This is a genomic window from Klebsiella sp. 10 (assembly GCF_018223925.1).
GTDB lineage: Bacteria > Pseudomonadota > Gammaproteobacteria > Enterobacterales > Enterobacteriaceae > Klebsiella > Klebsiella pneumoniae.
Genome location: NZ_JAGRRB010000005.1, coordinates 224,085 through 281,755, shown reverse-complemented (window position 1 = coordinate 281,755; position 57,671 = coordinate 224,085). Strand labels below are relative to the sequence as shown.

General features: G+C 58.0%; 49 protein-coding genes, 1 tRNA gene and 1 pseudogene (1 of these 51 only partly in view). 30 read left to right on the top strand and 21 right to left on the bottom strand.

Features of this window, described 5'->3' with window-relative positions; genetic code table 11:
• The 3 genes from mtlR to mtlA form a co-directional block, all read right to left on the bottom strand.
• A protein-coding gene (gene mtlR / locus KHQ26_RS07180) for a mannitol operon repressor MtlR (RefSeq protein ID WP_002922401.1) crosses the window boundary here: on the bottom strand, positions 1–573 show its 5' portion. The gene continues 24 nt to the left of window position 1, outside the view; the window shows 573 of its 597 coding nt (coding positions 1–573); it begins with the start codon at positions 571–573; its stop codon lies beyond the left edge, outside the window.
• A complete protein-coding gene (mtlD, locus tag KHQ26_RS07175; protein ID WP_004188149.1) occupies positions 573–1,721 on the bottom strand; it encodes a mannitol-1-phosphate 5-dehydrogenase in 1,149 nt (382 codons plus the stop codon). Before mtlD ends, mtlR begins: the two co-directional genes overlap by 1 nt.
• A 100-nt stretch (positions 1,722–1,821) precedes the next feature.
• Positions 1,822–3,729 carry a PTS mannitol transporter subunit IICBA gene (mtlA, locus tag KHQ26_RS07170; protein ID WP_002922397.1) on the bottom strand — a complete coding sequence of 636 codons (1,908 nt, stop codon included), beginning with the start codon at positions 3,727–3,729 and terminating at the stop codon, positions 1,822–1,824.
• A 537-nt stretch (positions 3,730–4,266) separates the two neighbouring features.
• Here mtlA and KHQ26_RS07165 point away from each other — a divergent pair.
• The 7 genes and pseudogenes from KHQ26_RS07165 to KHQ26_RS07135 all read left to right on the top strand — a co-directional run bounded on the left by KHQ26_RS07165 (position 4,267) and on the right by KHQ26_RS07135 (position 10,538).
• Entirely contained in the window at positions 4,267–4,635 is a 369-nt protein-coding gene (locus KHQ26_RS07165) for a DUF3302 domain-containing protein (protein WP_004152044.1), read from the top strand.
• Positions 4,636–4,638: 3 nt separating this feature from the next.
• Positions 4,639–5,775 carry an HlyD family secretion protein gene (locus KHQ26_RS07160; RefSeq protein WP_002922393.1) on the top strand — a complete coding sequence of 379 codons (1,137 nt, stop codon included), beginning with the start codon at positions 4,639–4,641 and terminating at the stop codon, positions 5,773–5,775.
• 92 nt (positions 5,776–5,867) lie between these two features.
• The gene (locus tag KHQ26_RS07155) at positions 5,868–6,476 is read left to right on the top strand and encodes a glutathione S-transferase (RefSeq protein WP_017900037.1); all 609 of its coding nucleotides are present in this window, start codon (positions 5,868–5,870) and stop codon (positions 6,474–6,476) included.
• A gap of 105 nt (positions 6,477–6,581) precedes the next feature.
• Positions 6,582–7,970, top strand: coding sequence for an L-seryl-tRNA(Sec) selenium transferase (gene selA, locus KHQ26_RS07150; protein ID WP_020804954.1), 1,389 nt, complete (start codon positions 6,582–6,584; stop codon positions 7,968–7,970).
• Positions 7,967–9,808 (top strand): selenocysteine-specific translation elongation factor, encoded by a 1,842-nt coding sequence (selB, locus tag KHQ26_RS07145; protein ID WP_020804947.1) that lies wholly within the window; start codon positions 7,967–7,969, stop codon positions 9,806–9,808. Before selA ends, selB begins: the two co-directional genes overlap by 4 nt.
• A gap of 42 nt (positions 9,809–9,850) precedes the next feature.
• Positions 9,851–9,943 (top strand): annotated as a pseudogene (locus KHQ26_RS07140) (IclR family transcriptional regulator); the annotation flags it as partial.
• A gap of 109 nt (positions 9,944–10,052) precedes the next feature.
• The gene (locus KHQ26_RS07135; protein WP_002922360.1) at positions 10,053–10,538 is read left to right on the top strand and encodes a 4Fe-4S dicluster domain-containing protein; all 486 of its coding nucleotides are present in this window, start codon (positions 10,053–10,055) and stop codon (positions 10,536–10,538) included.
• 42 nt (positions 10,539–10,580) lie between these two features.
• On the opposite strand, the gene avtA is transcribed toward KHQ26_RS07135, so the two are convergent.
• Together avtA and KHQ26_RS07125 are read right to left on the bottom strand one after the other, a co-directional pair.
• On the bottom strand, positions 10,581–11,837 hold the full coding sequence (gene avtA, locus KHQ26_RS07130) for a valine--pyruvate transaminase (protein WP_211777869.1): 1,257 nt from the start codon (positions 11,835–11,837) through the stop codon (positions 10,581–10,583).
• A gap of 170 nt (positions 11,838–12,007) precedes the next feature.
• Complete coding sequence (locus KHQ26_RS07125; RefSeq protein WP_020804944.1) at positions 12,008–14,041, bottom strand: alpha-amylase; 2,034 nt, start codon at positions 14,039–14,041, stop codon at positions 12,008–12,010.
• A 314-nt stretch (positions 14,042–14,355) separates the two neighbouring features.
• On the opposite strand from KHQ26_RS07125, the gene KHQ26_RS07120 reads away from it, so the two are divergent.
• Entirely contained in the window at positions 14,356–15,174 is an 819-nt protein-coding gene (locus tag KHQ26_RS07120) for a protein bax (protein ID WP_004188166.1), read from the top strand.
• 38 nt (positions 15,175–15,212) lie between these two features.
• On the opposite strand, the gene xylR is transcribed toward KHQ26_RS07120, so the two are convergent.
• From xylR to xylF, 4 genes are all read right to left on the bottom strand, one after another.
• Positions 15,213–16,391 (bottom strand): D-xylose utilization transcriptional activator XylR, encoded by a 1,179-nt coding sequence (xylR, locus tag KHQ26_RS07115; protein ID WP_002922351.1) that lies wholly within the window; start codon positions 16,389–16,391, stop codon positions 15,213–15,215.
• 232 nt (positions 16,392–16,623) lie between these two features.
• A complete protein-coding gene (gene xylH, locus KHQ26_RS07110; protein ID WP_020804941.1) occupies positions 16,624–17,805 on the bottom strand; it encodes a xylose ABC transporter permease XylH in 1,182 nt (393 codons plus the stop codon).
• On the bottom strand, positions 17,783–19,324 hold the full coding sequence (locus tag KHQ26_RS07105) for a xylose ABC transporter ATP-binding protein (RefSeq protein ID WP_002922346.1): 1,542 nt from the start codon (positions 19,322–19,324) through the stop codon (positions 17,783–17,785). Before KHQ26_RS07105 ends, xylH begins: the two co-directional genes overlap by 23 nt.
• Before the next feature lie 64 nt (positions 19,325–19,388).
• Complete coding sequence (xylF, locus tag KHQ26_RS07100; protein ID WP_004152040.1) at positions 19,389–20,384, bottom strand: D-xylose ABC transporter substrate-binding protein; 996 nt, start codon at positions 20,382–20,384, stop codon at positions 19,389–19,391.
• Between the two features lie 494 nt (positions 20,385–20,878).
• On the opposite strand from xylF, the gene xylA reads away from it, so the two are divergent.
• The 4 genes from xylA to yiaA all read left to right on the top strand — a co-directional run bounded on the left by xylA (position 20,879) and on the right by yiaA (position 24,766).
• On the top strand, positions 20,879–22,201 hold the full coding sequence (gene xylA, locus KHQ26_RS07095; protein WP_002922139.1) for a xylose isomerase: 1,323 nt from the start codon (positions 20,879–20,881) through the stop codon (positions 22,199–22,201).
• Between the two features lie 92 nt (positions 22,202–22,293).
• On the top strand, positions 22,294–23,748 hold the full coding sequence (xylB, locus tag KHQ26_RS07090; protein WP_004150156.1) for a xylulokinase: 1,455 nt from the start codon (positions 22,294–22,296) through the stop codon (positions 23,746–23,748).
• Positions 23,749–23,916: 168 nt separating this feature from the next.
• Positions 23,917–24,288 (top strand): inner membrane protein YiaB, encoded by a 372-nt coding sequence (yiaB, locus tag KHQ26_RS07085; RefSeq protein WP_002922133.1) that lies wholly within the window; start codon positions 23,917–23,919, stop codon positions 24,286–24,288.
• A gap of 31 nt (positions 24,289–24,319) precedes the next feature.
• On the top strand, positions 24,320–24,766 hold the full coding sequence (gene yiaA / locus KHQ26_RS07080) for an inner membrane protein YiaA (protein WP_004188180.1): 447 nt from the start codon (positions 24,320–24,322) through the stop codon (positions 24,764–24,766).
• A gap of 26 nt (positions 24,767–24,792) precedes the next feature.
• On the opposite strand, the gene KHQ26_RS07075 is transcribed toward yiaA, so the two are convergent.
• The gene (locus tag KHQ26_RS07075) at positions 24,793–25,788 is read right to left on the bottom strand and encodes an acyltransferase (RefSeq protein ID WP_016946692.1); all 996 of its coding nucleotides are present in this window, start codon (positions 25,786–25,788) and stop codon (positions 24,793–24,795) included.
• 179 nt (positions 25,789–25,967) lie between these two features.
• Between KHQ26_RS07075 and KHQ26_RS07070 the strand changes: the two genes are divergently transcribed.
• From KHQ26_RS07070 to KHQ26_RS07050, 5 genes are all read left to right on the top strand, one after another.
• The gene (locus tag KHQ26_RS07070; RefSeq protein ID WP_002922129.1) at positions 25,968–26,267 is read left to right on the top strand and encodes a YsaB family lipoprotein; all 300 of its coding nucleotides are present in this window, start codon (positions 25,968–25,970) and stop codon (positions 26,265–26,267) included.
• Between the two features lie 127 nt (positions 26,268–26,394).
• A complete protein-coding gene (glyQ, locus tag KHQ26_RS07065) occupies positions 26,395–27,306 on the top strand; it encodes a glycine--tRNA ligase subunit alpha (protein ID WP_002922128.1) in 912 nt (303 codons plus the stop codon).
• Positions 27,307–27,315: 9 nt separating this feature from the next.
• Complete coding sequence (gene glyS / locus KHQ26_RS07060; RefSeq protein WP_002922127.1) at positions 27,316–29,385, top strand: glycine--tRNA ligase subunit beta; 2,070 nt, start codon at positions 27,316–27,318, stop codon at positions 29,383–29,385.
• 326 nt (positions 29,386–29,711) lie between these two features.
• Positions 29,712–29,864, top strand: coding sequence for a type I toxin-antitoxin system toxin HokA (gene hokA / locus KHQ26_RS07055; protein ID WP_002922102.1), 153 nt, complete (start codon positions 29,712–29,714; stop codon positions 29,862–29,864).
• A gap of 301 nt (positions 29,865–30,165) precedes the next feature.
• Positions 30,166–31,785 (top strand): ATP-binding cassette domain-containing protein, encoded by a 1,620-nt coding sequence (locus tag KHQ26_RS07050; RefSeq protein WP_020805571.1) that lies wholly within the window; start codon positions 30,166–30,168, stop codon positions 31,783–31,785.
• A 98-nt stretch (positions 31,786–31,883) separates the two neighbouring features.
• On the opposite strand, the gene cspA is transcribed toward KHQ26_RS07050, so the two are convergent.
• The 3 genes from cspA to KHQ26_RS07035 all read right to left on the bottom strand — a co-directional run bounded on the left by cspA (position 31,884) and on the right by KHQ26_RS07035 (position 34,239).
• On the bottom strand, positions 31,884–32,096 hold the full coding sequence (gene cspA, locus KHQ26_RS07045) for an RNA chaperone/antiterminator CspA (protein ID WP_000014594.1): 213 nt from the start codon (positions 32,094–32,096) through the stop codon (positions 31,884–31,886).
• Between the two features lie 251 nt (positions 32,097–32,347).
• Positions 32,348–32,638, bottom strand: a complete 291-nt coding sequence (locus tag KHQ26_RS07040; RefSeq protein ID WP_002921931.1) for an HTH-type transcriptional regulator — start codon at positions 32,636–32,638, stop codon at positions 32,348–32,350.
• 245 nt (positions 32,639–32,883) lie between these two features.
• On the bottom strand, positions 32,884–34,239 hold the full coding sequence (locus KHQ26_RS07035; RefSeq protein WP_020802000.1) for an MFS transporter: 1,356 nt from the start codon (positions 34,237–34,239) through the stop codon (positions 32,884–32,886).
• 440 nt (positions 34,240–34,679) lie between these two features.
• Between KHQ26_RS07035 and KHQ26_RS07030 the strand changes: the two genes are divergently transcribed.
• On the top strand, positions 34,680–35,390 hold the full coding sequence (locus tag KHQ26_RS07030) for a DUF3053 domain-containing protein (RefSeq protein WP_002921929.1): 711 nt from the start codon (positions 34,680–34,682) through the stop codon (positions 35,388–35,390).
• Between the two features lie 108 nt (positions 35,391–35,498).
• Here the strand turns inward: KHQ26_RS07030 and ghrB are convergent, their stop codons facing one another.
• The 6 genes from ghrB to KHQ26_RS07000 form a co-directional block, all read right to left on the bottom strand.
• Positions 35,499–36,470: a glyoxylate/hydroxypyruvate reductase GhrB gene (gene ghrB, locus KHQ26_RS07025; RefSeq protein WP_004145219.1), complete on the bottom strand. Its 972-nt coding sequence runs from the start codon at positions 36,468–36,470 to the stop codon at positions 35,499–35,501.
• 24 nt (positions 36,471–36,494) lie between these two features.
• Positions 36,495–37,775, bottom strand: coding sequence for an MFS transporter (locus KHQ26_RS07020; RefSeq protein ID WP_002921927.1), 1,281 nt, complete (start codon positions 37,773–37,775; stop codon positions 36,495–36,497).
• Positions 37,776–37,879: 104 nt separating this feature from the next.
• The gene (locus KHQ26_RS07015) at positions 37,880–38,815 is read right to left on the bottom strand and encodes a sugar kinase (RefSeq protein WP_002921921.1); all 936 of its coding nucleotides are present in this window, start codon (positions 38,813–38,815) and stop codon (positions 37,880–37,882) included.
• 3 nt (positions 38,816–38,818) lie between these two features.
• Positions 38,819–39,568: a sugar phosphate isomerase/epimerase family protein gene (locus tag KHQ26_RS07010; RefSeq protein WP_002921919.1), complete on the bottom strand. Its 750-nt coding sequence runs from the start codon at positions 39,566–39,568 to the stop codon at positions 38,819–38,821.
• A gap of 111 nt (positions 39,569–39,679) precedes the next feature.
• On the bottom strand, positions 39,680–40,696 hold the full coding sequence (locus tag KHQ26_RS07005; RefSeq protein ID WP_002921918.1) for a LacI family DNA-binding transcriptional regulator: 1,017 nt from the start codon (positions 40,694–40,696) through the stop codon (positions 39,680–39,682).
• 103 nt (positions 40,697–40,799) lie between these two features.
• Positions 40,800–41,462, bottom strand: a complete 663-nt coding sequence (locus KHQ26_RS07000; RefSeq protein ID WP_002921917.1) for an OmpA family lipoprotein — start codon at positions 41,460–41,462, stop codon at positions 40,800–40,802.
• Between the two features lie 167 nt (positions 41,463–41,629).
• On the opposite strand from KHQ26_RS07000, the gene KHQ26_RS06995 reads away from it, so the two are divergent.
• Positions 41,630–43,960 (top strand): molybdopterin guanine dinucleotide-containing S/N-oxide reductase, encoded by a 2,331-nt coding sequence (locus tag KHQ26_RS06995; RefSeq protein WP_020803955.1) that lies wholly within the window; start codon positions 41,630–41,632, stop codon positions 43,958–43,960.
• Here KHQ26_RS06995 and KHQ26_RS06990 read toward each other — a convergent pair.
• Both KHQ26_RS06990 and tag read right to left on the bottom strand, forming a co-directional pair.
• Positions 43,929–44,369, bottom strand: coding sequence for an N-acetyltransferase (locus tag KHQ26_RS06990; protein WP_004173935.1), 441 nt, complete (start codon positions 44,367–44,369; stop codon positions 43,929–43,931). The two genes, KHQ26_RS06995 and KHQ26_RS06990, sit on opposite strands and share 32 nt — an antisense overlap.
• Entirely contained in the window at positions 44,347–44,928 is a 582-nt protein-coding gene (tag, locus tag KHQ26_RS06985; protein ID WP_020803961.1) for a DNA-3-methyladenine glycosylase I, read from the bottom strand. Before tag ends, KHQ26_RS06990 begins: the two co-directional genes overlap by 23 nt.
• Positions 44,929–45,133: 205 nt before the next feature.
• On the opposite strand from tag, the gene KHQ26_RS06980 reads away from it, so the two are divergent.
• The 11 genes from KHQ26_RS06980 (at position 45,134) to KHQ26_RS06930 (ending at position 57,452) form a co-directional block, all read left to right on the top strand.
• Positions 45,134–45,715, top strand: coding sequence for a hypothetical protein (locus KHQ26_RS06980; RefSeq protein ID WP_020803959.1), 582 nt, complete (start codon positions 45,134–45,136; stop codon positions 45,713–45,715).
• A gap of 241 nt (positions 45,716–45,956) precedes the next feature.
• The gene (locus tag KHQ26_RS06975; RefSeq protein WP_002921907.1) at positions 45,957–47,162 is read left to right on the top strand and encodes an MFS transporter; all 1,206 of its coding nucleotides are present in this window, start codon (positions 45,957–45,959) and stop codon (positions 47,160–47,162) included.
• A 242-nt stretch (positions 47,163–47,404) separates the two neighbouring features.
• Complete coding sequence (gene eptB / locus KHQ26_RS06970; RefSeq protein ID WP_004152427.1) at positions 47,405–49,078, top strand: kdo(2)-lipid A phosphoethanolamine 7''-transferase; 1,674 nt, start codon at positions 47,405–47,407, stop codon at positions 49,076–49,078.
• Positions 49,079–49,269: 191 nt separating this feature from the next.
• Complete coding sequence (locus KHQ26_RS06965; protein ID WP_016946687.1) at positions 49,270–50,664, top strand: ankyrin repeat domain-containing protein; 1,395 nt, start codon at positions 49,270–49,272, stop codon at positions 50,662–50,664.
• 119 nt (positions 50,665–50,783) lie between these two features.
• Positions 50,784–50,860, top strand: a tRNA-Pro gene (locus tag KHQ26_RS06960).
• Positions 50,861–51,576: 716 nt separating this feature from the next.
• Entirely contained in the window at positions 51,577–53,184 is a 1,608-nt protein-coding gene (gene dppA / locus KHQ26_RS06955; RefSeq protein WP_002921789.1) for a dipeptide ABC transporter periplasmic-binding protein DppA, read from the top strand.
• A gap of 134 nt (positions 53,185–53,318) precedes the next feature.
• Positions 53,319–54,338, top strand: a complete 1,020-nt coding sequence (gene dppB / locus KHQ26_RS06950) for a dipeptide ABC transporter permease DppB (RefSeq protein WP_002921786.1) — start codon at positions 53,319–53,321, stop codon at positions 54,336–54,338.
• 9 nt (positions 54,339–54,347) lie between these two features.
• The gene (gene dppC, locus KHQ26_RS06945; RefSeq protein ID WP_004145207.1) at positions 54,348–55,250 is read left to right on the top strand and encodes a dipeptide ABC transporter permease DppC; all 903 of its coding nucleotides are present in this window, start codon (positions 54,348–54,350) and stop codon (positions 55,248–55,250) included.
• A 10-nt stretch (positions 55,251–55,260) separates the two neighbouring features.
• Entirely contained in the window at positions 55,261–56,244 is a 984-nt protein-coding gene (gene dppD / locus KHQ26_RS06940) for a dipeptide ABC transporter ATP-binding protein (protein ID WP_002921785.1), read from the top strand.
• Entirely contained in the window at positions 56,241–57,254 is a 1,014-nt protein-coding gene (gene dppF / locus KHQ26_RS06935) for a dipeptide ABC transporter ATP-binding subunit DppF (protein WP_002921784.1), read from the top strand. Before dppD ends, dppF begins: the two co-directional genes overlap by 4 nt.
• Positions 57,255–57,272: 18 nt before the next feature.
• Positions 57,273–57,452, top strand: coding sequence for a hypothetical protein (locus KHQ26_RS06930; RefSeq protein ID WP_004145206.1), 180 nt, complete (start codon positions 57,273–57,275; stop codon positions 57,450–57,452).
• Positions 57,453–57,671: the final 219 nt, after the last annotated feature.

Sequence of the window (57,671 nt, the reverse complement as noted above, 5' to 3'; positions counted from 1 at the left end):
TTTTTTTAAGCTGATTCGTGAAATCAGCTCAGTCAGGGACAGCACCATCGTTGAGCGCACCATCTGCTGGTAACGCAGTTTCTGCATTGCCAGCAGTTCGGCATCGCTGTCATCAAATTGCGGCGTTGGCGGCAGGGCGGCGACGCAGTGCAGCTCGCCGAACGGACCGATAATTTCGTCGTCGGTAAAGCTGTACTCATTGCCGTCGTGGTTAAGCTCTTCGCGCAGGGCCATCAGCAGCTCAGCGTCTTCATATTCGGCACGACTTATCACCCCAAGGCCATAAATCAGCTTCAGGCGTACAGAGAGATCGCCGAGCGGCCCGCTGCCCTCCAGCAAGGGCTCGACGGCGTATTTCACCGCGTAGTCGTCTTTACGGAACACCTGAAGCACCAGAATATTGACCGCTTCCGTTAACAGCTCGACGGTGGCGATCAGGAAGCTTCGTACGGTTTTGCCAGCATTCAGACGCTCAAGCACACGGTTTTCAAATGCTTGTGTTTCTTCCATCATTGCCTGCATATCTGACAGGAGTCGTAATGGGCGCGACGTTGGTCGCGCCAGGTTGTGCATCATTTTTCCGCGTTGTAGTCGTTAACGGCCTCCGCGACGACATCACTTGCGGCATCCAGGCCGGAAATCTGCGCCAGCGCGGCCTGCGGCCCCTTGTCGGCGATCAGTGCCGCCAGCTCCTGCGCCTGCGGATCGTCTTCGCTACGGAAATGCATCGCCGCCGCAATCCCTTTCACCAGGTTGCGGTGCGGCAGCCCGTATTCCAGTGTACCCAGCAGCGGCTTAATTAAACGGTCGCCAGCGCTCAGTTTGCGCAGCGGCTGACGGCCAACGCGCTCAACATCGTCTTTCAGGTACGGGTTCTCGAAACGGCCAAGTATTTTCTGGATATAAGCCGCGTGCTTCTGCGGGTCAAAGGCGTAACGTTTGATCAGCACCGCGCCGCTCTCTTCCATCGCGCCCTGCACGACGGCACGAATTTTCTTGTCGAGGATCGCGTCGCGAATCGTCTGATGGCCCGCCAGTTTTCCGAGGTAGGCGGTTATAGCATGCCCGGTGTTCAAGGTGAAGAGCTTGCGTTCGACAAATGCCATCAGGTTATCAGTTAATTCCATTCCCGGGATAGTCGGCAGCGCGCCCTTGAACTGAGTCTTATCGACAATCCATTCGCTAAAGGTTTCCACGGTGACTTCCAGCGGGTCATGAGTGGCGGAAGCCGATGGCGGCACAATACGGTCAACGGCAGAGTCGACAAAGCCGATATGCGCTTCCACCCACGCTTTATCTTCTTCCGCCAGCGCGTTAAACACGTGGCCTTTTAACTGCGTGGTGCCGCGCACCATATTTTCGCAGGCGATGATGTTCAGCGGGCGTTCGGTGCCCTGCGCTTTGCGCTGCGCCAGCCCTTTGGCGATCGCTGGCGCGATGCGCTCGAGCACGACGGGACCGACGGCGGTGGTGACCAGATCCACTTCAGCGATCAGGTCCACAACCTCATCGCCGATGCTGCTGACGGCATTGACGCCGGAGACAGTATCCACTTGCTCATTCTCACCGACGACGTGAACCTGATAGCTATGACGGGCATTCAGGGCATCAAGTAAGGTCTGATTGACATCGGCGAACGTCAGTTCAATGCCCGCGTCGGCCAGCAATTTACCGATAAAGCCACGTCCGATATTACCTGCGCCAAAATGTAATGCTTTCATAGTATTAACCTTCAATTAATGTTTTCACCTGAGAGGGCTGGGGTGAGGCCTTTCCCCTCACCCCAACCCTCTCCCAAAGGAGAGGGTTGGATAGCGCTGATTATTTATTTAACAGTGCCAGAACTTCGTCGACGCTGGTGGTTTTCGCCAGGCGCTCAATCACGGTTTCGTCATCCAGCGCGTTAGTCAGACTGGTGATAACCTGAATGTGCTCGTTATTACGAGCGGCGATGCCGATGACCAGACGCGCGACTTCATCTTCTTCTTCACCGAAGCGCACGCCTTCCGGGTACTGGCAGAAGACGACGCCGGTTTTCAGCACGCGGTCCTTCGCTTCGATGGTGCCGTGCGGTACCGCAATGGACTCGCCGAGATAGGTCGAGGTCAGTTTTTCGCGGTCCAGCATCGCCTGCACATATTCCGGCTCAACGTAACCGCCTTTCACCAGCTGCTCACCGGCGAAGCGAATCGCTTCTTCTTTGGTGGCTGCTTTGCGACCGAGGAAGATGTTATCCGCGCCCAGCTGGAACAGGTTGTTGTTAGTATCGTCAAAGCTGTCTTTCAGGCTATCGGTGACTTTGACTTCGTTGTCGATGTGGCGCTGGGCCGCGACCAGGCGCTCGGTCAGGCTGGTGTACAGACCGCTGTCGAGGAAGTTGGTCAGCGAAATATGCTGCGCCTGAGGCACCTGGCGCATGGCGCGCTCGGTAAGGTCGCGGTGGGTGATGACCAGGTCAACATCCGGCGGCAGGTTATTGATTGCGCTGTTGGTGACCGAGATGTTGCTCAGCCCGGCATCCTGCACTTTCTTGCGCAGTACCCCGGCGCCCATGGCGCTGGAACCCATCCCGGCGTCGCAGGCGACGATGATTTTACGCACATGGCTCAGGTCGTTGGTGACATTACCGGCCGCCAGCGGGCTGGCGCCTTTGGATTCCGCTTTCATGTCATGCATACGACGCGTTGCGGCTTCGATATCGTCTTCTTCTTTAACTTTGCTGGTCTTGAGCAGAACCGCAGAGACCACGAAGGAGACCGCCATCGCTGCGATAATCGCGGCGATGTTAGCGAAGTAGGCGCCTTTCGGCGTCATCGCCAGTACCGCCAGGATAGAGCCTGGGGAAGCCGGGGAAACCAGACCGCCATTGAGGATAGTCAGGGTGAAGACACCGGTCATCCCGCCGAGGATAACGGCCAGGATCAGGCGCGGGTTCATCAGCACGTACGGGAAGTAGATTTCATGGATACCACCCAGGAAGTGGATGATAGCCGCCCCGCCTGCAGACTGTTTTGCGCTGCCGCGGCCAAAGAACATGTACGCCAGCAGAACGCCCATCCCTGGACCCGGGTTAGCTTCAATCAGGAAGAAGATGGATTTACCCAGCTCGTGGGACTGCTGAATACCCAGCGGCGAGAAGATACCGTGGTTGATGGCGTTGTTAAGGAACAGGATTTTTGCCGGTTCGACGAAGATAGACGCCAGCGGCAGCATGTCGTGCGCCACCATAAAGTTAACGCCAGCCGCCAGAATTTTCGACAGAACTTCGACCGCCGGGCCAATGCCGAGGAAGGCCAGAATGGCGAGGATCATCCCGATGATGCCGGCGGAGAAGTTATTCACCAGCATTTCAAAACCGGATTTGATCTTACCGTCTACCCAGTTATCGAACTTCTTGATGCAGTAGCCGCCCAGCGGGCCGGCAATCATGGAGCCGAGGAACATCGGCATATCCGCGCCGACGATAACGCCCATGGTGGTGATCGCCCCGACCACGCCACCACGTTCGCCGCCGACTAATTTACCGCCGGTGTAACCGATCAGCAGCGGCAGCAGGTAGGTGATCATCGGACCGACCAGCTTCGCCAGCGTTTCGTTTGGCAACCACCCTGTCGGAATGAAAAGCGCGGTGATGATACCCCACGCGATAAACGCGCCGATATTCGGCATCACCATATTGCTGAGGAAACGACCAAAGCTTTGCACCTTGATCTTGATATCGGATGACATAAAACACCCCTTCTTCTGTTTTGCGTATCGCGCAGGCTTAAAGCCCGAGGTTTGTTGTTAATGTGGCGGCAGAGGTAGCCGGGCCCTGATTGATAGTGCGAAATCTGGCACTGAATCGTTTAGCTGTCCAGCTAGCGCCCTTTTGTGTGATACGGATCACATGAATATAGGGGGCAAAGCGCTTTTTGTAGTGATGCTGATCACATAATTCCTGTGTAAAAAAACAACACAGCGCCTTTTTAGCCGCTGATCTGCCTTTTTGTGTGATATTTGTCACAATTTTGTTTCGTGGTTTTGTTGTTTGTTTGTGATTTTGATCACAAAGAATTTCACGGTGGATTTTTGCCGCTGTGATCTCGGCCCGGTTTTGCGGCCAGGGCGAGATGGCTCTGTAACTAAGCAACCTTAACTGCCGAATAACTTTTTTACGCCGGATGGCAAAAATGAAAGGCGTGAATTATGCTCAAAATAGCGGCCCGAATGTCAGTGGGTCGTGAATAAAATTCATATAAATTATTAGCGTAAAGCCAGGGAATTATGTTTCTCAATTATTTTGCGCTGGGCGTTCTGATCTTCGTTTTTCTGGTCATTTTTTATGGGATTATCATTATTCACGATATTCCTTATTTGATCGCCAAAAAACGCAACCACCCTCATTCCGATGCTATTCATGTCGCCGGATGGGTCAGTCTTTTTACTCTCCACGTCATCTGGCCGTTTTTATGGATTTGGGCCACGTTGTACCAGCCTGAGCGCGGCTGGGGCATGCAGCATAAGGCGAATACGGCCCCTGACGAACCTGAAAAAGAGACCGATATACAACAGCTTCGCCAACGACTGAGCGACCTTGAACACCAGGTGGCGGCCATCCAGCGGCCGCAGTCCACCTCTGCGGCGGAGAAATAATCTATGGATCTGTTGATAATTTTGACCTACGTGGCCATCGCCTGGTCGATATTTAAAATCTTCAAAATACCGGTAAATAAATGGACGGTACCTACCGCGGCGCTGGGGGGCGTATTTATTGTTAGCGCGCTTATTTTATTAATGAACTATAACCACCCTTACACCTTTCTGGCGCAAAAGGCGGTGATATCTATTCCTATTACGCCGCAGGTTACCGGAGTGGTTAACAGCGTCACCGACAAAGCGAATCAGCGCGTCAAAAAGGGTGAGGTGCTTTTTACTATTGACCCGGCGCGCTATCAGGCGCGGGTCGACCGTCTGCAGGCCGACCTGGTGACGGCGCTGCACAGTATTAACACCCTCAAAGCGCAGCTCTCTGAAGCCCAGGCCAACACCACCCGCGTGTCGGCGGAACGCGATCGCTTATACAAGGACTATCAGCGCTACCTGAAAGGGAGCCAGGCGCGGGTGAACCCGTTCTCGGAAAGCGACATCGATAACGCCAGGCAGAATTACCTTGCCCAGGACGCGCTGGTCAAGGCGTCGGTGGCGGAGCAGGCGCAGATCCAGAGCCAGCTGGACAGCATGATCAACGGCGAGCAGTCGCAAGTGGCCAGCCTGCGCGCCCAGTTGGCGGAGGCGAAATATAATCTCGATCAGACCACCGTGCGGGCGCCAAGCGATGGGTATATCACCCAGGTGCTGATCCGTCCGGGGACCTATGCCGCCTCGCTGCCGCTGCGTCCGGTGATGGTGTTTATCCCCGAGCAAAAACGGCTGATCGTCGCCCAGTTTCGGCAAAATTCCCTGTTAAGGCTGGAGAAAGGCGACGACGCGGAAGCGGTGTTTAACGCCCTGCCCGGACAGGTATTCCACGGCAAACTGGTGAGCATTTTACCGGTGGTGCCGGGGGGAACCTATCAGGCGCAGGGGGCGTTGCAGTCGCTGACCGTGACGCCGGGCAGCGATGGCGTGCTGGCGACCATTGAGCTCGATCCGAATGCCGAAATCGATGCACTACCCGATGGCATCTATGCGCAGGTGGCGGTCTACTCCGACCATTTCGCCCACGTTTCGGTGATGCGTAAAGTGCTGCTGCGGATGACCAGCTGGATGCACTACCTCTATCTCGACCATTAATGCGATCGGCGGCAGGTTGAGCGGGATGCTCACCTGCCTTTTACCTCGCCCTGAGCCATACTCATATCTTTGTTGGCGATAAGGAGCAGGCTATGAAACTGATCGGCAGCTACACCAGTCCCTTTGTGCGCAAAATATCGGTGATCTTGCTGGAAAAGCGCATCCCTTTTGAATTTGTCAACGAATCCCCCTACAGCGAAAGCAACGGCGTGTCGCGCTATAACCCGCTGGGCAAAGTGCCGGCGCTGGTGACAGATGACGGCGAATGCTGGTTTGATTCTCCGGTTATCGCGCAGTATCTCGAGCTGCTGGGCGTGGCGCCGCCGATGATTCCCGCCGATCCCAGAGCCGCTCTCAGGATGCGCCAGCTTGAGGCGCTGGCAGATGGGGTGATGGAGGCCGCCCAGGCGCTGGTGCGCGAAAAAGCTCGCCCTGCGGCCCAACAGTCAGAGCAAGAGCTGCTCCGCCAGCGGGAGAAAGTGGCGCGCGGCCTCGACAGGCTGGAAGCCTGCGCGGCGGACGGAACGCTACGCGGTGACGAGGTCAATCTGGCGACCATCTCTACGGCCTGCGCCATTGCCTACCTGAACTTTCGCCGGGTGGCGCCGGGCTGGTGCGCCACCCGGCCGCAGTTGGTGAAGTTGGTGGATGCGCTGTTCCAGCGCGCCAGCTTTGCGCGCACCGAACCGCCGCGGACTTGACCCAGGCAGGTAACAGTTTGCGCAAGGAGGCGTTACAATCGCCGCTGATTGTTGACTCCCTCTCCCGTCGGGAGGGGGGAAAATAACTTACCGCCAGGCCCATTCATGACTACCGAAATTCGTGCGCTTTATACCCGGCTTCCGGCCATTGACCGCTTACTCCGCGACCCCGCTTTTTCCTCCCTGCTGGCGCAGCACGGCCATTCGCAGGTGGTGACGCAGCTGCGCCAGATGCTGGACGAGGCGCGGGAACAGATCCGCCAGTGTCAGACACTGCCTGACTGGAGCCATGACTGGCTGCACGCCTGTGAGCAGCGGCTCACCGCCGGCCAGCGGAGCGCCCTGCGTCCGGTGTTTAATCTCACCGGTACGGTATTGCATACCAATCTGGGGCGCGCCATCCAGGCGGAGTCGGCCGTGGAGGCGGTTGCCAGCGCGATGCGCGCGCCGGTGACGCTCGAATATGATCTCGACGACGCCGGGCGCGGCCATCGCGATCGCGCCATTGCCGATCTGCTGTGCCAGATCACCGGCGCGGAAGATGCCTGTATCGTGAACAACAACGCGGCGGCCGTTCTGCTGATGCTGGCGGCCACCGCCAGCGGTCGCGAAGTGGTGGTCTCTCGCGGCGAACTGGTGGAGATCGGCGGGGCATTTCGCATCCCCGACGTGATGCGCCAGGCGGGTTGCCAGCTGCAAGAAGTGGGTACCACCAACCGCACCCATGCCAAAGATTATCGCCAGGCGGTGAATGACAATACCGCGCTGCTGATGAAGGTCCACACCAGCAACTACAGTATTGAGGGCTTTACCAAAGCCGTCGACGAAGCGGAGCTGGCGGCCATTGGCCGCGAACTGGATGTTCCGGTGGTAGCCGACCTGGGCAGCGGGTCGCTGGTGGATCTCAGTCAGTATGGCCTGCCAAAGGAGCCGATGCCGCAGGAGATGATCGCCGCCGGGGTGAGCCTGGTCAGTTTCTCCGGCGACAAGCTGCTCGGTGGCCCGCAGGCCGGGATTATCGTCGGCAAACGCGCGCTGATTGCCCAGCTGCAAAGCCATCCGCTGAAGCGGGCCCTGCGCGCCGATAAAATGACCCTCGCGGCGCTGGAGGCTACGCTGCGCCTCTATCAGCACCCGGAGGCGCTGAGGGAGAAATTGCCGACGCTGCGCCTGCTCACCCGTCCGGCGGAGGAGATCCGCCGGCTGGCTGAACGCCTGCAGCCTGACCTGGCGGCACACTATGCTGATTTTGCCGTCAGCGTGGCAGCCTGCCAGTCGCAGATTGGCAGCGGCTCGTTACCCGTCGACCGCCTGCCCAGCGCGGCGTTGACCTTTACCCCGCATGACGGCCGCGGTAGCTGGCTGGAGGCGCTGGCGGCCCGCTGGCGCGCGCTGCCGTGTCCGGTGATTGGCCGCATTTATGACGGTCGGCTCTGGCTGGACCTGCGCTGTCTGGAAGATGAAACCCGCTTTATGGAGATGTTGTTACGATGATTATTGCCACCGCTGGACATGTTGACCACGGCAAAACGACGCTGCTGCAGGCGATAACCGGCGTGAATGCCGATCGTTTGCCGGAGGAGAAAGCGCGGGGAATGACGATCGATCTCGGCTATGCCTACTGGCCGCAGCCGGACGGGCGGGTGCTGGGATTTATTGACGTTCCCGGGCACGAAAAGTTTTTGTCCAACATGCTGGCGGGGGTGGGCGGTATTGACCATGCGCTGCTGGTGGTGGCCTGCGATGACGGGGTGATGGCGCAAACCCGCGAACACCTGGCGATCCTGCAGCTGACCGGAAAGCCGACGCTGACCGTGGCGCTGACCAAAACGGACCGCGTGGCGGCCGCCAGGGTGGCGGAGGTTCAGGCAGAGGTCGAGCAGACCCTGGGCGAGCTGGGCTTTGACGCCGTCGCTTTCTTTCCCACCGCGGCGGCGGAAAACATCGGTATTGCGGAACTGCGCAGCCATCTGCTGCAGCTTGCGGAGCGCCCCCGCCCGCAGCAGCAGCGGTTTCGCCTGGCGCTGGACCGCGCTTTTACCGTCAAAGGCGCGGGGCTGGTGGTCACCGGGACGGCGCTCTCCGGCGAAGTACGGGTCGGGGATACCCTATGGCTTACCGGCGTCAACACGCCGATGCGCGTCCGCAGCCTGCATGCCCAGAATCAAGCGGTTGAGCAGGCGCACGCCGGGCAGCGCATTGCGCTGAATATTGTCGGCGATGCGCAAAAAGAGGCAGTGCACCGCGGCGACTGGCTGCTCTCCTCACCACCGCCGGAGCCAGCAGAACGGGTGATTGTCGAGCTGCAGTGCCATACGCCGCTCAGCCAGTGGCAGCCGCTGCATATTCACCATGCTGCCAGCCACATTACCGGCCGGGTGTCGCTTCTTGAGGGCAACCTGGCGGAGCTGGTGCTGGATACTCCGCTGTGGCTGGCGGATAACGACCGGCTGGTGCTCCGCGATATCTCTGCTCGCTTGACGCTGGCGGGCGCACGGGTGGTGACGCTGGATCCTCCGCGTCGCGGCAAACGTAAACCGGAATATCTGCAGTGGCTGCACGCCCTGGCAGCGGTCGGCGCTGACGATGCGCAGGCGCTGGAGCTGCATCTGCAGCGGGATGCCGTCCGGCTTGAGCACTTCGCCTGGGCGCGGCAGCTCAGCGAAGCCGGAATGGCGGCCCTGATCCAGCGACCGGACTATCTGCAGGCCGGACAGCGCCTGCTTAGCGCGCCGCTTGCCGCCCGCTGGCAGCGAAAATTGCTGGATGCCCTTGCGCGCTACCATGAGCAGCATCGAGACGAGCCGGGCCCTGGCCGGGAGCGCCTGCGCCGCATCGCGCTGCCGATGGAAGATGAAGCGCTGGTGCTGCTGCTGATTGAGCAGATGCGCGAGAGCGGCTTAGTCCACAGCCATCACGGCTGGCTGCATTTGCCGGAGCATAAAGCCGGGTTTACCGACGAGCAGCAGGCGGTCTGGCAGAAGGTGGAGACTCTGTTCGGCGACGATCCGTGGTGGGTGCGCGATCTTGCGCGCGAAGTCCATGTTGAAGAGTCCCTGATGCGCGCGGTGCTGCGCCAGGCGGCGCAGCAGGGGATGATTACTGCGATCGTCAAGGATCGTTACTACCGCAACGATCGCATTGTGCAGTTCGCCCAGCGGGTGCGCGAGCTGGATCGGCTGCGCGGTTCAACCTGCGCGGCGGATTTCCGCGATACCTTAAACGTAGGGCGGAAGCTGGCGATTCAGATCCTGGAGTATTTCGATCGGATTGGCTTCACCCGCCGTCGCGGCAACGATCATATCCTGCGCGATAAGGCATTGTTCCGGTAATCATTAACGTCGGCTCCCCGGCGGACTTCGTGCCGGGGAGCTGGCGAAAAGAACTTGTTAAAACCACTACGTGAGACCGCCGAAGCAATTTCGCGTGAGCTGGGTTTCACGGTGCGTGAAGCGTCAGGCAAATGACCACATCCTGCCGGCCATCTGACAAAAAACAGCGCTGATTCCATTCAGGATCAAAGCGCGGGCAGGGGATATTCTGGCACCCTGCGGTTTTATCCCCAGGGAGCAGAGGATGAACCAGTTTCTTATTGCCAATGCCCAGCGGTGCATCGGCTGTCGTACCTGCGAAGTGGCCTGCGCGGTGGCGCACCAGCAGGCGCAGGATGTCGCCGCCCTGTCGACGAACCATTTCGCGCCGCGTATCCGGGTGGTGAAAAGCGGTGACATATCGACGGCGATGGCCTGTCGGCAGTGCGAGGATGCGCCCTGCGCCAGCGTTTGCCCACAGGGGGCGATTCAGCGCGACAATGACGTCTGGTGGGTCGACCAGCGGCGCTGCATCGGCTGCAAAAGCTGCATGGTGGCCTGCCCGTACGGCGCGATGACCGTTACGGTAATGAACCAGCAGGCGCAGGCGTTGAAATGCGATCTATGCCATCACCGCGCCGAAGGACCGGCCTGCGTGGCCGCCTGCCCAACGCAGGCGCTGCGGGTGATGGTTCCCGCGGAGCTGGAAGCGCTATGCGCGCAAAAACGCCAGCGGCTGGCGCTGGCGTGAATGGGGTCGCTGACGAACGTTACCCGCCCGCGGCGTCAGAGATTATGTTTCCTGTTCGCGCCAGGCAAATTCAACCTCTTCGGCGAGGATTTTCACTCCGGCTTCGATTTTTTGCGGGTCCGGTACATAGTTCATGCGCATACACTGGTGGGTGTGCGGCCACGGTTTATCCAGACCAGGGAAGAAGTAATCCCCCGGCACCATCAGCACGCCGCGCTTTTTCAGCCGCTGATACAGCAGCTCGGTGGAGATCGGCAGATCCTTAAACCACAGCCAGAGGAAGATTGCCCCCTCCGGTTTGTGAATAAGGCAGCGCTCCTCCGGCAGATAGCGGCGAATAATGGCGATGGTTTCCTGCACCCGCTGGTAATAGAAGGGCTTGATCACCGTCTCTGACAGGCGCAGCAGATCCTGTCGTTTAATCATTTCGCACATCATTGCCGGCCCGATGCCGCCAGGGGCGAGGCTAATAATGCCGTTCATGTTGCTGATGGCGGTGATGATTTTTTCGTTGGCGATGATAATCCCGCAGCGGCTGCCCGGCAGGCCCAGCTTGGACAGGCTCATACACAGCACGATGTTCGGATTCCACAGCGGTCGGGCGTCGCTAAAGATAATGCCCGGGAACGGTACACCGTAGGCGTTATCAATCACCAGCGGGACCCCGTGCTGATTCGCCAGCGCATCCAGTTTGATCAGCTCTTCATCAGTGATGACGTTGCCGGTCGGGTTGGTGGGGCGCGAGACGCAGATCATCCCGGTCTCTTCCGTCACCTGCAGATGCTCAAAATCAACATGGTACTTAAACTGGCCTTCCGGCAGCAGTTCGATGTTCGGCCGGGTGGCAACGAACAGATCCTCTTCCAGACCGGCATCGGCGTAGCCGATATATTCCGGCGTCAGTGGGAACAGTACCTTACGCGTGGTGCCATCTGCCCGACGGCCTGCAAACAGATTAAATAAGTAGAAAAATGCGCTCTGACTGCCGTTTGTTAGCGCAATATTCTGTGGTTCGATCTCCCAGCCCAGCTCGTCGCGCAGCATGTTCGCCAGCAGAGCCAGCAGCTCGCTTTTGCCCTGTGGACCATCATAATTACAAAGCGCATCAAGGGCTTTGCCATTATCCAGCATGTCGGCCAGCAGCTGCTGGAAGTAGTCATTCATTTCCGGGATCTGAGCGGGGTTGCCGCCGCCCAGCATAATAGCGCCCGGCGTGCGCAGACCGTCATTAAGGTCTTCCATCAAGCGGGTGATGCCTGAATGACGGGTGAATTTGTCGCCGAAAAGGGAAAATGTCATCGCGAATAGTCTATCGGTGGTTCTGGAAAGTGGCTAACCATAACGCCAGCGCTGGCGTGGTGCAAATCGGCGGGAGGAGGCGGGTTTTTATCTTTATCCTGTATATTGCTATTTTGTTAGCATTTTGTTCTAAATGGTGGCTCCCCGCAGGGCGGAGAGCCACCTGTGGATTACTGCTGCTGGCCGGCCCAGATGACCATCACTTTGTCTTCACCGCTCTCACGCACGAACCCGTAACCACGTGGCATCGACAGCGTTGTCTGTTTGCCCATGCCGATTGCCGGATGGCGAGCGCGGAACTGGCCGATCTTCTGCCAGTGGGTAACGCTGCGGGCCGCCTTGCCGTTGACATCCTGCCAGTTCATCTCCGAGCGGGTACCCTGCAGCGGGTCCGAGCCGGTGGGGCCGAACGGGCGCGATGATTCGTCGCCATAGAAAATCTGCACGGCGCCAGGGGCCAGCAGCAGTAGCTCCGCCGCGGTGGTGCCGCCTTCGCGGAACAGCCGCGTATCGTGCGAGGAGAGGTAGCTCAGGACGTTAAAGCTCTGCAGCTTGTCCGCCATTTGCTGCCAGGTGAGGTCAATATTGGCCATACAGGTCGCCGCTTTCGCCGCCTGGTCCTGGTAGTCGAAATTGATCATCGCATCAAAACCGTGGCGATAATAATCGCTCTGCATCACTCCATGTCCCCACGCTTCGCCGGTCATCCAGAACGGCGCCGCATCCAGCGCTTTATCCGGATTGGCTTTCTTCCACTCCGCCAGCGCGGCGGTGGCCTGGGTTTTTAACTGCTGCCAGGCGTCCATCTCCACATGTTTGGCGGTATCGACGCGGAAGCCATCGATGCCGTAGTCACGTACCCACTGGCTCAGCCAGTGTGTCAGATAGTCGCGCGGCGTATAGCCCGGGATCGCTTTCGCTGCGGTGTCTGGTTTATGGTTATAGAAGTTCGGCAGGCCTGAGACCTCCTTCGATTCGGTTTTCAGGTCCGGCAGGAAGGCCAGCGACATGGTGAGATCGTCATAGCCCGGATTGTCGTAATCGCCGATATCGGTGCGGATCCACTTCTTACCCCACCATTTCTCCCACCCGGCTTTGTCGCTGAAGTTGATATAGTCGTTAAAGCTGTGCCAGGTCTGTCCCGCGCCCGGCTTCCAGTCCGTCCAGCGCTCGCCGAGAGTTTTTTTCAGCTCATCGCCTTGCAGATACAGGGAGCCGAACTGGAACTCCTGCATGTCGGCCAGGGTGGCGTAGCCGGCATGGTTCATCACCACGTCGAACAGAATACGTATTCCGCGCTTATGCGCTTCATCCACCAGTCGGCGGAGATCCGCTTCGGTCCCCATGTTGGCGTCCAGTTTCGACCAGTCCTGGGTGTAATAGCCGTGGTAGGCGTAGTGAGGGAAATCGCCCTTCGTGCCGCCGCCGACCCAGCCGTGGATCTGCTCGAGCGGGGAACTGATCCACAGGGCGTTAACTCCCATCTGCTGCAGATAATCCAGCTTGCTGGTTAATCCCTGCAGGTCGCCGCCGTGGAAGGTGCCGATCTCCTGCATGCCGTCTTTATGGCGACCATAGCTGTTGTCGTTGGCCGGGTTACCGTTTACGAAGCGATCGGTCAGGACGAAGTAGACGGTGGCATTGTGCCAGTCAAACGGCGCCGGGGCGGCGGTCTCGGCGCGCTCGAGTAGCAGCAGGCCATTGCTGCCGAAGGCGGGCTGCAGGGTGATTTTGCCGCCGCTGACGGTCGCGACATTACCGCTGTAGAAATCGCGGACCTTGCTGCCCTCGGCGAAGGTTTTGCTGACGTCGATGGTCAGCGGTTTTCCGTCCCACTTCGGACACTGGCGGATCTGCGGCGTCGCGGCGCTGGTCTCTTTTTCCTCCAGCGAAATCATCATCGTTGGCGTGCCGGAACGGGTATCCACCTCCAGGGTATACAGACCCTGGCGGAAGATGCGCCATTGCGGCGGTGTGCCGCGACAGGGCTCCATGGACAGCATCTGGTTGAGCTTAATGCCGCCGGAAGGCTGCCAGCACTGCTGGTCAAAATTTAGCTGCAGGGGACGTGTACCCTTCTCAACCACTTTCTGGCTGATGAATCGGCCGGTCCCTTCTTCGGTAAAAGCAGGAAAGTCGGTGGTAGTCCAGGCGGCAAAGGCCATCCCAGGCACGAATAACGTGGCAAGCGCAGCGAGTTTCATTGCGAGATCCTGTGAGCGGTTTTTATCTAGTGTGCCTTGTCGCCGCGCGGGTGAACTCATCCTGACGCGCGTTTTACCAGGAGGATGAAAAGGGGTGAGTGACACCGCTCAAAAAATAGGCTAAAAATGAGACGAAGCTAGCATTTTCGCGCTGGCGATGCGCCGCAGAAACCGATTTCAGATGACAGCAATTCGGAATTGGACTATTTCTGTTGATGCCCTCAGTGCGTATTTTTGATACTATTAGCGATTCAGCTATCGTTTTTTTGTGAAAAACAAGGTGTTGGAATGCATATATCCGACCAGGAGACCTGATGATATCGAATCCCATACGACGATATGGGGCCGCCATACTTATGTTACTAACCTGCATCTTTTCAGGTAGTGTGTTGGCGACAACGCACACAGCGACAAAGAGTCATAAAGCCCCAACGGTAAAGAAGATAAGTAGTACTAAGGTAAGCAGTAAACAAGAGTATTCTCGCAATAGTGTAAAGAGCAGTTCACTTCCTGACTTGCGAAAATACCCTTCCGGAACACCAAGGAAAAAAGCGTTTCTCCGGACGGTCATGCCTTATATTACCAAGCAGAATCAGGCGATTACTGCGGATCGTAACTGGCTTATTTCCAAGCAGTACGATGCTCGCTGGTCACCGACTGAGAAGGCGCGCCTGAAGGATATCGCTTCCCGTTATAAGGTGAAGTGGTCAGGCAATACGCGTCATGTGCCCTGGAACGCGCTGCTTGAGCGTGTCGACATTATTCCGAACAGCATGGTGGCGACCATGGCGGCGGCGGAAAGTGGCTGGGGTACCTCCAGGCTGGCGCGCGAGAATAACAACCTGTTCGGCATGAAGTGCGGCGCCGGTCGCTGCCGCGGCGCGATGAAAGGTTACTCGCAGTTTGAGTCGGTAGAGCAGTCGGTGCAGGCTTACGTAACAAACCTGAACACCCACCCGGCCTATTCTTCTTTCCGCAAGTCGCGCCTGCAGCTGCGCAAGGCGGATCAGGAAGTAACTGCCAGCACCATGATCCATAAGCTGAAGGGGTATTCGACCAAAGGGTCGAGCTACAACAACTATCTCTTCGCGATGTATCAGGACAATCAGCGGCTCATCGCCGCCCATCTGTAATCCGGATGCCCGGCCTTGTCGCCGGGCATTTTTTTACCCTACAGCATCACCTCGCTGTGCCGATCGCGGTACTCCTTCGGCGTCACGTCGTACTCCTTCTTAAACACCGAATAGAAATATTGCAGCGACGGATAGCCGCACATCTGCGAAATCTCATTGATCGACAGACTAGTGGACACCAGCAGGCTGCGCGCCTTTTCCAGTTTTTCGCTGTGGATCACCGTGTGGATGGTCTCCCCGACCTCCTCTTTGAAGCGTTTTTCCAGATTAGAACGAGAGATGCCCACGGCGTCGAGCACCTGTTCCACCTTGATGCCTTTACAGGCATTGTTGCGAATGTAATGCATCGCCTGTATCACGGAGGGATCGTTTAACGACCGGTAGTCGGTGGAGCGTCGCTCAACGACGCGCATCGGCGGGATCAGCTGGCGCTGCAGCGGGAGGGCCTCGTTATTCAACAGCCGGTGGAGTAATTTTGCCGCCTGATAACCCATCTGGCGGGTGCCCTGGGCGACAGAGGAGAGGGCGACGCGAGAGAGATAGCGGGTTAGCTCCTCGTTATCGATGCCGATAACGCACAGTTTCTCTGGCACCGGGATATGCAGCAGCTCGCAGGCCTGCAGGACGTGGCGGGCACGGGCGTCGGTGACGGCGATGATGCCGGTTTGCGGCGGCAGGGTTTGCAGCCAGTCGGCGAGCCGGTTTTGCGCGTGCTGCCAGTTCTCCGGCGCTGTCTCCAGCCCCTGGTAGACCACGCCGCGATACTTCTCCTTCGCGACCAGCTGGCAGAAGGCATACTCGCGCTCTACCGCCCAGCGTTTACCGCTGGAGGCGGGGAGTCCGTAAAACGCGAAGCGGTGCACCCCTTTTTCCTTCAAATGGAGAAAAGCGCTTTCCACCAGCGCGGCGTTGTCGGTGGCGATATAGTGGACCGGCGGGTACTGCTCTGGCTGATGATAAGATCCGCCGACGCCGACGATGGGCACGTGGACATCGGCCAGCAGCTTTTCGATTTCGGGATCGTCATAGTCGGCGATAACGCCATCGCCCAACCACTCTTTGATGTTTTCGATGCGTGCCCGAAAGTCCTCTTCAATAAAGATATCCCATTCCAACTGGGAGGCCTGCAGATACTCGCCGACACCTTCAACTACCTGGCGGTCATAAGCTTTGTTGGCGTTAAATAACAGCGTAATACGGTGACGCTTTTCAAACATAGATAATGTTCCTGCTCTAACCCCGGTCATACCCCTTCATTCAAGATGTTGCCGATGGCCTGACTTACCACTCATCCCGGCCACGTACGCCGGTACGCGGCCGGGGGCGCCGTCTGCAACCCGAATGATGTTGGGTATACACTACCGGCTAATGCCCGAGATATTTCAAGCGCCTTATGGCGAAGTTTGGCGGTAGCGCAAAGAATTCAGACATTCTTCAGAGAGTCTCTGCTTATGCGCGCCGCTTGGTGGCAGAGTCCATCCACACCGCCAGCAGCAAAATGGCGCCTTTAACGATATATTGCCAGAAGGTGGCGACGTCCATCATGCTCATGCCGTTATCCAGGGCCGACATAATAAACGCCCCCATTACCGCCCCGGCGACGCTGCCGATGCCGCCCGCCAGGCTGGTGCCGCCGATGACGCAGGCGGCGATGGCGTCCAGTTCGGCGATATTGCCCGCCGAAGGCGACCCCGCGCCGAGCCGTGAGCTGAGGATTAGCCCGGCAATGGCGACCATCAGGCCGTTAATGGCAAACACCGCCAGCTTGGTACGCTCGACGTTAATCCCGGACAGACGGGCCGCCTCCAGGTTGCCGCCGATGGCGTAGAGGCGGCGACCAAAGGCGGTGCGGGTGGCCATAAACAGGCCCGCCAGCAGCAGGGCGGCGAGGATCAGCACCGGGGTCGGTACGCCGCGATAGTCATTGAGCAGCCAGATTGCGCCTAGCACAATCACCGCGGTAATGGCCTGGCGGCCGACGGCGGCGGTGGAGGACGAGGTCGCCAGACCTAACGCCTGCCGGCGCATCCGCCCGCGCCACTGCCAGACGATAAACACCGCCATGCCGACAACGCCGATGCCGAAGCCGATGCCGTCTGGCAGGTAGCTTTGGCCGATCTGCGACATCGCCGGGCTGGTGGGCGAGACGGTGGTCCCGTTGGTGATGCCGATCAGAATGCCGCGAAACGCCAGCATCCCGGCAAGGGTGACGATAAACGAGGGCACTTTGCGATAGGCTACCCACCATCCGTTCCACGCGCCGAGCAGCAGGCCCATCACCAGCGTCACCAGAATGGTGAGCGGCAGCGGCCAGCCGAGCCAGACGTCAAAGATCGCCGCAGCGCCGCCCAGCAGCCCCATCATCGAGCCAACGGACAAGTCGATTTCTGCCGAAATAATCACAAACACCATGCCGACGGCGAGGATGCCGGTGATGGCCGTCTGCCGCAGCAGGTTGGAGATATTGCGTGCGCTCAGGTAGGCGCCATCGGTAACCCAGGTGAAAAACAGCATAATGACGACGATGGCGGCGATCATCACGAAGACCTGGAGATTCAGCCCCTTCAGCGCCGGCAGGGCCGCGGGGGCGGTTGGGGTGAGTTTGATTTCAGACGACGTGTTCTTCGACATGGCGTTCGCTCCTCAGCGCGGCTTCCATCACCTGTTCCTGGGTCAGATGTTGATTAACCAAATTGGCTTTTAGTCTGCCTTCGTGCATGACCAGCACCCGATCGCTGAGACCGAGCACCTCGGGCAGTTCGGATGAAATGACAATGACCGCGATGCCCTGCTGCACCAGCTGGTTAATCAGTTTATAAATTTCATACTTCGCCCCGATATCGATGCCACGGGTGGGTTCGTCGAGGATCAGAATGCGCGGATTGAGCAACAGACAGCGCGCCAGAATCGCCTTTTGCTGGTTGCCGCCGCTCAGACGGCCAATCGCCAGCTCCGGCGAGGAGGTTTTAATTTTCAAACGCTGAATGGACTGCTGAATGCAGTGCTGCTCGGCGGCGTCGTCCAGGCTACTCATTGCGCCGGTGAACTGGTTGAGCGCCGCGAGGGTAATGTTTTTGCCCACCGCCATCACCGGCACGATGCCGTCTTTTTTGCGGTCTTCCGGCACCATGGCGATGCCGTGGGCAATGGCCTGCTGGCAGTTAGAGATGCTCACCGGCTGGCCATCAATAAAGATCTCCCCTTGCCAGCGCCCCGGCCAGACGCCGAACAGGCACTGTACCGCCTCGGTACGTCCGGCGCCGACCAGCCCGGCGATGCCGAGGATTTCTCCGCGACGCAGGGAAAATGAGACGTCATTGACCCGTTTAATATGGCGGTTTACCGGGTGCCAGGCGGTTAAATGTTCAACCCGCAGGATCTCCTCGCCGTGGGCGTGCGGCTCGCTGGGATAGAGCGCGGTGAGCTCGCGGCCGACCATCATGGTGATGATATCGTCTTCGCTCATGCCGCTGGCATCGCGGGTGCCGATGTGCTGGCCGTCGCGGATCACGCAGATCGTATCGGAGATCGCTTTGACCTCATTGAGCTTATGCGAGATATAGATGCAGGCGATATCGTGGTTTTGCAGATCGCGAACGATCGCCAACAGCGTCGCGGTTTCTTGTTCGGTTAAGGAGGCGGTCGGTTCGTCGAGGATCAGCAGGCGAACCTGTTTATTCAGCGCCTTGGCGATCTCCACCAACTGCTGCTGACCAAGGCCGAGGTCGCCGACGCGGGTATCGGGGGAAATGGGCAGATTGACCTGCGCCAACAGCTTCTGACAGCGCAGCGTCATGGTTTCATAATCCAGCAGACCATGGCGGGATATCTCGGCGCCGAGGAAAATATTCTCCAGCACGGTGAGATGTTTCACCAGCGCCAGCTCCTGATGAATAATGGCGATGCCTTTGCGTTCGGTATCGCGAATATGGTTTGCCTGCAGCGTTTCGCCGGCAAAAATAATCTCGCCCTCATAGCTTCCGTGCGGATAGATACCGCACAGCACCTTCATCAGCGTCGATTTCCCCGACCCATTTTCACCGCATAACGAGACCACCTCGCCTGCGTTCAGGCGCAGGCTGACGTTATCCACGGCTTTAACAGCGCCGAAGGTTTTGGTGATGTTCTTCATTTCGAGTAGCCAGGTCATAAAGACTCCGCAACAGTGATATCCGGCGGGATGAAAATGACGCCCCGCAGCGGGGCGTCAGCCATTACAGTTCACTCTTTTTATGGAAACCGTCTTTAATCACCGTGGCGTCGATATTCTCTTTATTTACCTCAATTGGCGTTAACAGGCGCGAAGGGACGTCTTTTAAGCCGTTATTCAGCGTGGTATCGGCCTTCGGCTGCTTATCGTTACCCAGCTCAACGGCGATTTCAGCGGCGTTGGTGGCCAGGGTGGTAATCGGTTTATAGACGGTCATCGTCTGGGTACCGGAAATAATGCGCTTCACGCCCGCCAGGTCGGCATCCTGACCGGAGATCGCCACTTTGCCGGCCAGCCCCTGGGCGGTTAAGGCCTGGATGGCGCCGCCGGCGGTGGCGTCATTGGAGGCGACCACGGCATCGATCTTGTTATTATTCGCCGTTAGCGCGTTTTCCATTATTTTCAGCGCGTTCTCCGGCAGCCAGCCGTCAACCCACTGATCGCCGACAATCTTAATTTTGCCATCATCGACATACGGCTTGAGAACCTTCATCTGTCCGGCGCGGAACAGTTTAGCGTTATTATCCACCGGCGAACCGCCCATCAGGAAATAATTACCCTGCGGCACTTTGTCGACCAGACTTTGCGCCTGCATTTCACCAACTTTTTCATTATCGAAAGATATATAGAAATCAATGTCGGCATTATTAATCATACGGTCATAGGCCAGGACTTTAATACCTTCCTGCTTGGCTTCTTTAATAACGTTACTGAGTACCTGGCCGTTATAAGGAATAATGACTAACACATCGACGCCGCGGTTGATCATGTTTTCAATTTGCGACATCTGCGTTTCTTCATTGCCATTAGCGGACTGGACAAAAACTTTGGCGCCTAAGGATTCCGCTTTATTGACGAAAATATCACGGTCTTTCTGCCAGCGCTCCAGACGCAGATCGTCGATGGCCATGCCAATCTTCACTTCTTTCGCCATCCCCGCCATGCTGGCGAGCAGGAGGGAGCTGGCGCAAAGCGTAAGGCAAAGGTTCTTTATCTTCATAATAACGATACCTTTTTTGTAAGGGTAGGTAAGACGAACGGAAAATAATGTTTGATACATGAGGTTGCGGATACGTTACAGATTCTTAACGCGGAAAGCAGGGCTGGCAATTACCGGTTCTTATTTTGCCGTTATGAAATTTCGTTTAATGTGCAAATTATGACGGCGATCGTATTTTATTCATGCACGCTCTTATTATTGCACTGGACTGTCTCTGACAGAGCGGCGCAACGGCGACTGGATATTATTTTTGCGAGCTGGCGCACGTTTGTGGATTCTCTCAATGGCGGTGTGAAATAACGTAATTGAGGAAAATGAAAGCGAAATTCTATATTGGCTTAAACCCGTCATACTTCAAGTTGTAGGTGGGTTGGTGACATTCGTTGCTCCGCCCCTGGTTACCGGGGACTTGCGCTCCTGCCGCCTTCCTGCAACTCGAATTATTTAGGGTATCTGATTGGTTATTCGCCGCATCTCTGAATATGGAGTTCTCTATGCAGACCTATTTCGATCAACTCGATCGCGTTCGTTACGAAGGCCCGAAATCCACTAACCCGCTGGCTTTCCGTCATTACAACCCGGATGAACTGGTGCTGGGCAAACGGATGGAAGATCATCTGCGTTTTGCGGCCTGTTACTGGCACACCTTCTGCTGGAATGGCGCCGATATGTTTGGCGTGGGCTCCTTTGATCGTCCCTGGCAGCAGCCTGGCGACGCCCTGGAGATGGCCAAACGCAAAGCCGATGTGGCGTTCGAATTCTTCCATAAACTCAACGTGCCTTACTACTGCTTCCACGACGTTGACGTCTCGCCGGAAGGCGCTTCGCTCAAGGAGTACAGCAATAACTTCGCCCGGATGGTCGAGGTGCTGGCTGAGAAACAGCAGCAGAGCGGCGTGAAGCTTCTGTGGGGGACCGCAAACTGCTTTACCAACCCGCGCTACGGCGCCGGCGCGGCCACCAACCCGGATCCGGAAGTATTTAGCTGGGCGGCCACCCAGGTGGTCACCGCCATGAATGCCACCCATCAACTGGGCGGTGAAAACTATGTGCTGTGGGGCGGTCGCGAGGGCTATGAAACCCTGCTGAATACCGACCTGCGCCAGGAGCGTGAGCAGATTGGCCGCTTTATGCAGCTGGTGGTGGAGCATAAGCATAAAATCGGCTTTAAAGGCACGCTGCTGATTGAGCCCAAACCGCAGGAGCCGACCAAGCATCAGTATGACTATGATGCCTCTACCGTTTACGGCTTCCTCAAACAGTTTGGTCTGGAAAAAGAGATTAAACTGAATATTGAAGCTAACCATGCCACGCTCGCCGGCCATTCGTTCCATCATGAAATTGCGACGGCCATTGCGCTGGGGCTGTTCGGCTCCGTTGACGCCAACCGCGGCGATCCGCAGCTGGGCTGGGATACCGACCAGTTCCCGAACAGCGTCGAAGAGAACGCGCTGGTGATGTATGAAATCCTCAAAGCGGGCGGCTTCACCACCGGCGGGCTCAACTTTGATGCGAAAGTGCGCCGGCAGAGCACCGACAAATACGATCTGTTCTATGGTCATATTGGCGCGATGGATACCATGGCGCTGTCGCTGAAGGTCGCGGCGCGGATGATCGAGGACGGCGAACTGGATAAGCGCGTGGCCAGACGCTACGCCGGCTGGAACGGTGAGCTGGGGCAGCAGATCCTTAACGGGCAGATGACCCTGAGCGATATTGCCCAGTATGCCGCTCAGCATCAGCTGGCGCCGCAGCATCGCAGCGGCCAGCAGGAACAACTGGAAAATCTGGTCAACCATTATCTGTTTGACAAGTAATCATGCGGCGGCGCCCGGGGTGACCGGCGCCGCAACCAGGATGCTCTGTTCGCGCCACGCTCAGCCGTGGCGCGCGTTTAAGGAGAGGGAGTATGTATATCGGCATCGATCTGGGGACGTCGGGCGTCAAAGCCATCCTGCTCAATGAGCAGGGTGAGGTAGTGGCATCGCATACCGAAAAACTCACCGTCTCGCGTCCGCATCCGCTGTGGTCGGAGCAAGATCCCGAACAGTGGTGGCTGGCGACGGACACGGCGATGAAAGCCCTGGGCGCGCAGCATAGCCTGCGCGACGTGAAGGCGCTGGGCATTGCCGGGCAGATGCACGGCGCCACCCTACTGGATAAATCGTTACAGGTGCTGCGTCCGGCCATTTTATGGAATGACGGCCGCTGCGCCGAAGAGTGCCAGCTGCTGGAAGACAAAGTCAGCGCTTCCCGGCAGATCACCGGCAACCTGATGATGCCGGGCTTTACGGCGCCGAAGCTCTTATGGGTACAGCGCCACGAGGCGGCAGTGTTCAGCCAGGTCGATAAAGTGCTGCTGCCCAAGGATTATCTGCGCCTGCGCATGACCGGCGAGCTCGCCAGCGATATGTCTGACGCCGCCGGCACGATGTGGCTGGACGTCGCCCGGCGCGACTGGAGCGACGAGATGCTCGCCGCCTGCGATCTCAGTCGGGATGCGATGCCAGCGCTGTTCGAAGGCAGCGACGTCACCGGGCAACTGCGACCTGAGGTGGCGCAGGCGTGGAATATGCCGCCGGCGCTGGTGGTGGGCGGCGGGGGCGACAACGCCGCGGGCGCGGTCGGGGTCGGCATGGCCGATGCCGGTCAGGCGATGCTGTCGCTGGGCACCTCAGGCGTCTACTTCGCCGTCAGTGAAGGGTTCCTTAGCAAACCCGAAAGCGCGGTGCACAGCTTCTGCCATGCCCTGCCGGGCCGCTGGCATTTGATGTCGGTGATGCTCAGCGCGGCCTCCTGTCTGGACTGGGCGGCAAAATTAACCGGTCTCGCCAGCGTGCCGGCGCTGATCGCGGCGGCGCAGACGGCGGATGAAAGCGCCGGTCCGGTGTGGTTCCTGCCCTATCTGTCTGGCGAACGCACGCCGCACAACAACCCGCAGGCTAAGGGCGTCTTTTTTGGCCTGACGCATCAGCATGGGCCGGCAGAGCTGGCGCGGGCGGTGCTGGAAGGGGTGGGCTATGCGCTGGCGGATGGTATGGACGTGGTGCACGCCTGCGGCATCAAGCCGCAGAGCATCACGCTTATCGGCGGCGGGGCGCGCAGCGCTTACTGGCGGCAAATGCTGGCGGATATCAGCGGCCTGCAGCTCGATTACCGTACCGGGGGCGATGTCGGCCCGGCGCTGGGGGCGGCCAGGCTGGCGCAGCTGGCGGTTCACGACGAGGCAGACCGCCCCGGGCTGCTGAAGCCGCTGCCGCTTGAACAAGCCCATCGCCCGGACGATCGCCGTGTGGCCCACTATGCGCCGCAGCGGGAAACCTTCCGCCAGATTTATCAGCAACTGAAACCGCTGATGTCTTAGCCTCAGTCCGTCCGGCAGCGCCGGGCGGATTCCCTTCCTGAATGTCCCGGCTACATCCATCCATAAATGCGTATTTATTTATTCCGAAATCTCCGCATTGTCGTACGTAATCTGAGGCATCGCCGAGGGAGTCGGTCATAATCAGCCCCTGTCGACCAGGGAGGTGAGATGATCACAAAACGCAATATTGCCAGGGGGATGATGGCGACAGGATCGCTGGTTTATCTGCTCGGTATCTGGCGGACCTGCCCGCTGTTCAGCGGCAAAGGGTATTTTCTCGGCGTGCTGGTGATGGGGATGTTTGCTGTTCTCGCCCATCAGCGCGCCAGTCAGTGGCAGGAACAGGACGACGGTTTTATTGCCTTATGCCGGCTGGTGCTGCTGCTATCGGTCGGCCTGCTGCTGGTCGGCGCCTGGTATGTACCGGCAGACTGGCATGAAAAAGCCGTCTATATCGCGGCATGGTTTGTCTGCTTATATGGCGCATCGGCAACCCCCGAACGGACCCGCATCGCCCGCGCGATGCAAAAAACGGAATAAGCGCCGCCCCGAGGCGCGTAAAAGGTAAAAAGTGATGGAAAACAAGCACGCGACGTATTCTCCTGCGTTTCATTTGATCTCCTGGATTGCCCTGATCGGCGGCATCGTCACCTATCTGGTGGGGCTGTGGAATGCCGATATGCAGTTGAATGAGAAAGGCTATTATTTTGCCGTCCTGGTACTGGGGCTGTTTGCCGCGGCATCTTATCAAAAGACGGTGCGCGATAAGTATGAAGCCATTCCGACCACCGCGCTGTACTACACCACCTGTCTGGTGGTCTTCGTTATCGCTGTAGGTCTGCTGGTTATCGGACTGTGGAATGCCACTCTGCTGCTCAGCGAGAAAGGGTTCTATGGGCTGGCGTATTTTTTGAGCCTGTTTGGCGCTGTTGCGGTACAGAAAAACGTGCGTGATGTCTGGGACCCGACGCGCTTACGGGAACCTCTCAGCGTGACGGAAGAGGGGCCTGAGACGTAAGTCGGGCCCCTCCGGGCGGCGGACCGTTAGCTGACCAGCCGGCGGCTATCAATCCGCTGCACCAGGCCTGACAGCAGCAGGCTGCCGAGCAGGGCGGCGCTAAATATCCACACAATATCCAGCAGCGGCCAGCGGGATAGCTCCAGATGGCTGGCGCGCAGCGCATGCACTATCAGGGCATGAAAGCCGTAGATCCCCAGCGAATGTCGCGCAATGCAGGCGATACCGGGCAGGGGACGCGCGTTAAGCCAGTTTTTGGCCAGCGTCAGCAGGGTGACCGCGCAAACAAACACCGCCGGTCCGCAGTAGAGATACCAGGTGTCGCCGAAGTCTCCGCGCCAGCGCAGCTCATGCAGCGTGCCGCGGGAAATGACCCACACGGCGGCGATGAACAGCGCGGCGCAGAGCGGTGTTAGCCATTTTTTATCGGTGTCCAGGGTGCCAATGGCTCTGCCCAGCACGCCGTAGAGCACGTAGTAGAAGGTGTCGCCGTTGATATAAAGGTTGACTGGCAGCCACTCAATCCCGGCGGCTTTAACGCTGACCATATTGGGGTTGGCCAGAATGCCGAGGATCGCCATCAGCGCCAGCAGCATTGTGCTACTGGTGGACTTAACCTGAAGCAGCGGCGAGAGCAGGTAGATGACGGCGATAGCAAAGAAAAACCACAGGTGGTAGAAGACGGGCTTCTGCAGCAAATTCTTTAACGACAGCTCGACGTTGATATGGGTAAACAGCGTGATATACAGCAGAGATAGCGCGCTATAGAACGCAATGCACAGGCCAATCCGCCAGAAATGGCGCGGCTGGGCGCTGCGTTCCCCAAAAAAGAGGTAGCCCGAGATCATAAAAAACAGCGGCACGCTGACGCGGGAGGCGGAATTGAGCAGATTGGCGATATCCCATTGCAGCAGGGTAATCGCATGGGGGTGAGTGATATACCAGCTGGTGCTGTGGATCATCACCACCATCATGCAGGCGATGCCGCGCAGGTTGGTGATCCAGTGTATCTTTTCTTGCATCAGTCCCTCAATGTCTGCTGGCGAAATAAGATATGACCTGCCCGGTTTCCCGGTGTCGCAATAGATTAGTCTGAGTTTTCGGTCACAGACTTGTCGCAGTTTCATGATATTCGCAAAATACCTGTAATACTGAATCTTTAGGATAACAACTTGCTAACAAGGCGGTGGAGGAGAACGTGGTGAAAGGTGTTGTTTCCGTCATGCTGGTGCTGCTCCTCGCGGGCTGCAGCGAGACCGTCTCCCCGCCGACGCAAAAAGCGCAGCGCGCTCGTATTACGCCGCAAACCACGCTCAATATGGCGCAGCTTTGCAAGGATCAGGCGGCTATCCGCTATAACACGCAAACGCAGCTCGTTGACGTGAACCACTTTGAACAATTCCAGGCGAGCTATGAGCTTTCTGGCCGTACCGGCAAGAATGAGCGTTTCATCTGTTCCTTTGACCCGGACGGCCAGTTTATGCATCTTTCGATGCGCTGAATCGACCCCGCCTGGCGTAAATTTCGTCCGTTTTCCTGAAACAACGCCGTTTCGTACTGTATATCTCGCAGCCAGCGGGTATACTGACTCCTTCCTTTAAATCCACACGTATCCAGCACGAAATCATATGCAAAAGTTTGATACCAGGACCTTCCAGGGCCTGATCCTGACCTTACAGGATTACTGGGCTCGTCAGGGCTGCACCATTGTTCAACCACTGGACATGGAAGTCGGCGCCGGCACCTCTCACCCGATGACCTGCCTGCGCGCGTTAGGACCGGAGCCGATGGCGACCGCCTACGTACAGCCTTCCCGTCGTCCAACCGATGGCCGCTATGGCGAAAACCCGAACCGTTTACAGCACTACTATCAGTTCCAGGTGGTGATTAAACCCTCTCCGGACAACATCCAGGAGCTGTACCTCGGGTCGCTGAAAGAGCTGGGTATGGACCCGACTATCCACGACATTCGCTTTGTCGAAGACAACTGGGAAAACCCGACGCTGGGCGCCTGGGGTCTGGGCTGGGAAGTGTGGCTCAACGGCATGGAAGTGACGCAGTTCACCTACTTCCAGCAGGTCGGCGGCCTCGAGTGTAAGCCGGTGACCGGCGAGATCACCTACGGTCTGGAGCGTCTGGCGATGTACATCCAGGGTGTGGACAGCGTCTATGACCTGGTCTGGAGCGATGGCCCGCTGGGGAAAACCACCTACGGCGACGTGTTCCACCAGAACGAAGTGGAGCAGTCCACCTATAACTTCGAATATGCCGACGTCGACTTCCTGTTCACCTGCTTCGAACAGTATGAGAAAGAGGCCCAGCAGCTGCTGGCGCTGGAGACCCCGCTGCCGCTGCCGGCCTACGAGCGTATTCTGAAAGCGGCTCACAGCTTCAACCTGCTGGATGCGCGTAAAGCCATCTCCGTCACCGAGCGTCAGCGCTATATCCTGCGCATTCGCACCCTGACTAAAGCAGTGGCGGAAGCGTACTACGCTTCCCGTGAAGCGCTCGGCTTCCCGATGTGCAACAAGAATAAATAAGAGGCGGCCATGTCTGAGAATACTTTTCTGGTGGAAATCGGCACTGAAGAGCTGCCACCAAAAGCGCTGCGCAGCCTGGCGGAATCTTTTGCTGCGAATGTGACCGCGGAGCTGGATAACGCTGGCCTTGCGCACGGTAAAGTGGAATGGTTTGCCGCCCCGCGTCGTCTGGCGCTGAAGGTGGCCAACCTGGCGGCGGCGCAAGCCGATCGCGAAGTGGAAAAACGCGGCCCGGCTATTGCCCAGGCGTTCGATGCCGAAGGCAAGCCAAGCAAAGCGGCCGAAGGCTGGGCGCGCGGCTGCGGTATCACCGTCGATCAGGCCGAACGTCTGACCACGGACAAAGGCGAGTGGTTGCTGTATCGCGCCCATGTGAAGGGCGAAAGCACCGAAGCGCTGCTGCCGAACATGATTGCCAGCTCGCTGGCGAAGCTACCGATCCCGAAACTGATGCGCTGGGGCGCGTCTGACGTCCACTTCGTGCGTCCGGTACACACGGTGACTTTGCTGCTGGGTGACAAAGTGATCCCGGCCACTATCCTCGGTATTCCGTCCGATCGCGTGATTCGCGGCCATCGCTTTATGGGCGAGCCGGAGTTCACCATCGACCATGCCGACCAGTACCCGCAGATCCTGCTGGAGCGCGGTAAAGTCATCGCCGATTACGAACAGCGTAAAGCCAAAATCAAAGCTGATGCGCAAGAGGCGGCGCGTAAGATCGGCGGTCAAGCCGATCTGAGCGAAAGCCTGCTGGAAGAGGTCACCTCGCTGGTGGAATGGCCGGTGGTGCTGACGGCGAAGTTCGAAGAAAAATTCCTCGCGGTGCCGTCTGAAGCGCTGGTTTACACCATGAAGGGCGACCAGAAGTACTTCCCGGTCTACGACAACGCCGGCAAACTGCTGCCGAACTTTATCTTCGTGGCCAACATCGAGTCCAAAGATCCGCAGCAGATCATCTCCGGTAACGAGAAGGTGGTCCGTCCGCGTCTGGCCGATGCCGAGTTCTTCTTCAATACCGACCGTAAAAAACGTCTGGAAGATAACCTGCCGCGTCTGGAAACCGTGCTGTTCCAGCAGCAGCTGGGCACCCTGCGCGACAAGACCGATCGCATCCAGGCGCTGGCGGGCTGGATTGCCGAACAGATTGGCGCTGACGTGAACCACGCAACCCGCGCGGGCCTGCTGTCCAAGTGCGACCTGATGACCAACATGGTCTTCGAGTTCACCGACACCCAGGGCGTGATGGGGATGCACTACGCGCGCCATGACGGCGAAGCGGAAGACGTGGCCGTGGCGCTGAACGAGCAGTATCAGCCGCGATTTGCTGGCGACGCGCTGCCATCTAATCCGGTGGCCTGCGCGGTAGCGATTGCCGATAAGATGGACACCCTGGCGGGTATCTTTGGTATCGGTCAGCATCCGAAAGGCGATAAAGACCCGTTTGCGCTGCGTCGCGCCGCGCTGGGCGTGCTGCGTATCATCGTTGAGAAGAACCTGGATCTCGATCTGCAGACGCTGACCGAAGAAGCGGTTCGTCTGTACGGTGAGAAGCTGACCAACGCCAACGTGGTTGATGATGTGATCGACTTTATGCTGGGCCGCTTCCGTGCCTGGTATCAGGACGAAGGCTACGGCGTCGACACGATCCAGGCGGTACTGGCGCGTCGTCCAACCCGCCCGGCGGATTTCGATGCGCGTATGAAGGCGGTATCGCACTTCCGTACTCTGGAAGAGTCCTCCGCGCTGGCGGCGGCAAACAAACGTGTCTCTAACATCCTCGCGAAATCCGATGAGACGCTGAACGACATCGTTCACGCTTCGGTGCTGAAAGAAGCGGCGGAAATTAAGCTGGCGGGTAATCTGGTGGTGCTGCGCGACAAGCTGCAGCCGTATTTCGCCGCAGGCCGTTATCAGGATGCGCTGATTGAGCTGGCCGCGCTGCGCGAGCCGGTGGATGAGTTCTTCGAGAACGTGATGGTTAACGCTGAAGACAAAGATGTTCGCATCAACCGTCTGACGCTGCTGTCCAAACTGCGTGAACTGTTCCTGCAGGTCGCGGATATTTCTCTGCTGCAGTAAGCGTATCGGAAATAATAAAAGACCTGCCTCAGGGCAGGTTTTTTTATACGTGAAATATGAATAGGTGAACCGTTAATAATTCTGCCATTGATATCTTCATTATTTGCATTCATCGAGAAGAAAAGTTTTAGGAATATATAAACATAATTCCGAGAGGTATTTACGCTAGAATGGCGGCGGGTGCTTGAGACTGTGTGTCTCAGGTATTCAGCGGGAGACAGACAGAGAAAAGCCCCACCTGATAGTAATCAAAGTGAGGCTCCCCTATGCATGAACACCATAAGAGTAGCCTCTTACTTGTTGAAAATCAACACTGGAGGCGAGGAATGCCGCAAAAGTATCTGTTGTTTGGCTTAGTAGTGATTTGCTTCACTATTTTATTATTGACCTGGATGGTTCGTGATTCGCTATGTGAATTACAGCGCAGGCAGGGAAATATTGAGCTGGTGGCATTCTTAGCCTGTGATATTAAACAGTAAGAGCATCTGGTGGGGATCTATCCCCACCATGCTTGCGGTGTCAGGCATTCTCAATGCACCCTTTCATTGTTCACCAAATAAATCCTTTGCCTCCTGATATCAGGAGGCCTTTTTATTTTTACACGGTCGTTGAATTAAACGGGCTTGAAATTCATAGCGGAGTGTGGCTATCCTATGTCCCGACGAATCCCTCGTCTCACCGGAGCGCGCCCCACAAATGAACAAACACGACTGATGAATTTCACGCCTTACCTCGCAGACGTTGCGGGTAGGGGAGTATTGATTTCATTCAGGAGTGCTTATGGCTCATTGCGCCCACATCCCCGCTTTTGTTTTACATCAGGTCACCTGTCAGTTTGCGACGGGGCAGACCCTGTTTGGTCCGCTCAGCGTCTCGCTGGAACCGTCCCTTTGCGGCCTGGTCGGCCGGAACGGCGTCGGCAAGACGCGTCTGCTGCGTCTGCTGGCGGGCCTTGATTCTCCTGCCGGCGGCCATATTGAGCGCGCCGCCGCCGTTGCCTGGGTAGCGCAGCAGCCGACGCTCACGCCGGAGACCACCCTCGCTACGCTGCTGGGCTATGCGTCGGTTTTTGCCGCCTTGTCTCGCCTTGAACAGGGCCAAGGGCTGGCCGACGATTTCGATCTGTTAGATGGTCACTGGGATCTCACCGATCGCCTGAGTTTAGCGTTCCGTGAAGCCGATCTCCCGCCGTTCTCTGCCGATCGCCCCGCGTTTTCACTCAGCGGCGGCGAGCGGATGAAGGCTCTGCTGTGCGGCGCCTTCGTCTCGGGCGCCGATTATCTGCTGCTGGATGAGCCTACCAACCATCTGGACCGCCAGGGGCGGGAGTGGCTCTATCACCAACTGGAAAGCTGGCAGGGCGGGGCTCTGATCGCCAGCCACGACCGCGAGCTGCTGACGCGGATGCCGAGGATTATTGAGCTGACGCCGACGGCGCTGCGCAGCTACGGCGGCAACTATGCTGAATATCAGCGCCAGCGTATGGCGGAGCAGCAGGCCGCGCGCGCGGCGCTGGAGCATGCCGTGACCGACCGACGGCGCACCCGCGCGCGAATGCAAAAGGAGCATGACGCCGCCCAGCGGCGCTCGGCTCAGACGCTGCGTACCGTTGATACGCTAAATATCGCCTCCTTCGAACGCGTGAAGTACAAAGGCGCGGCAAAAGAGCGCCCGGGAGCGCTGCGCCGTCAGCATCGTGAACAGAACAGCAGTCTGAATGCCGCCGTGCAGCAGGCGCGGGAGCGGATAGAAGACGACAATCCGGTGATGTTCACCCTGCCGGGTAGCGAAGTGGCCGCCGGCAAGCAGGTGCTGGTGGTGGAGTCATTACAGCTCGACCATGCGCCGGCTGCGCCGCTGAACTGGCGTATCGATGGTCCGATGCGCATCGCGCTAAAGGGGCCAAACGGCTGTGGCAAAACCACTTTGCTGAAAACGCTGTTGGGGCTGGAGCAGGCCGCGTCAGGCGATGTCCGGCTTTCGGTGAGCGCCGCTTACCTCGATCAACATCTGACGCAGCTGGATTTATCCCTGTCGGTAATGGCGCACCTGAGCCTGGAAGATACCCCGTTGGATGAGGGCCTCCTGCGCACCCGCCTGGCGCAGCTCCAGCTGGGCGCGGATAAGGTCACTCTGCCGCTGTCGGCGCTCAGCGGCGGCGAGCGCCTGAAAGCGGCGCTGGCGTGCGTGCTCTGGCGACGCGAGCCTGCCCAACTGCTTTTGTTGGATGAGCCGACCAACCATCTCGATTTAGCATCGACGCAGGCTATTGAAAGCGCGCTGGCGGCGTTTCCCGGCGCGATGCTGGTGGTGTCGCATGATGAGGCGTTTTTACAAGGTCTGAAGCTGACCCATAGTCTGGCGTGGCGGGAGACGGGCTGGCACTTTTCCCTGCTCTGAATGCCCAGTAGCCGCCATCTTATGCTGGCGGCTACTGGCGACAGATAAAAAAAATCCCCGCCATCAGGCAGGGATTCTCGATTCTTAGCGGCTTGAACTTACAGAGAAGTTACGTTGCCAGCTGCCGGGCCTTTAGCGCCGCTTTCGATGGTGAAGGATACTTTCTGACCTTCGTCCAGGGATTTGTAGCCATCGTTCTGGATAGCAGAGAAGTGTACGAACACGTCTTTAGAGCCATCGTCAGGAGTGATGAAGCCGAAGCCTTTGTCAGCGTTGAACCATTTTACGATACCAGTCATTTTACCGGACATAGTGAATTACCTTTAAAAAAATAAGTGAGCCTTGCGGCGTAGGGGTCTGGACTACAGATTTAAAGCGATAAAGGGAAAGTTCACTACGGGGGTATCTTTGGATAACCTTAGAAGGACTGCTCTATTCGACTGCTCTGTGGTCTGTACATCAAACCTGCGAGCATTAACGCACGTTCAGCACCTGATAGCAAACTTTTTTTACGGTGCAGCGGCAAAAGCTCCCTTACTGGCCTTTGCCGCTGCGCGCGAGATTAATCGAGTAATTGTCGTGAAAGCTGTGGATTGGCCTGAATCAGGCGCATCAATTTCAGCTCGGTGGGAGACGGTCTGACCCGTCTCGACTCCCACTCTCTTACCATGGCGACGCTCACGCCCATGACGTTGGCAAAGTCGTCAATCTTAAGTCCAGTGCCTTTACGCAGCTGTTCAAATTCACTAAATACAGTGGACTTACGGTTTGAGGTAAGTTTCTGATTATCATCCTTAAAAACGATGTGTTCCAGGCTGCTCAGCAGTTCAAACACGGGATCTTTATATTCCATTGAGAACTCCTTTTATCACACAGCGGAAAAGATTTTTCTATAGCTCATTAAGAATAGTCAGAAAATGGCGCAAGGGATGGTAACGTCGGTGATTATTTGCCAACAGGCTATCGAATCTGCCCCGACAGCCAAACGGCAGCGTAGCCTAAAAGAATGATTATTAACGCGATGAGGTGGCTTCGAAAATTTTTGTAAACGGATAAGAAAAAAGCGGCAAAGCCGGCGCGGGGCGCCGGCTTATAGGGTTAGGCTTTCTGCAGGCTTCTCGCCTCATCTGTCGTCGCCGGCACGGATTTACTGACCCGGTACTTGATCAGCAGCGCAAAGGCTGACAGGAACGCCGGGATGGCCAGCAGGGTGAAGATGGTTTCAAAGGAGAGCTGAGCCTGCATCAGGAAGGCGCCGCTGAACGCGCCGAGGATGCCGCCGAAGCGGCCGATACCCAGCATCCAGGCGACGCCGGTGGCGCGCCCCTGCGTCGGATAGAAGCCAGCCGCCAGCGCCGGCATCGACGACTGCGCGCCGTTCATAATGCTGCCGGCGATAAAGACCATCACTCCCATTAGCGCCAGGCTGCTGGTGGAGAAGCCCACCAGGCAGACAAAAACGCCGGTCAGCAGCCAGCCGACGGCCACCACTTTATTGGGGTTAATCTTGTCCATCAGGGCGCCGAGGATCAGCACGCCAATCCCGCCGCCGAGCGGGAACAGGGCGGTGATAATTGAGGCCTGACTCATCGAGGCACCGGTTTCACGGATGAGCAGCGGCAGCCAGCTGGTCAGCAGATAGAAAATCAGCAGGCCCATAAAGTAGGTCAGGCACAGCATCACGGTACCCACCGCGTAGCGAGGGGAGAAAATGACGCCGATCGCGGATTTCTCTTTCACCTGGCCTGCTTCGCGTAGTACAAATTCCACTGCCTTCGGCAGCGGTGCGATACGGCGCAGGATAGCAGCAATGCGCTGCGCCGGGTGCTGCTTCACCACCAGATAGCGGACGGACTCTGGCAGCAGGAATATTAATGCCACCGCCAGCAGGAGGGGCATCACGCCGCCCAGCACCAGCACGCTCTGCCAGCCATAGTGCGGGATCATCCAGGCGGATAAAAAGCCGCCCAGCGAAGATCCCATCGGAAAGCCGACAAACATCAGGTTCACCAGCAGCGCCCGACGGCGCTCCGGCGCATATTCACTCATTAGCGTCGCGGCATTCGGCATCGCCGCGCCAAGGCCCAGACCGGTCAGGAAGCGCAGCAGCGTCAGCTGATTAAGGCTGGTGGCGAAGGCGGTGAGCAGGCTGAATCCGCCGAACACCACGATCGACATGATCAGCACTTTTTTGCGGCCGATGCGGTCAGCCAGCGGCCCTGCGGTTAAGGCGCCGACCGCCAGACCCACCAGCGCGGCGCTCATCACCGGGCCGAGAGCCGATTTTTCCACGCCCCACTCTTGCACCAGGTCGGAGGCGATGAACCCGATAATTGCGGTATCGAACCCGTCCATCGCGACGGTGATAAAGCAGAGCGCAAGGATCATCCACTGGTAGCGGGTGAAGGGGTGCTCGTTGATAAAGGCCTGAATGTCGATGGTTGTCTTAGTCATACGGCTTTCCTGGCAGACTGAGCGAGGGACAGAGGTTTATTATTATCGTCGCCTTCGCGTCGTTGAGTTTGATTTGTGCGATAATCGAACATATCGCCGTTAATCGCTCATTCATCAAATCATTGAAGTGCGAGGCAGGCAATCCAGACGCGTGCCAAAGCGTGCGATTATCGTCCGCTTTAAGGCGCAGTGCCGGGTTGTGGCTTTTTATTTATATTAATATCAATGACTTATTAAGTTCTGGCCCACCTGATCTTAAGACCATATTTGTGATGCGCATAACAGACGTTCTACAGCGCGACGATGGCGTGCAAAATGGTGTTTTTCCCGCGTAAGATTAGCAGGAAAGGGTATCCTGCGAGGCCGAGCTGGACTATCCTTGTCAGCGTCTGGCACGTGTGTGCCGTTGTGCGCTTTTTTTGGCTGAAAGGAGTAAAAAAATGGCGACAGGAAAGTCCTGCTCTCGCTGGTTTGCGGCTATGGCGGCCTTATTGATGGTGGTTAGCCTGAGTGGGTGTTTTGATAAAGAGGGCGATCAGCGCAAAGCGTTTATCGACTTCCTGCAGAATACGGCGATGCGTAGCGGTGAACGTCTGCCGACGCTGACCGCCGATCAGAAAAAACAGTTTGGGCCTTTTGTCTCTGACTACGCGGTGATCTACGGTTACTCGCAGCAGGTGAGCCAGGCGATGGACGCTGGTCTGCGCCCGGTGGTGGACAGCGTCAATGCGATCCGCGTCCCGCAGGATTATATGACCCAGCGTGAGCCGCTGCGTCAGGCGAACGGCGCGCTGGGCGTGCTCAGCCAGCAGCTGCAGAATGCGAAAATGCAGGCCGATGCCGCGCATGGCGCGCTGAAGCAGGCTGACGATCTCAAGCCGGTCTTCGATCAGGTTTACGCCAAGGTGGTGACGGCGCCAGCCGACGCGCTGCAGCCGCTGATCCCGGCCGCGCAGATCTTTACCCAGCAGCTGGTTCAGGTTGGGGATTTTGTCGCTCAGCAGGGGACGCAGGTGAGCTTTGTCGCCAACGGCATTCAGTTCCCGACCTCCCAGCAGGCCAGCCAGTACAATGCGCTGATTGGGCCGCTGGCGGCGCAGCATCAGGCGTTTAATCAGGCATGGACGGCGGCGGTGAACGCCACCCGTTAATGCTTCATCTGGCTGACGTTGGCTGCGGCGAACGGGCAGGATGATGGACAGGATGCAAAAAGAACCCGGGGAGGGCGGTTGCCGCCGTTACCCGGGTTTTTTTATGGCTTATTTTACCTGCGGATTGACGCAGTTTTTCTCTACGTTGCCGTTCAGGGCGTCGATCAGGTTGTCCACCGCACAGGCCGCCATGTTGTAGCGCGTCTCATGGGTGGCGGAGCCGATATGCGGCAGCGCGACGACGTTCGGCAGGCTCAGCAGCGGTGAGTCCTTGGCCAGCGGTTCGTGTTCGAACACATCGAGACCGGCAGCGTGGATCTCACCGTTCTGCAGGGCGGCGATCAGCGCCTGCTCGTCCACTACCGGGCCACGCCCGGCGTTAATGAAGATGGCGGAAGATTTCATTTTGGCAAACTGCGCCTGACCGAACAGATGGTGAGTCTCTTCGCTCAGGGGCAGGATCAGGCAGACAAAGTCAGCCTCCTGCAGCAGGGTATCGAGATCGCAATAGCGGGCATTGAAGCGTTCTTCCGCCTGCGGATGCTGGCGACGCGCGTTATACAGGATTGGCATGCCGAACCCGAAGTGGGCGCGCTGCGCCAGCGCCATACCGATGCGGCCCATGCCGACGATGCCTAAGGTTTTATGGTGAACATCCGTGCCGAACCAGTCCGGACCAATGCTCTTCGTCCATTCACCCGCTTTGACGCGCTCCGCCACTTCCACCACCCGGCGCGCGGTACTCAGCACCAGCGCCATGACCGTATCGGCGACGGTCTCGGTCAGCACGGTCGGGGTATGCATCAGCAGCACCCGGCGGGCGTTCAGCGCCTCGACGTCGAAGTTGTCATAGCCAACGGAAACGGTGGAGGTCGCACGCAGCTTCGGCATCTTCTCCAGCAGCGCGGCGTCAACCTTTTCGCTGGAGCCCAGCAGGCCTTCAGCCTGGGCGAAGGCCTCAGCGTGCTGCGAAACGGTCTCCGGCCGCAGGTTTTTCACCTGAGTGACGGAAAAGTGCTCCTCCAGACGCTGTAGCAGGTCGTCGGGAAGCGTTTTATAGAGAATGACAGACGGCTTCATGCGAATCTCCGTAGTATGAGTCGTTCAGGCGTGATGAGCGCCAAGTGGAAGGTTTTGATTATTAGCAGGCTTAACAATCAAAGTCAGCCATACTGAGGCGAAAAGCGCTACCCCCATAAAAATATAGGACGCTGCGGGGCTGCCGGTGGCGCCGTTCAGGTAGCCGACAAACCACGAGCCGCAGAAGGAGCCCAGGGCGCCCATGCTGTTGATCAGCGCCATGGCGCCCCCGGCGACGTTGCGCGGCAGCATTTCCGGAATAATGGCGAAGAAGGGGCCGTAAGGCGCATACATTGCCGCCCCGGCTACCACCAGCAGGGTGTAGGAGACCCAGAAGTGGTTGGCGCCGACCGCCCAGGAACCGATGAAGGCCAGTCCGCCAATCAGCAGCAGCGGCCAGACGAACAGCTTACGGTTTTGCAGTTTATCCGAGGCCCAGGAGACGACGATCATGGCGATGGTGGCCGCCAGGTACGGGACAGAAGAGAGCCAGCCCACTTCCACCATCCCCATATTTTCACCGCCGCTGCGGATAATCGACGGCAGCCACAGTACAAAGCCGTATACGCCGATACTCCAGGCAAAATACTGCGCGCAGAGCAGGATCACGTTGCGGGAGCGGAAGGCTTCGCCATAGTTACGCACCGCTTTGATGCCTTGCTGTTCACGATCCAGTTGTTCCTGCAGCGCCGCTTTTTCACTCTCCGCCAGCCAGGACACCTGCGACGGCTTATCTTTCACCAGCACCCACCAGCAGAAGGCCCAGATCACCGCCGGCACCCCTTCGATGATGAACATTTCCCGCCAGCCGAAGGCCTGAATCAGGTAGCCGGAGACTACCGACATCCACAGGACCGTCACCGGGTTACCGAGGATCAGGAAGGTGTTGGCGCGAGAGCGCTCTGATTTGGTGAACCAGTTGCTGATATAGATAAGCATCGCCGGCATCACCGCGGCTTCGACGACGCCGAGGATAAAGCGGATCGCCGCCAGCGCCGGGATATTATGCACAATACCGGTCAGGGAGGCGCAACCGCCCCACAGGATCAGGCAGATAAAGATCAGTTTGCGAACGCTGCGGCGCTCCGCATAGATAGCGCCGGGGATCTGGAAGAAGAAGTAGCCGAGGAAGAACAGCGCCCCCAGCAGGGAGGAGATCCCCTTGGTGATGCCCAGGTCTTCGGTAATGCCTGCCGCGGAGGCGAAGCTGAAGTTGGCGCGGTCGAGGTACGCCAGGCTATACGTGATAAACACGATAGGCATGATGTACCACCAGCGTTTCGTTGCATTTGTTGAGCTATTCATAGGCTTGCCTCTGTCAATGAGGAGACATACGTCCGTCGAAACGGACGCTGCTGTGCCGCGCTGCAGGTAGGGTACAGGACGGCTGTTATCGTTGCGTAGAAAAGTTACTCGCCCAGCGCGTCGCGAGTGGGCAGCCCCTCGCTGTCGCCCTGGACCTGAATCGCCAGCGAACCGATTTTATTGCCGCGGTTCACCGCCTGAAGCAGGGTTTTGCCTTCCAGCAGGGCGCTAATCACCCCGACGGCAAAGCCGTCGCCGGCGCCGACGGTATCGACGACGTTATCGACTTTAATGGCATCGACCGTTCCCTGTTCGCCGCTGGCGCTCTTGAACCAGGCGCCGTCGCAGCCGGTTTTAATGACTACCGCCTTGACGCCGCGGGAGAGATAGAAATCGGCAATCCCTTCCGGGGTCTGCTGGCCGGTAAGAATCACGCCCTCTTTTAAGCCTGGCAAAACCCAGTCAGCCTGGAAGGCGAGACGGTTGAGTTTCTCCACCATCTCGGCTTCGCTTTTCCACAGCACCGGGCGCAGATTGGGGTCGAAAGAGAGGGTTTTTCCTTCGGCTTTCATTACCTTCGCCGCATGCTCCAGCAACGCGTAAGAGCTCTCAGAAAGGGCCGCCGCGACGCCGCTCAGGTGCAGATGGCGGGCGCTGGTGAAGTAGTCGGCGCGAAAATCGTCCGGCGAAAGATGGCTGGCTGCGGATCCTTTGCGGAAATACTCCACAATGGGATCGGTTCCATTTTCGACTTTCGATTTCATCTGGAAACCGGTAGCGAAGCGGTTGTCGATGGCCACAGCGTGGCTATCGATCCCCTCTTTCGCCAGCGATTGCAGTACGAAGCGGCCAAAGCTGTCGTTGCCGACGCGGCTCACCCAGCCGACTTTCAGACCCAGGCGCGCCAGGCCGGTGGCGACGTTCAGCTCGGCGCCGGCGACACGTTTCATGAAATGCTCCACCTCGGCCAGATCCCCGGTTTCGGTGGCGACAAACATGGCCATAGCTTCGCCGATGGTGATGACATCTAAATTTTCCACGACTTAATCCTCGCGTAACAGGTTGACGTAGCGGCGGGTCACGGCCGTCAGGTCATGGCCAGTCAGCGGAAACTCGATTCCACGCGGCGCGTCGGCGGGAAGATTATCGAGCAGGGCCAGCCAGCGTTCGGCGGCCTGATCCGGCGGTACAGCGCGGAATTTCTCATGATGAGGCTCCGCCGCTTTAACATGAATATAGCTGACTGCCGGCGCAAGATGACGTGCCGCCTCTTCCGGCGAATCGCCAACCCACAGCCAGTTGCCCATATCAAACGTTAAGGTGATCGGCAGCTGATGGACCCGGCAGGCGGCTTTGAAGCGCTGCATCGGCGCCAGCTGGCCGCAGTCGGTCTGGTCATTCTCTACCACCAACGCCATGCCGCTGTCGCTGAGGATATCGCGCAGCTCATCCAACTGCTGATTGTGGAGGAAATGGCCAAGGGAGAGCTTCAGCCACAGAGCGTTCAGAGTTTGCGCTTCCGCGAGCAGCGTCGGGAGATCCGGGTTAAGCTCGCCGTTGTCGGTGAACAGCGCCTGCGGCGCGGAGTAGCAGGCCAGCAGGCCGTGGCGCTCAATGGTGGCCGCCAGCGAGGGCAGAGCGTTGAGCTCTTCCGCGCTGCACAGCTCGCGGCGGATTTCGACGCCGTCCGCGCCGGCGTTGGCGATAAACGGCAGGACGGCGGCCTGCCCGCCTAAGGATTTAACATGGTCATTACCATACGCAGCGGTAACGACAATAATTTTTCTGGCCATCGCGCTCTTACTCCCGGCGTTTGTTGCTTAATCTCCTTAATACGCTAGATGGTATCGGTTCCATAAGAAAGGGCGAGATGTTTAATTTATGATCGGCATCACGAAGGATCGTTAACGGGAGGTTGATCCGCGGACGATAAGCTCGCCGGAAAATACCCGTTCGCGGATGGGGTCGTTAGTGCCGGCAATGCGCCGAATAACCTGTTCGACCGCCGCGTAGCCGATCTGCCACGTCGGCTGTTTGAGGGTGGTAATACCGACGCCGGCCAGCTCCGCCCACTCCAGTTCGTCGAAGCCCAGCAGGCCGATATCGCTCCCCCAGATCAGGCCGACGCGCTTCAGGGCGCGGGCTACCTGCAGCGTCAGCGCGCCGTTGGCGGAGATGACCGCTTTGCGCATCCCGCGGTGGCGGGCATGGAACTGACGCAGGACGTTGTCCAGCATCGCGCCGTCGTTAAGCTGCACCTCGGCGTTTTCGGCCACCACGCCGTGGTGGCGGGCAAGCGTGGCGCGAAAGGCGCTCAGGCGCTCGCGACGGGTATTCACCGAGCCCAGCGGTTCGCTGAGAAACAGGATGGCCTCGAATCCTTTTTCCACCAGATGTTCGGTGGCGGTGGTGGCGGCCTGGGCGTTATCAAGCCCGACCACATCGCAGGCGAAGTCGGGGATTTTACGGTCAATCAGCACCATCGGCAGGGCCGACTGCTGCAGGCGGTTCAGGCCATCCTCCCGCATACCGACTGCGTTGACCACGATGCCTTCCACCTGGTAGCTGCGCAGCAGGTCCAGGTAGTGCAGCTCCTGATCGAGCTCGTTATTGGTATTACACACCAGCAGGGTGAAGCCCTTTTCCCGGCAGGCTGCTTCAATGCCGCTCATGACGTTGACCGAGTAGGGATTGGTGATATCGGCGATGATCAGGCCGATGAGGCGGGTTCGGCCGTGTTTGAGGCCGCGGGCCATCAGGCTGGGGCGGTAGTCGAGTTCGGCAATGGCTTTTTCAATACGTGATAACAGGTCGTCGGAAAGCAGATGCTTCTCGCCGTTAAGATAACGTGAAATGCTGGTTTTGCCGGTCTTTGCGGCTTTCGCCACATCGCTGATAGTTGCACGCGCCGCTTTCGCCATGGTGGCTTCCTTTGCTGAAAATCTGCCAACACCTTAGCGCGAAAAATAGCGATATCAAGCATTTTGCCCGGCAGAGCGGCTGCCGGGCGACATGAGGTTGCGCTTACTGCAGCGGGCTGAGGGTAATTTCCACGCGACGGTTCTGCGCTTTGCCTTCCGCTGTGCTGTTGCTGGCGATAGGGTTCGCCGGGCCCATGCCGGTGGTGCGAATGCGATTGGCCGCCACGCCCTGGGTGATGAGCGCGCTGGCGACGCTGTCCGCACGCTGTTGCGACAGACGCATATTCAGATCCTTGCTGCCGGTGCTGTCGGTATAGCCGACCACGTTAACGGCGGTTTTCTCATACTCTTTCAGCACCATGGCCACGCCGGTCAGGGTGTTGGCGCCGGCCGGCTTCAGGTTGGCGCTATTGCTGTCGAAGGTGACGTTATTCGGCATGTTCAGCACGATATTGTCGCCATTTCGCGTCACGCTGACCCCGGTTCCCTGCATTTTGTCGCGCAGCTTCGCTTCCTGCACGTCCATGTAGTAACCAATGCCGCCGCCGAGCGCCGCGCCGGCCGCTGCGCCAATCAGCGCGCCTTTGCCGCGGTCATGTTTGGAAGAGGAGAGCGCGCCGACGCCAGCGCCCACTAAGGAGCCAATACCTGCGCCAATACCGGATTTGCCTGCTTCACGTTCACCGGTATAGGGGTTGGTGGTGCAGCCAGAAATGGCCAGAGTGCCGCTGACCAGCGCCGCAATCATAAGTACGCGTTTTTTCATTTAATATCCTTAATCCTTTTTATTCTTTGTCACAGCGAACGTGACGGTTGATTATGACGCGCGATTACGGAGAAAATTCCCCGGATACCATCTCTTTTTGTAAATAACATTGAACGGTTGCCCATCACGCCGTCATGACACCTGCATTCGCTGACCAGGAGCCGCCCTTGCCAACCTCATCTGCAACCAAAACCATCTTAACCGCCGCCCACTGGGGACCGATGCTGGTGGAAACGGACGGGGAAAACGTCCTCTCTTCCCGCGGCGCGCTGGCGACACCGTTTGCCAACTCGCTGCAAACGGCAGTGCGCGATCAGGTGCACAGCAAAACCCGCGTGCGCTATCCAATGGTGCGTAAAGGCTTCCTTGCTTCACCGGACAAGCCCCAGGGGGTCCGCGGTCAGGATGAATTCGTGCGGGTGAGCTGGGAGCAGGCGCTGGATCTGATCGATGCCCAGCATCGGCGGATCCGCGACAGCTACGGTCCGGCCTCCATTTTTGCCGGCTCCTACGGCTGGCGCTCTAACGGCGTATTGCATAAGGCGGCGACGCTGCTGCAGCGCTATATGAGCCTGGCGGGCGGCTATACCGGCCATCTTGGCGATTACTCCACCGGCGCGGCGCAGGCGATCATGCCTTATGTCGTTGGCGGCAATGAGGTGTATCAGCAGCAGACCAGTTGGCCGCTGGTGCTCGAGCACAGCGAAGTGGTGGTGCTGTGGAGCGCCAACCCGCTGAACACGCTGAAAATTGCCTGGAATGCCTCCGACGAGCAAGGGATCCCGTGGTTTGATCGGCTGCGCCAGAGCGGTAAGCGGCTGATCTGCATCGATCCGATGCGATCGGAAACCGTCGATTTCTTTGGCGATTCGATGGAGTGGATCGCGCCGCATATGGGCACCGACGTCGCGCTGATGCTGGGGATCGCCCATACGCTGGTGGAAAATGACTGGCAGGATGATGCGTTTCTTACCCGCTGCACCAGCGGCTACGATATTTTTGCCCGCTATCTGACCGGTGAAAGCGACGGCGTAGCGAAAACCGCTGACTGGGCAGCAGCGATCTGCGGCGTTAAAGCAGATAAAATCCGCGAACTGGCGAAACTTTTCCACGAAAATACCACTATGCTGATGGCCGGCTGGGGCATGCAGCGTCAGCAGTATGGCGAGCAGAAACACTGGATGCTGGTCACTCTGGCCGCCATGCTGGGACAGATCGGCACCCCCGGTGGCGGATTTGGTCTTTCCTACCATTTTGCCAACGGCGGCAACCCGACCCGCCGCGCGGCGGTGCTGGGCTCGATGCAGGGGAGCGTGGCCGGAGGCGTGGACGCGGTGGAGAAGATCCCGGTCGCACGAATTGTCGAGGCGCTGGAGAATCCGGGGGCGGAGTATCAGCACAACGGCATGGCGCGGCGCTTTCCCGATATTCGCTTTATCTGGTGGGCCGGCGGCGCCAACTTTACTCATCATCAGGACACCAACCGACTGATTCAGGCGTGGCAGAAACCGGAGCTTATCGTTATTTCCGAATGCTTCTGGACCGCCGCCGCGCGCCATGCCGATATCGTCCTGCCGGCGACCACCTCGTTTGAGCGCAACGATCTGACCATGACCGGGGACTACAGTAACCAGCATCTGGTGCCGATGAAGCAGGTAGTTGCCCCGCGAGATGAAGCGCGCGACGATTTCGCGGTCTTTGCCGACCTCAGCGAACGCTGGGAGGCGGGTGGCCGCGAACGCTTCACCGAAGGGAAGAGTGATTTGCAGTGGCTGGAGACTTTCTATCAGATGGCCGCCCGGCGCGGCGCCCAGCAGCAGGTGACGCTGCCGCCATTTGCCGAATTCTGGCAGGCTAACCAGCTGATTGAGATGCCGGAGGAGCCGGAGAATGCCCGTTTTGCGCGTTTCGCCGCCTTCCGCGCCGATCCCCAGGCCAACCCGCTGAAAACGGCGAGCGGTAAAATAGAGATCCACTCGCCGACCATCGCCGCTTTTGGTTACGCCGACTGTCCACCGCATCCGATGTGGCTGGAGCCCGACGAGTGGCATGGCAACGCAGAGGCGGGGCAGCTGCAGCTGCTGTCGGCCCATCCGGCCCACCGTCTGCACAGTCAACTGAACCACACCGCGCTGCGCGAGCGCTATGCCGTCGCCGGGCGCGAACCGGTGACTATTGATCCGCAGGATGCGCAGGCGCGCGGGATTGTCGATGGCGATTTGGTGCGGGTATGGAACGCCCGCGGTCAGGTGCTGGCCGGCGCCGTGGTGACGGAGGGGATCCGCCCGGGGGTGATTTGCCTGCATGAAGGAGCGTGGCCCGACCTGGATCCGCAGGTCGGCATCTGCAAAAACGGGGCGGTGAACGTCTTAACCAAAGATATTCCGACATCCCGGCTGGGCAACGGCTGTGCCGGGAACACCGCCCTGGCGTGGCTGGAGAAATATACCGGCCCGGCGCTGCCGCTTACGGCATTTGATCCGCCGGCCAACGCATAATCCACGTCGGGTGCTGAGTATCGTCCTGCCATGCGCAGTCTTCAATCCGGAAGCCCTGCGCATGGTAGAAACTCACCGCCGATTCGTTCTTCTGATAAACCTCAAGGCTCAGCCAGGCGTAGTGCTGTTTGACTTCATCCAGCAGCGCCCGGCCAATACCCTGGCGGGTGGCGCCCGGCGCGACAAACAGCGCGCCGACGAAACGGGAGTCCAGCACGCTGACAAAGCCTTTTAACTCGCCATCCTGCTCCCAGACCCAGGTGCTGGCGGCGGGAAGATAGACATCCCGTACTACCGCGACGCTGTCGCGCCAGTAGCTTTCGCTGATAAAAGGATGGGCATGAATCGTGCTGTCCAGCCACAGCGCCAGCAGCGGCGCGGTATCTTCAGTGTCCCACTTGCGGATCATCCTGACCTCCAGGGTGACAGAAGCAGCCGGTGACATGGTCGTTGACCAGCCCACAGGCCTGCATAAAGGAATAACAGATTGTCGAGCCGACAAACTTAAAGCCGCGTTTTTTCAATGCCTTCGACAGCGCATCGGAGGCCGGCGTCGTGGTGGGAATTTCCGCCAGCGTCGCAGCGCGGGTCACATGTGGCGCATTGTCGACGAAGGACCAGACAAAATCAGTGAACGACTCGCCATTTTCTTCCATCGCCAGATAGGCGCGGGCGTTGCCGATAATGGCCTGGATTTTTCCCCGATGGCGAATGATGCCGGTATCCTGCAGGAGTCGCTCGATATCGTCATCACCCATCGCCGCCACGCGCACCGGATCGAACTGGTGAAAAGCCTGGCGGTAGTTCTGCCGTTTTTTTAACACCGTGATCCACGATAAACCGGCCTGCTGGCCCTCAAGGCAGATCATTTCAAACAGCTGGCGACCCTCTTTTTGCGCCACACCCCATTCGGTATCGTGATACTCGATGTATAACGGATCCTGACTCACCCATCCGCAACGCTGCATAGCTGTTTCTCCCTCTGCGCTAAAAAAGTGGACGCCCGCCTTGACGGCTGAAAGATAAAGATAATAGTTAATACAGGGAAATCGTATCCCCACTAAAAACACAGCAATATTGCCGATTCGGCTCTTTTCTGGAGTCGCATTAATGATAATAAAGAAATGCAATGGCCTCCGGGGGTTCTTGATCCCGGCGAGCGTATCCGTCTGGGTGTCATGTGTCTCTGGAGCGAATGCCTGGCAACAGGAATATATCGCTATCGATACAAAAAGTAATACGTCGGAACGCTATACATGGGATAGCGATCACCAACCACGTTATGAAGATATTCTCGCCGAGCGGATGAAGTCCTCTGAGACGCCCGGCGGGCTGGCGTTAAACCAGGGGCTGGCGCCGCCGGACAGCGGCCGCGGCCTGAGCGTTGGCTGGAATTATCCGCTGGCAAACGGCGTAACCTCCGGGCCGGTGGCCAGCCTGCGCAGCGACGTCACCGCGCCGACGGTGAGAAGCGCAGGCGAGGCGGGCTACGTTAACACGCTCGGCTGGCGCATGGATTATCAGGCGCTGTGGGGCGTGCATCCCTGGGCGCAGGTGAGCTATAACCAGTCGCTCGCCAGCGATGTCTGGGCGCCGATGACCCGTGCCAGGGAGGGAGGCTGGAGCGATGTCACCCTGGGCGCTGATATGCGGTTGGGATCCCACGTGGCGGCATGGGCAACGCTGTCGCAGGCGGATAACCTGCCGTCAGGGGAAAATACGCTCTATTTGATGGGGGTCAGCGCCAATTTTTAATCGGGAATTGTTACGCATTTGAAACGATGTGGTTATTGTTAAATCTCAGCAATGGCGCATTTCTGTGAGATAGCGCACACTAACTTTTTGCCTGTAATTTACGGAATGAATGTTATGCAATGCCATTCATTCCAACATTAATGCATTTCATTCCCCGCTGATGGCAGTTCATGCCTTTTTCCCCCACTGGATGAGGGGCCTTCGCTATTGTGGCGGCAGTTAATTTATCAGGACAACTGCTATGAACGCTGCAAACCGTCAATCGACCCGCTGGCTGACACTGATCGGCACCATCATCACCCAATTCGCTCTCGGTTCGGTTTATACCTGGAGCCTGTTTAACAGTTCGCTGTCTGACAAACTGGGCGAGCCGGTCAGTCAGGTGGCTTTTTCCTTTGGTCTGCTGAGCCTCGGGCTGGCGCTCTCTTCGTCGGTCGCCGGCAAGCTGCAGGAGCGCTTTGGCGTGAAGCGCGTCACCATGGCCTCCGGGATCCTGCTCGGCCTGGGCTTCTTCCTGACCGCGCACTCCAGCAGCCTGATGATGCTGTGGCTGAGCGCGGGCGTGCTGGTGGGGCTGGCGGACGGCGCCGGTTACCTGCTGACCCTGTCGAACTGCGTGAAATGGTTCCCGGAGCGTAAAGGGTTGATCTCCGCCTTCTCCATTGGCTCCTATGGTCTCGGCAGCCTGGGGTTCAAATTCATTGATTCCCACCTGCTGGCCACCGTTGGCCTGGAAAAAACCTTCGTTATCTGGGGCGCTATCGTGCTGGTGATGATCGTCTTTGGCGCGACCCTGATGAAAGATGCGCCAAATCACCCGGCAGCCACCGCGGCCAACGGCGTCGTGGAAAACGACTTCACCCTCGCCGAATCGATGCGTAAACCGCAGTACTGGATGCTGGCGGTGATGTTCCTGACGGCCTGCATGAGCGGTCTGTACGTAATTGGCGTAGCGAAAGATATTGCCCAGGGAATGGTCCACCTGGATGTCGCCACGGCGGCCAACGCGGTAACGGTTATCTCGATTGCGAACCTCAGCGGTCGCCTGGTGTTAGGTATCCTGTCTGATAAAATCTCCCGCATTCGCGTGATTACCATCGGTCAGGTCGTGTCGCTGGTGGGGATGGCCGCGCTGCTGTTCGCCCCGCTGAATGCCTTGACCTTCTTCGCCGCCATCGCCTGCGTCGCCTTTAACTTCGGCGGCACCATTACCGTCTTCCCGTCGCTGGTGAGTGAGTTCTTTGGTCTGAACAATCTGGCGAAAAACTATGGCGTGATTTATCTGGGCTTCGGTATCGGCAGCATCTGCGGCTCTCTCATCGCTTCGCTGTTCGGCGGTTTCTACGTGACCTTCTGCGTGATCTTCGCCCTGCTGATCCTCTCGCTGGCGTTATCCACCACCATTCGTCAGCCGAAAAGCACGGTATATAACGAGGCGCACGCCTGAAACCTGCGGCGTGAAACGTGCCCCTGGTTATTTCCCTAAGCAAATAGTGCCAATCCAGCCAAATGTTTTGTAAATGTTTGGCTGGATCACATTCCCTCCTGATACTTTTCTCGTTCCCTGTGGTCTACTTATCGCGGTTTGTAGAGGTTTCTGATAACCAACCCTAACGCACCCTATTAGCCTACTGACTCGTGCCACAGCGTCAGGCGGTGTTTTATTCTTCTTTTTCCAGGTTTGCTTGCATGAAATATATTAGAACGATGACGCAGCAGAAGCTTAGTTTTTGGCTGGCGCTGTACATCGGCTGGTTTATGAACGTCGCCGTTTTTTTCCGGCGTTTCGATGGTTATGCTCAAGAGTTCACTTTCTGGAAAGGGCTTTCCGGTGTTGTTGAACTGGTTGCCACGGTATTTGTCACCTTCTTCCTGTTACGTCTTCTGTCGCTGTTCGGCCGCCGTATCTGGCGCATTCTGGCGACGCTGATTGTCCTGTTTTCCGCCGCGGCGAGTTACTACATGACGTTCCTCAATGTGGTGATTGGCTACGGGATTATCGCTTCGGTGATGACCACCGATATCGACCTGTCGAAAGAGGTCATCGGCTGGCACCTGATCCTCTGGCTGGTGGCGGTGAGCGCGCCGCCGTTGCTGTTCATCTGGAGCAACCGCTGCCGCCATACGCTGCTGCGCCAGCTGCGCACCCCGGGCCAGCGGGTTAAAAACGTGCTGATCGTGGTGCTGGCCGGACTAATTGTCTGGGGACCCATCCGCCTGCTAGAGCTGCGCCAGCATGATGTGGAGCGCCATTCGGAAGTGGATATGCCGAGCTATGGCGGGGTGATCGCCAACTCTTACCTGCCGTCGAACTGGTTGTCGGCGCTGGGTCTGTACGCCTGGGCGCAGGTGGATGAATCCTCAGACAACAAATCGCTGATTAACCCGGCGAAGAAGTTCACCTACGTCGCGCCGGAAGGTCTGGATGATACCTACGTGGTGTTTATCATTGGCGAAACGACCCGCTGGGACCATATGGGCATCCTCGGCTATAGCCGCAATACCACGCCAGAGCTGGAGAAAGAGAAGAATCTCGTCGCCTTTCGCGGTTACTCGTGCGATACCGCTACCAAACTGTCGTTACGCTGCATGTTTGTGCGCGAGGGCGGGGCGGAAGATAACCCCCAGCGGACGCTCAAAGAGCAGAATGTCTTTGCCGTGCTGCATCAGCTGGGCTTCAGCGGCAATCTGTACGCCATGCAGAGCGAGATGTGGTTCTACAGCAACACGATGGCCAACAATATCGCCTACCGCGAGCAGATTGGCGCCGAGCCGCGCAACCGCGGTAAGAGCGTTGACGATATGCTGCTGGTGGATGAGATGAAGCGCGGTATGGCGCAGGGCAACGCCTCCGGTAAGCATCTGATCATTCTCCACACCAAAGGCTCCCACTTTAACTACACCCAACGCTACCCGCGCAGCTTCGCCCAGTGGAAACCGGAGTGCGTCGGCGTCGACAACAAGTGCTCGAAAGCGGAACTGATCAATTCCTACGACAATAGCGTGACCTATGTCGATCACTTTATCGTCAGCGTCCTCGACCAGCTGCGGGATAAGAAAGCGATTGTGTTCTATGCCGCCGACCACGGGGAGTCGATTAACGAGCGTGAACACCTGCACGGTACGCCGCGCAAGATGGCGCCGCCGGAGCAGTTCCGCGTGCCGATGATGGTGTGGATGTCGGATAAGTACCTGGAAAATCCCGATCACGCCGCCGCGTTTGCCCATCTGCAGCAGCAGGCCGCGATGAAGGTGCCGCGCCGTCACGTCGAGCTGTACGACACCATTATGGGCTGCCTCGGCTATACCTCGCCGGATGGCGGGATCAATGAGAACAACAACTGGTGCCGGTGGAAAAAGTAAGGCCCGATAGTTTTCAGATTCTCGGGTCTGTTTTCCTTTCCTGAGCCCAGGATAAGCTAATCCCTCGCCGGCTGACGCCGCGCGAGGGATTTTTTTCGCACAGTGGACGTGTCTGGCAGGTGACCTCTTCTTCTTTGATTACCCCTGCTTCCTCGCTTCCCCTGTGCATGAACTTTTCATGGAGAGAAAGGATGAAGGTGATAAAGGGGTTGGTCCTACTGTGCCTGATGATGCTCGCCGGCTGCCAGTCTGAGGAAGAGACCAGCCAGTTCCTGCTGGCCTGTAAATACGATGCGCCAGCGACGATCGCAGCCATGCTGGATAACGGCATTGATGTGGATGGTCAGGATAAAACCGGCTTAAGCGGCCTGATGGTCGCTGCTGCGGAAAATCGACGCGATGTGGTTGAATTGCTGCTTAAGCGTCGGGCGAAGCCGAACCTCCAGACGCGCCAGGGCGTCACGGCGCTAATGCTGGCGGCGGCGCGTGGCAGCGATACCGCGATTATCGGCGATCTTCTCCAGGCGGGAGCGTCGGTGAATCAGACCTCCATCGACAAGAGTACGGCATTGATGTCCGCCATCTCCGACGGCGGGGACGTCAGAAACGACTATCAGCATATTCTGGCGATGAAAAAGCCCGATGCGCCTGTCGAAGAGGAGAGTACGCTGGACAAGATAGTTGGCGCAACGGCGGCGAAATCGCTGGCGACGGGCAATCGCGCGCTGATGACCGAAGACATGGCGTTACAACTGGCGCCCGGCGCGTTTAAGAAGAACGTCGACGAGATAGTGGCGCTGCTCCTCAAGCACGGCGCGGACGTGAAGGCCGTCAACGCGTCCGGGGAATCGGCCTTTTTCCTCGCTGTCGATCACGCGCGATCGGCGGAAACCATCACGACGTTGGCCAACGCCGGGGCGGACACCAGCCTGGCGGATAAATCCGGCACCACACCGCTGATGCTGGCGGCGGCGGGGGATGATCCCGATCTGGTGCTGGCGCTGTCGGCCTCCGGGGTGGAAGTGGATAAGCCGAACCGTGAAGGACTCACGGCGCTGCAGGTGGCGGCGGGTCAGGGGGCGCCTGCGGTGATCGCGGCGCTGGTGCAGCGCGGCGCAAAGTTGGACCAGCTTTCCGCCAACGATCTCAGCCCGCTGATGCTGGCGGTCAAAATGAATAATAAAGCCAATGTCGAGGCGCTGCTTGCGGCTGGCGCCAGCGTCAACCTCAGCAATAAGGCCGGCTATACGGCGATTGGCTACAGCCGGGCCGGCGAGGTTCGCCAGCTGCTGCTGGCACAGCATGCCGAGCTGAAGGGGCAGGCCGCGCATATGGCGCAAAGCGAACTGCAGTTTTGTGCTAATGCCTTTGCTGACAAGCTGGCATACAGCGACATCGCCCGGGCGGTGAATAACGATACCCGCCCGGATATTATGCGTCATCAGCAATCCTGCCCGGAGCTGGGGGAGCTGACGATGCTACTGGGAGAGTTTACATTCACCCCGGCGGGCGCAACCTATCTCGGCGAGCCGGTGACATGTAAGGTATCCGAGTATCGCAAAACGTTTGAGGTCAACTGCCGCTAAAAACGTTGAGCAACCGGCGATTCGCTGCTCAGGCTGCTGAGTTTCTCGCCGGTTGAGCGATTTTTTGAAAATAAGGCATTGACGGGTAGGCATCCCAGCAGTAAGATGCGCCCCGCATTCGGTGATTGGCGCAGCCTGGTAGCGCACTTCGTTCGGGACGAAGGGGTCGGAGGTTCGAATCCTCTATCACCGACCAAATTCGAAAAGCCTGCTCAATGAGCAGGCTTTTTTGCATCTGAGGCCAGTGAGGATGAGAACCTCCGGGGGCAGGAGGTTCGACTCGCGTTTCGTAGGCCCGCGCAAGCGCAGCGCCGCCGGGCATCATCAGTGCACAACTGGCCAAAAATACCACCAAAATCACAATAAACGTCTTTACTCACGTTTTCAGCCGGCTATTCGCTATTTTGTGACATCTTCCATTGCATTTTTTTATCGATGAACAGATCTTTTTTCGCGAAGCTTATGGCTGAATGCAGCATTTTCCGCTGTGCGTTTTAACGTTCACGCTATTAATCGCTCACATATTGGTCACACAGCAAGAAATTTTTCTCATTTGCTGGCATTGTTTCCCACTGGGTGTTGCAAATTAATAAGGTCTTTATTCTGCTGAATTGCCAGTAGCATAAATTTCTCTGCTGAAAATAGCGTCCTGAAGTTTTTTTAATCTTTGCCTGCCGTTTCTCACGCTGGATGTAAAACCCGGCTGGCTGTATTGACGTTTCCCCATTCTGTTGACAGATTGTAGGGCATGAGGGGCATTTCATGGAGAATCCGTACTGCAACTCAGTCGTTTTTGCGAAAGGAATCCCCATCTCTCTCTACGCCTTCGGGCACCACCGACCGGACCGGGTAAAAAATAAATAAAGGTCCGGCGGATATATGCAAACAACATCACAATTTTGGAGCAGAATAATGAGTATTTCCTTGAAGAAATCAGGGATGCTGAAGCTTGGTCTGAGCCTGGTCGCCATGACCGTCGCCGCCAGCGTGCAAGCGAAAACCCTGGTTTATTGTTCTGAAGGCTCGCCGGAAGGATTTAACCCACAGCTCTTCACCTCTGGCACCACCTATGATGCCAGCTCCGTACCGATCTATAACCGCCTGGTCGAATTTAAAACCGGTACGACGGAAGTTATTCCAGGACTTGCTGAGAAATGGGAAGTCAGTGCGGATGGCAAAACCTATACTTTCCACCTCCGTCAGGGTGTGAAGTGGCAGGATAATAAAGACTTTAAACCAACCCGTGACCTGAACGCCGATGACGTGGTGTTCTCCTTCGATCGCCAGAAGAATACTAATAACCCGTACCATAAAGTTTCTGGCGGCAGCTATGAATACTTTGAAGGGATGGGCTTACCGGACCTGATTAGCGAAGTGAAGAAAGTGGACGATAATACCGTCCAGTTCGTCCTGACCCGTCCGGAAGCGCCGTTCCTCGCTGATCTGGCCATGGACTTCGCCTCCATTCTTTCGAAAGAGTATGCTGACAACATGCTGAAAGCCGGCACGCCGGAAAAAGTGGATCTCAATCCTATCGGTACCGGCCCATTCCAGCTGCTGCAATACCAGAAAGATTCCCGCATTCTGTATAAAGCCTTCCCGGGCTACTGGGGTACCAAGCCGAAGATCGATCGTCTGGTCTTCTCCATCACCCCGGACGCTTCCGTGCGCTATGCCAAGCTGCAGAAAAACGAGTGCCAGGTGATGCCGTACCCGAACCCGGCGGACATCGCGCGCATGAAGGAAGATAAGAACATTACCCTGCTGGAACAGCCGGGTCTGAACGTTGGTTATCTCTCCTTTAACACCGAGAAGAAACCGCTGGACGACGTCAAAGTACGTCAGGCGCTGACCTACGCGGTCAACAAAGAAGCGATCATCAAAGCGGTTTACCAGGGCGCAGGCCAGGCGGCGAAGAACCTGATCCCGCCGACCATGTGGGGCTATAACGACGACGTTAAGGACTACACCTACGATCCGGAGAAGGCGAAGCAGCTGCTGAAAGAAGCGGGCCTGGAAAAAGGCTTCACCATCGATCTGTGGGCGATGCCGGTACAGCGTCCGTACAACCCGAACGCCCGCCGCATGGCGGAGATGATTCAGGCTGACTGGGCCAAGATTGGCGTCCAGGCCAAGATCGTCACCTACGAGTGGGGCGAGTATCTGAAGCGGGCGAAAGCGGGCGAGCACCAGAGCGTGATGATGGGCTGGACCGGCGACAACGGGGATCCGGATAACTTCTTCGCGACCCTGTTCAGCTGCGCCGCGGCGAAAGACGGCTCCAACTACTCGCGCTGGTGCTATAAGCCGTTTGAAGATCTTATTCAGCCGGCCCGCGCTACCGACGACCACAACAAGCGTATTGAACTGTACAAACAGGCTCAGGTAGTGATGCATGACCAGGCTCCGGCGCTGATCATTGCTCACTCCACCGTCTATGAGCCGGTGCGTAAAGAAGTCAAAGGCTATGTGGTGGACCCGCTGGGCAAACACCACTTCGATAACGTCTCTGTCGAATAATAAGCACGATGCCTGACCCCCTCTCCCCGCGTGGGAGAGGCGGGGGGCGTATTCCCGCTATTCCGGGGAATGCTTTTGTGAGCAATACAGACGCCCTGTCGCCAGGCGGGGCGTCACTAGAGAGAATCCGGGTTATGTTGCAGTTTATTCTCCGACGTCTGGGACTAGTCATCCCGACATTTATCGGTATCACCCTTCTCACCTTTGCCTTCGTCCATATGATCCCCGGCGATCCGGTGATGATTATGGCGGGCGAACGTGGTATTTCCCCCGAACGTCACGCGCAGCTGCTGGCCGAAATGGGCCTTGATAAGCCGCTGTGGCAGCAATATGCCCACTATATCTGGGGCGTGCTGCACGGCGATTTAGGCATCTCGCTGAAAAGCCGCATTCCCGTGTGGCAGGAGTTTGTCCCGCGCTTTAAAGCCACCCTTGAGCTGGGCGTCTGCGCGATGATCTTCGCCGTCGCCGTCGGCATTCCGGTGGGCGTGCTGGCTGCGGTAAAACGCGGCTCCATCTTTGACCACACCGCGGTGGGCCTGGCGCTGACCGGCTACTCAATGCCTATCTTCTGGTGGGGCATGATGCTGATTATGCTGGTTTCGGTACAGCTGAACCTGACGCCGGTCTCCGGGCGCATCAGCGATACGGTATTCCTTGACGATACCCTGCCGCTGACCGGCTTTATGCTGATCGACACCGCCATCTGGGGCGAGCAGGGCGACTTTATTGACGCCTTAATGCATATGATCCTGCCCGCTATCGTGCTGGGCACCATCCCGCTGGCGGTGATTGTACGTATGACCCGTTCGTCGATGCTGGAAGTGCTTGGCGAAGACTATATCCGTACCGCGCGCGCCAAAGGCCTGACCCGGATGCGGGTGATCGTGATCCACGCGCTGCGTAACGCGATGCTGCCGGTGGTCACGGTGATTGGTCTGCAGGTGGGCACCCTGCTGGCGGGCGCCATCCTGACGGAAACCATTTTCTCATGGCCTGGTTTAGGTCGCTGGCTGATCGACGCGCTGCAGCGTCGCGATTATCCGGTGGTGCAGGGCGGGGTGCTGCTGGTGGCGACGATGATTATCCTCGTCAACCTGCTGGTCGACCTGCTGTACGGCGTGGTGAACCCGCGTATCCGGCATAAGAAGTAAGGGGCCATCATGTCACAAGTTACTGAAAATAAAGTTATCGCTGCGCCGGTACCCATGACTCCGCTGCAGGAGTTCTGGCACTATTTCAAACGCAACAAAGGGGCGGTCGTCGGGCTGGTATACGTGGTGGTGATGATCGTCATCGCGGTATTCGCCAACTTCCTCGCCCCCTATAACCCGGCGGATCAGTTCCGTGATTCGCTGCTGGCGCCGCCGTTCTGGCAGGACGGCGGCAGCATGGCGCATCTGCTCGGCACCGACGACGTGGGCCGCGATATTCTGTCGCGCCTGATGTACGGCGCCCGCCTGTCGCTGCTGGTGGGCTGCCTGGTGGTGGTTCTGTCGCTGATCCTCGGCGTGGTGCTCGGCCTGGTGGCGGGCTATTTCGGCGGAGTGGTGGACTCAATCATCATGCGCGTCGTCGATATTATGCTGGCGCTGCCGAGTCTGCTGCTGGCGCTGGTGCTGGTGGCAATCTTCGGGCCCTCCATCGTCAACGCCTCGCTGGCGCTAACCTTCGTGGCGCTCCCGCACTATGTGCGTCTCACGCGCGCCGCGGTGCTGGTGGAGGTCAACCGTGACTACGTGACCGCCTCCCGCGTAGCGGGCGCCGGCGCGATGCGCCAGATGTTCGTTAATATTCTCCCTAACTGTCTCGCGCCGCTGATCGTTCAGGCGTCGCTGGGCTTTTCCAACGCCATTCTCGACATGGCAGCGCTGGGGTTCCTCGGCATGGGCGCGCAGCCGCCGACGCCGGAGTGGGGCACCATGCTTTCCGACGTGTTGCAGTTCGCGCAAAGCGCCTGGTGGGTAGTCACCTTCCCGGGCGTGGCGATCCTGCTGACGGTGCTGGCATTTAACCTGATGGGTGACGGTCTGCGTGACGCGCTCGATCCCAAACTGAAGCAGTAAGAGGTTCGAGATGGCGTTATTGAATGTAGATAAATTATCGGTGCATTTCGGCGATGAAAACGCGCCGTTCCGCGCCGTAGACCGCATCAGCTATAGCGTGAAGCAGGGTGAAGTGGTCGGTATCGTCGGGGAGTCCGGCTCCGGTAAATCCGTCAGCTCGCTGGCGATTATGGGGCTGATTGACTATCCCGGCCGGGTGATGGCGGACAAACTGGAATTTAACGGCCGCGATCTGCAGCGCATCTCTGAAAAAGAGCGGCGCCAGCTGGTGGGGGCGGAAGTGGCGATGATCTTCCAGGATCCAATGACCAGCCTCAACCCGTGCTTTACCGTCGGCTACCAGATTATGGAAGCGATTAAGGTCCATCAGGGTGGTAATAAGCAAACCCGCCGCCAGCGGGCCATCGACCTGCTGAACCTGGTGGGCATTCCCGATCCGGCCTCGCGGCTGGACGTCTATCCGCATCAGCTTTCCGGCGGCATGAGCCAGCGTGTGATGATCGCGATGGCGATTGCCTGTCGGCCAAAACTACTGATTGCCGATGAACCGACCACCGCGCTGGACGTGACCATTCAGGCGCAAATCATTGAGCTACTGCTGGATCTGCAGCAGCAGGAGAATATGGCGCTGGTGCTGATCACCCACGACCTGGCGCTGGTGGCGGAAGCCGCGCATAAAATTATCGTTATGTACGCGGGTCAGGTGGTGGAGACCGGTGACGCGAAAGATATCTTCCGCGCGCCGCGCCATCCTTATACCCAGGCGCTGCTGCGCGCGCTGCCGGAATTCGCCCAGGATAAAGCGCGTCTGGCCTCGCTGCCGGGCGTGGTGCCGGGGAAATATGACCGTCCCAACGGCTGCCTGCTTAATCCGCGCTGCCCCTATGCCACGGATAAATGCCGTAGCGAAGAGCCGGCGCTCGCGGATCTGACCGGCGGCCGCCAGTCTAAATGTCACTACCCACTCGATGATGCCGGGAGGCCTGGATTATGAGTACGCAAAAGGCCGCCACGCCACAACCGCTGTTGCAGGCCATTGATCTGAAAAAACACTATCCGGTGAAGAAGGGGTTATTCGCCCCGGAACGGCTGGTGAAGGCGCTGGACGGCGTCTCCTTTACCCTTGAGCGCGGTAAAACGCTGGCGGTAGTGGGGGAGTCGGGCTGCGGCAAATCGACCCTCGGTCGTCTGCTGACGATGATTGAGATCCCCACCGGCGGCGAGCTCTATTATCAGGGGCAGGATCTGCTTAAGCACGACCCGCAGGCGCAGAAGCTGCGGCGGCAAAAAATCCAGATTGTGTTCCAGAACCCGTATGGTTCGCTGAACCCGCGTAAAAAAGTGGGGCAGATTCTGGAGGAGCCGCTGCTGATTAACAGCAGCCTGAGCAAAGAGCAGCGGCGTGAAAAAGCGCTGGCGATGATGGCGAAAGTGGGCCTGAAAACCGAGCATTACGATCGCTACCCGCATATGTTCTCCGGCGGTCAGCGTCAGCGTATCGCTATTGCTCGCGGGCTGATGCTGGATCCAGATGTGGTGATTGCCGATGAGCCGGTCTCCGCGCTGGACGTTTCGGTACGCGCCCAGGTGCTGAACCTGATGATGGATCTGCAGCAGGATTTAGGGCTGTCCTACGTGTTTATCTCCCACGACCTGTCGGTCGTCGAGCACATCGCCGATGAAGTGATGGTGATGTATCTCGGCCGCTGCGTGGAGAAGGGCACCAAAGACCAGATCTTCAACAATCCGCGTCATCCGTACACCCAGGCGCTGCTGTCGGCGACGCCGCGTCTGAACCCAGACGACCGGCGCGAGCGGATCAAGCTGACCGGCGAACTGCCGAGCCCGCTAAATCCGCCACCGGGCTGCGCCTTTAACGCGCGCTGTCGCCGTCGCTTTGGCCCCTGCACTCAGCTCCAGCCGCAGCTGAAGGATTACGGCGGCCAGCTGGTGGCCTGCTTTGCCGTCGACCAGGATGAGAATCCGCAAAAGTCCCACGCCTGATGGCGCGCTCCCGGTCCCATGGCCGGGAGCTTCTCTCCCGCCGTGGATAAAACCTGGCGCTTACGCATATTGCCGCAGTTTATGTCACGCTCTCAGAGCATTCTTCGTAGATTATCCGAAAAAATAAGCCTTTCAGTCCATTTTTATAGAATTAAAGAGAAATTAAAATGGTTCAGGTTTATTCTTTCGCTGATCTGACGCTATGATTTCATCATGACCTAATACTTTTATATAAAAACGACTGGGAAGCGTGGTGATTGCGGGAAGTTAAGGATGTACGCATACCTAAAAAATGGGGCTACCCTTCTGCAAGGGAAATGTTAGTGTAGCGATACTTCTGCCGTGGAATCATCCCGAAAATCAAATTCTAAACTATTATAACCCTGTCAATCGTGTGTATTGGTACGTCACCATCGG

What these genes read in the sequence shown, in the direction of transcription:
- mtlD (WP_004188149.1), bottom strand. Translation starts at nt 1,721, where the DNA reads ATGAAAGCATTACATTTTGGCGCAGGTAATATCGGACGTGGCTTTATC.
- mtlA (WP_002922397.1), bottom strand. Translation starts at nt 3,729, where the DNA reads ATGTCATCCGATATCAAGATCAAGGTGCAAAGCTTTGGTCGTTTCCTC.
- KHQ26_RS07165 (WP_004152044.1), top strand. Translation starts at nt 4,267, where the DNA reads ATGTTTCTCAATTATTTTGCGCTGGGCGTTCTGATCTTCGTTTTTCTG.
- KHQ26_RS07160 (WP_002922393.1), top strand. Translation starts at nt 4,639, where the DNA reads ATGGATCTGTTGATAATTTTGACCTACGTGGCCATCGCCTGGTCGATA.
- KHQ26_RS07155 (WP_017900037.1), top strand. Translation starts at nt 5,868, where the DNA reads ATGAAACTGATCGGCAGCTACACCAGTCCCTTTGTGCGCAAAATATCG.
- selA (WP_020804954.1), top strand. Translation starts at nt 6,582, where the DNA reads ATGACTACCGAAATTCGTGCGCTTTATACCCGGCTTCCGGCCATTGAC.
- selB (WP_020804947.1), top strand. Translation starts at nt 7,967, where the DNA reads ATGATTATTGCCACCGCTGGACATGTTGACCACGGCAAAACGACGCTG.
- KHQ26_RS07135 (WP_002922360.1), top strand. Translation starts at nt 10,053, where the DNA reads ATGAACCAGTTTCTTATTGCCAATGCCCAGCGGTGCATCGGCTGTCGT.
- avtA (WP_211777869.1), bottom strand. Translation starts at nt 11,837, where the DNA reads ATGACATTTTCCCTTTTCGGCGACAAATTCACCCGTCATTCAGGCATC.
- KHQ26_RS07125 (WP_020804944.1), bottom strand. Translation starts at nt 14,041, where the DNA reads ATGAAACTCGCTGCGCTTGCCACGTTATTCGTGCCTGGGATGGCCTTT.
- KHQ26_RS07120 (WP_004188166.1), top strand. Translation starts at nt 14,356, where the DNA reads ATGATATCGAATCCCATACGACGATATGGGGCCGCCATACTTATGTTA.
- xylR (WP_002922351.1), bottom strand. Translation starts at nt 16,391, where the DNA reads ATGTTTGAAAAGCGTCACCGTATTACGCTGTTATTTAACGCCAACAAA.
- xylH (WP_020804941.1), bottom strand. Translation starts at nt 17,805, where the DNA reads ATGTCGAAGAACACGTCGTCTGAAATCAAACTCACCCCAACCGCCCCC.
- KHQ26_RS07105 (WP_002922346.1), bottom strand. Translation starts at nt 19,324, where the DNA reads ATGACCTGGCTACTCGAAATGAAGAACATCACCAAAACCTTCGGCGCT.
- xylF (WP_004152040.1), bottom strand. Translation starts at nt 20,384, where the DNA reads ATGAAGATAAAGAACCTTTGCCTTACGCTTTGCGCCAGCTCCCTCCTG.
- xylA (WP_002922139.1), top strand. Translation starts at nt 20,879, where the DNA reads ATGCAGACCTATTTCGATCAACTCGATCGCGTTCGTTACGAAGGCCCG.
- xylB (WP_004150156.1), top strand. Translation starts at nt 22,294, where the DNA reads ATGTATATCGGCATCGATCTGGGGACGTCGGGCGTCAAAGCCATCCTG.
- yiaB (WP_002922133.1), top strand. Translation starts at nt 23,917, where the DNA reads ATGATCACAAAACGCAATATTGCCAGGGGGATGATGGCGACAGGATCG.
- KHQ26_RS07075 (WP_016946692.1), bottom strand. Translation starts at nt 25,788, where the DNA reads ATGCAAGAAAAGATACACTGGATCACCAACCTGCGCGGCATCGCCTGC.
- glyQ (WP_002922128.1), top strand. Translation starts at nt 26,395, where the DNA reads ATGCAAAAGTTTGATACCAGGACCTTCCAGGGCCTGATCCTGACCTTA.
- glyS (WP_002922127.1), top strand. Translation starts at nt 27,316, where the DNA reads ATGTCTGAGAATACTTTTCTGGTGGAAATCGGCACTGAAGAGCTGCCA.
- hokA (WP_002922102.1), top strand. Translation starts at nt 29,712, where the DNA reads ATGCCGCAAAAGTATCTGTTGTTTGGCTTAGTAGTGATTTGCTTCACT.
- KHQ26_RS07050 (WP_020805571.1), top strand. Translation starts at nt 30,166, where the DNA reads ATGGCTCATTGCGCCCACATCCCCGCTTTTGTTTTACATCAGGTCACC.
- cspA (WP_000014594.1), bottom strand. Translation starts at nt 32,096, where the DNA reads ATGTCCGGTAAAATGACTGGTATCGTAAAATGGTTCAACGCTGACAAA.
- KHQ26_RS07040 (WP_002921931.1), bottom strand. Translation starts at nt 32,638, where the DNA reads ATGGAATATAAAGATCCCGTGTTTGAACTGCTGAGCAGCCTGGAACAC.
- KHQ26_RS07035 (WP_020802000.1), bottom strand. Translation starts at nt 34,239, where the DNA reads ATGACTAAGACAACCATCGACATTCAGGCCTTTATCAACGAGCACCCC.
- KHQ26_RS07030 (WP_002921929.1), top strand. Translation starts at nt 34,680, where the DNA reads ATGGCGACAGGAAAGTCCTGCTCTCGCTGGTTTGCGGCTATGGCGGCC.
- ghrB (WP_004145219.1), bottom strand. Translation starts at nt 36,470, where the DNA reads ATGAAGCCGTCTGTCATTCTCTATAAAACGCTTCCCGACGACCTGCTA.
- KHQ26_RS07020 (WP_002921927.1), bottom strand. Translation starts at nt 37,775, where the DNA reads ATGAATAGCTCAACAAATGCAACGAAACGCTGGTGGTACATCATGCCT.
- KHQ26_RS07010 (WP_002921919.1), bottom strand. Translation starts at nt 39,568, where the DNA reads ATGGCCAGAAAAATTATTGTCGTTACCGCTGCGTATGGTAATGACCAT.
- KHQ26_RS07005 (WP_002921918.1), bottom strand. Translation starts at nt 40,696, where the DNA reads ATGGCGAAAGCGGCGCGTGCAACTATCAGCGATGTGGCGAAAGCCGCA.
- KHQ26_RS07000 (WP_002921917.1), bottom strand. Translation starts at nt 41,462, where the DNA reads ATGAAAAAACGCGTACTTATGATTGCGGCGCTGGTCAGCGGCACTCTG.
- KHQ26_RS06990 (WP_004173935.1), bottom strand. Translation starts at nt 44,369, where the DNA reads ATGATCCGCAAGTGGGACACTGAAGATACCGCGCCGCTGCTGGCGCTG.
- tag (WP_020803961.1), bottom strand. Translation starts at nt 44,928, where the DNA reads ATGCAGCGTTGCGGATGGGTGAGTCAGGATCCGTTATACATCGAGTAT.
- KHQ26_RS06975 (WP_002921907.1), top strand. Translation starts at nt 45,957, where the DNA reads ATGAACGCTGCAAACCGTCAATCGACCCGCTGGCTGACACTGATCGGC.
- eptB (WP_004152427.1), top strand. Translation starts at nt 47,405, where the DNA reads ATGAAATATATTAGAACGATGACGCAGCAGAAGCTTAGTTTTTGGCTG.
- KHQ26_RS06965 (WP_016946687.1), top strand. Translation starts at nt 49,270, where the DNA reads ATGAAGGTGATAAAGGGGTTGGTCCTACTGTGCCTGATGATGCTCGCC.
- dppA (WP_002921789.1), top strand. Translation starts at nt 51,577, where the DNA reads ATGAGTATTTCCTTGAAGAAATCAGGGATGCTGAAGCTTGGTCTGAGC.
- dppB (WP_002921786.1), top strand. Translation starts at nt 53,319, where the DNA reads ATGTTGCAGTTTATTCTCCGACGTCTGGGACTAGTCATCCCGACATTT.
- dppC (WP_004145207.1), top strand. Translation starts at nt 54,348, where the DNA reads ATGTCACAAGTTACTGAAAATAAAGTTATCGCTGCGCCGGTACCCATG.
- dppD (WP_002921785.1), top strand. Translation starts at nt 55,261, where the DNA reads ATGGCGTTATTGAATGTAGATAAATTATCGGTGCATTTCGGCGATGAA.
- dppF (WP_002921784.1), top strand. Translation starts at nt 56,241, where the DNA reads ATGAGTACGCAAAAGGCCGCCACGCCACAACCGCTGTTGCAGGCCATT.
- KHQ26_RS06930 (WP_004145206.1), top strand. Translation starts at nt 57,273, where the DNA reads ATGGCCGGGAGCTTCTCTCCCGCCGTGGATAAAACCTGGCGCTTACGC.